General features: G+C 58.4%; 55 protein-coding genes and 1 pseudogene (2 of these 56 cut by a window edge). 24 read left to right on the top strand and 32 right to left on the bottom strand.

Annotated features, from left to right (window positions below; genetic code table 11):
- The 4 genes in view from narH to ACK8OE_RS13870 are tightly spaced (at most 11 nt apart) and all read left to right on the top strand, a layout consistent with a single transcriptional unit that may run on beyond the window.
- On the top strand, positions 1–694 hold the 3' portion of the coding sequence (gene narH, locus ACK8OE_RS13885; RefSeq protein WP_410273003.1) for a nitrate reductase subunit beta. Its footprint begins 833 nt before the window's first position; the window shows 694 of its 1527 coding nt (coding positions 834–1527); its start codon lies off the left edge, out of view; its stop codon occupies positions 692–694.
- Positions 684–1340: a nitrate reductase molybdenum cofactor assembly chaperone gene (gene narJ, locus ACK8OE_RS13880; protein WP_410273002.1), complete on the top strand. Its 657-nt coding sequence runs from the start codon at positions 684–686 to the stop codon at positions 1338–1340. Before narH ends, narJ begins: the two co-directional genes overlap by 11 nt.
- An 11-nt stretch (positions 1341–1351) precedes the next feature.
- Entirely contained in the window at positions 1352–2041 is a 690-nt protein-coding gene (narI, locus tag ACK8OE_RS13875; RefSeq protein WP_410273001.1) for a respiratory nitrate reductase subunit gamma, read from the top strand.
- A 9-nt stretch (positions 2042–2050) separates the two neighbouring features.
- Entirely contained in the window at positions 2051–2527 is a 477-nt protein-coding gene (locus ACK8OE_RS13870) for a hypothetical protein (RefSeq protein ID WP_410273000.1), read from the top strand.
- A 42-nt stretch (positions 2528–2569) separates the two neighbouring features.
- On the opposite strand, the gene ACK8OE_RS13865 is transcribed toward ACK8OE_RS13870, so the two are convergent.
- Positions 2570–3625: an FAD-dependent oxidoreductase gene (locus ACK8OE_RS13865; protein ID WP_410272999.1), complete on the bottom strand. Its 1056-nt coding sequence runs from the start codon at positions 3623–3625 to the stop codon at positions 2570–2572.
- A 118-nt stretch (positions 3626–3743) separates the two neighbouring features.
- Between ACK8OE_RS13865 and ACK8OE_RS13860 the strand changes: the two genes are divergently transcribed.
- The 4 genes from ACK8OE_RS13860 to ACK8OE_RS13845 all read left to right on the top strand — a co-directional run bounded on the left by ACK8OE_RS13860 (position 3744) and on the right by ACK8OE_RS13845 (position 8906).
- On the top strand, positions 3744–4958 hold the full coding sequence (locus tag ACK8OE_RS13860; RefSeq protein WP_410272998.1) for an NnrS family protein: 1215 nt from the start codon (positions 3744–3746) through the stop codon (positions 4956–4958).
- A gap of 90 nt (positions 4959–5048) precedes the next feature.
- Complete coding sequence (locus ACK8OE_RS13855; RefSeq protein ID WP_410272997.1) at positions 5049–7034, top strand: ribonucleoside triphosphate reductase; 1986 nt, start codon at positions 5049–5051, stop codon at positions 7032–7034.
- Entirely contained in the window at positions 6988–7731 is a 744-nt protein-coding gene (locus ACK8OE_RS13850) for an anaerobic ribonucleoside-triphosphate reductase activating protein (RefSeq protein WP_410272996.1), read from the top strand. The genes ACK8OE_RS13855 and ACK8OE_RS13850 overlap by 47 nt, the downstream gene beginning before the upstream one ends.
- Positions 7728–8906 carry an NnrS family protein gene (locus ACK8OE_RS13845; protein WP_410272995.1) on the top strand — a complete coding sequence of 393 codons (1179 nt, stop codon included), beginning with the start codon at positions 7728–7730 and terminating at the stop codon, positions 8904–8906. The genes ACK8OE_RS13850 and ACK8OE_RS13845 overlap by 4 nt, the downstream gene beginning before the upstream one ends.
- Here ACK8OE_RS13845 and ACK8OE_RS13840 read toward each other — a convergent pair.
- Complete coding sequence (locus ACK8OE_RS13840; protein WP_410272994.1) at positions 8878–10107, bottom strand: hypothetical protein; 1230 nt, start codon at positions 10105–10107, stop codon at positions 8878–8880. The two genes, ACK8OE_RS13845 and ACK8OE_RS13840, sit on opposite strands and share 29 nt — an antisense overlap.
- 120 nt (positions 10108–10227) lie before the next feature.
- On the opposite strand from ACK8OE_RS13840, the gene ACK8OE_RS13835 reads away from it, so the two are divergent.
- The 3 genes from ACK8OE_RS13835 to ACK8OE_RS13825 are packed head-to-tail and all read left to right on the top strand — an operon-like array spanning position 10228 to position 12117.
- The gene (locus ACK8OE_RS13835) at positions 10228–10734 is read left to right on the top strand and encodes a molybdenum cofactor biosynthesis protein B (RefSeq protein ID WP_410272993.1); all 507 of its coding nucleotides are present in this window, start codon (positions 10228–10230) and stop codon (positions 10732–10734) included.
- A 19-nt stretch (positions 10735–10753) separates the two neighbouring features.
- Complete coding sequence (modB, locus tag ACK8OE_RS13830) at positions 10754–11431, top strand: molybdate ABC transporter permease subunit (RefSeq protein ID WP_410272992.1); 678 nt, start codon at positions 10754–10756, stop codon at positions 11429–11431.
- On the top strand, positions 11428–12117 hold the full coding sequence (locus ACK8OE_RS13825) for an ATP-binding cassette domain-containing protein (protein ID WP_410272991.1): 690 nt from the start codon (positions 11428–11430) through the stop codon (positions 12115–12117). Before modB ends, ACK8OE_RS13825 begins: the two co-directional genes overlap by 4 nt.
- Before the next feature lie 322 nt (positions 12118–12439).
- Here ACK8OE_RS13825 and ACK8OE_RS13820 read toward each other — a convergent pair whose 3' ends face one another.
- The 5 genes from ACK8OE_RS13820 to ACK8OE_RS13800 all read right to left on the bottom strand — a co-directional run bounded on the left by ACK8OE_RS13820 (position 12440) and on the right by ACK8OE_RS13800 (position 18211).
- Positions 12440–13240 (bottom strand): DUF4198 domain-containing protein, encoded by an 801-nt coding sequence (locus ACK8OE_RS13820; protein WP_410272990.1) that lies wholly within the window; start codon positions 13238–13240, stop codon positions 12440–12442.
- Positions 13241–13248: 8 nt separating this feature from the next.
- The gene (locus ACK8OE_RS13815; protein ID WP_410272989.1) at positions 13249–14040 is read right to left on the bottom strand and encodes an alpha/beta hydrolase; all 792 of its coding nucleotides are present in this window, start codon (positions 14038–14040) and stop codon (positions 13249–13251) included.
- 83 nt (positions 14041–14123) lie between these two features.
- A complete protein-coding gene (locus ACK8OE_RS13810; RefSeq protein WP_410272988.1) occupies positions 14124–15368 on the bottom strand; it encodes an alpha/beta hydrolase-fold protein in 1245 nt (414 codons plus the stop codon).
- Between the two features lie 31 nt (positions 15369–15399).
- Positions 15400–17409 carry a TonB-dependent receptor domain-containing protein gene (locus ACK8OE_RS13805; protein WP_410272987.1) on the bottom strand — a complete coding sequence of 670 codons (2010 nt, stop codon included), beginning with the start codon at positions 17407–17409 and terminating at the stop codon, positions 15400–15402.
- 277 nt (positions 17410–17686) lie between these two features.
- Entirely contained in the window at positions 17687–18211 is a 525-nt protein-coding gene (locus ACK8OE_RS13800; protein WP_410272986.1) for a TetR/AcrR family transcriptional regulator, read from the bottom strand.
- Between the two features lie 156 nt (positions 18212–18367).
- Here ACK8OE_RS13800 and ACK8OE_RS13795 point away from each other — a divergent pair, with 156 nt between their 5' ends.
- The 5 genes from ACK8OE_RS13795 (at position 18368) to ACK8OE_RS13775 (ending at position 20818) form a co-directional block, all read left to right on the top strand.
- Complete coding sequence (locus tag ACK8OE_RS13795; protein ID WP_410272985.1) at positions 18368–18784, top strand: 4-oxalocrotonate tautomerase; 417 nt, start codon at positions 18368–18370, stop codon at positions 18782–18784.
- A 64-nt stretch (positions 18785–18848) separates the two neighbouring features.
- Positions 18849–19271, top strand: a complete 423-nt coding sequence (gloA, locus tag ACK8OE_RS13790; RefSeq protein WP_410272984.1) for a lactoylglutathione lyase — start codon at positions 18849–18851, stop codon at positions 19269–19271.
- A gap of 477 nt (positions 19272–19748) precedes the next feature.
- Positions 19749–19928, top strand: a complete 180-nt coding sequence (locus ACK8OE_RS13785) for a hypothetical protein (protein WP_410272983.1) — start codon at positions 19749–19751, stop codon at positions 19926–19928.
- Between the two features lie 110 nt (positions 19929–20038).
- Entirely contained in the window at positions 20039–20308 is a 270-nt protein-coding gene (locus tag ACK8OE_RS13780; RefSeq protein ID WP_410272982.1) for a hypothetical protein, read from the top strand.
- 285 nt (positions 20309–20593) lie between these two features.
- Positions 20594–20818, top strand: a complete 225-nt coding sequence (locus tag ACK8OE_RS13775) for a hypothetical protein (protein ID WP_410272981.1) — start codon at positions 20594–20596, stop codon at positions 20816–20818.
- 272 nt (positions 20819–21090) lie between these two features.
- On the opposite strand, the gene ACK8OE_RS13770 is transcribed toward ACK8OE_RS13775, so the two are convergent.
- The 11 genes from ACK8OE_RS13770 to trbB are packed head-to-tail and all read right to left on the bottom strand — an operon-like array spanning position 21091 to position 30420.
- A complete protein-coding gene (locus ACK8OE_RS13770) occupies positions 21091–21381 on the bottom strand; it encodes a pyocin activator PrtN family protein (RefSeq protein WP_410272980.1) in 291 nt (96 codons plus the stop codon).
- 12 nt (positions 21382–21393) lie between these two features.
- Positions 21394–21624, bottom strand: coding sequence for a DUF2274 domain-containing protein (locus ACK8OE_RS13765; RefSeq protein WP_410272979.1), 231 nt, complete (start codon positions 21622–21624; stop codon positions 21394–21396).
- A gap of 1 nt (position 21625) precedes the next feature.
- Positions 21626–22822 (bottom strand): TrbI/VirB10 family protein, encoded by a 1197-nt coding sequence (locus tag ACK8OE_RS13760; RefSeq protein WP_410272978.1) that lies wholly within the window; start codon positions 22820–22822, stop codon positions 21626–21628.
- Positions 22819–23694, bottom strand: coding sequence for a P-type conjugative transfer protein TrbG (trbG, locus tag ACK8OE_RS13755; RefSeq protein WP_410272977.1), 876 nt, complete (start codon positions 23692–23694; stop codon positions 22819–22821). Before trbG ends, ACK8OE_RS13760 begins: the two co-directional genes overlap by 4 nt.
- Complete coding sequence (gene trbF / locus ACK8OE_RS13750) at positions 23691–24374, bottom strand: conjugal transfer protein TrbF (protein ID WP_410272976.1); 684 nt, start codon at positions 24372–24374, stop codon at positions 23691–23693. Before trbF ends, trbG begins: the two co-directional genes overlap by 4 nt.
- A 2-nt stretch (positions 24375–24376) precedes the next feature.
- Positions 24377–25705, bottom strand: coding sequence for a P-type conjugative transfer protein TrbL (gene trbL / locus ACK8OE_RS13745; RefSeq protein WP_410272975.1), 1329 nt, complete (start codon positions 25703–25705; stop codon positions 24377–24379).
- Between the two features lie 3 nt (positions 25706–25708).
- Positions 25709–26461: a P-type conjugative transfer protein TrbJ gene (gene trbJ / locus ACK8OE_RS13740; protein WP_410272974.1), complete on the bottom strand. Its 753-nt coding sequence runs from the start codon at positions 26459–26461 to the stop codon at positions 25709–25711.
- The gene (trbE, locus tag ACK8OE_RS13735) at positions 26458–28884 is read right to left on the bottom strand and encodes a conjugal transfer protein TrbE (RefSeq protein WP_410272973.1); all 2427 of its coding nucleotides are present in this window, start codon (positions 28882–28884) and stop codon (positions 26458–26460) included. The genes trbJ and trbE overlap by 4 nt, the downstream gene beginning before the upstream one ends.
- A gap of 3 nt (positions 28885–28887) precedes the next feature.
- Positions 28888–29169, bottom strand: a complete 282-nt coding sequence (locus ACK8OE_RS13730) for a VirB3 family type IV secretion system protein (protein WP_410272972.1) — start codon at positions 29167–29169, stop codon at positions 28888–28890.
- Positions 29169–29489, bottom strand: a complete 321-nt coding sequence (locus ACK8OE_RS13725; protein ID WP_126424286.1) for a TrbC/VirB2 family protein — start codon at positions 29487–29489, stop codon at positions 29169–29171. Before ACK8OE_RS13725 ends, ACK8OE_RS13730 begins: the two co-directional genes overlap by 1 nt.
- The gene (gene trbB / locus ACK8OE_RS13720; protein ID WP_410273116.1) at positions 29473–30420 is read right to left on the bottom strand and encodes a P-type conjugative transfer ATPase TrbB; all 948 of its coding nucleotides are present in this window, start codon (positions 30418–30420) and stop codon (positions 29473–29475) included. The genes ACK8OE_RS13725 and trbB overlap by 17 nt, the downstream gene beginning before the upstream one ends.
- Before the next feature lie 719 nt (positions 30421–31139).
- Between trbB and ACK8OE_RS13715 the strand changes: the two genes are divergently transcribed.
- The 3 genes from ACK8OE_RS13715 to ACK8OE_RS13705 are packed head-to-tail and all read left to right on the top strand — an operon-like array spanning position 31140 to position 34212.
- The gene (locus tag ACK8OE_RS13715) at positions 31140–32075 is read left to right on the top strand and encodes a chromate resistance protein ChrB domain-containing protein (RefSeq protein ID WP_410272971.1); all 936 of its coding nucleotides are present in this window, start codon (positions 31140–31142) and stop codon (positions 32073–32075) included.
- Complete coding sequence (gene chrA / locus ACK8OE_RS13710; RefSeq protein WP_410273115.1) at positions 32068–33417, top strand: chromate efflux transporter; 1350 nt, start codon at positions 32068–32070, stop codon at positions 33415–33417. The genes ACK8OE_RS13715 and chrA overlap by 8 nt, the downstream gene beginning before the upstream one ends.
- Positions 33418–33450: 33 nt before the next feature.
- Positions 33451–34212: a superoxide dismutase gene (locus tag ACK8OE_RS13705; protein WP_410272970.1), complete on the top strand. Its 762-nt coding sequence runs from the start codon at positions 33451–33453 to the stop codon at positions 34210–34212.
- Positions 34213–34264: 52 nt separating this feature from the next.
- On the opposite strand, the gene ACK8OE_RS13700 is transcribed toward ACK8OE_RS13705, so the two are convergent.
- The 4 genes from ACK8OE_RS13700 to ACK8OE_RS13685 all read right to left on the bottom strand — a co-directional run bounded on the left by ACK8OE_RS13700 (position 34265) and on the right by ACK8OE_RS13685 (position 39796).
- Entirely contained in the window at positions 34265–35332 is a 1068-nt protein-coding gene (locus tag ACK8OE_RS13700; protein WP_410272969.1) for a 2Fe-2S iron-sulfur cluster-binding protein, read from the bottom strand.
- 12 nt (positions 35333–35344) lie between these two features.
- Positions 35345–36019: a PepSY domain-containing protein gene (locus tag ACK8OE_RS13695; RefSeq protein ID WP_410272968.1), complete on the bottom strand. Its 675-nt coding sequence runs from the start codon at positions 36017–36019 to the stop codon at positions 35345–35347.
- Position 36020: 1 nt separating this feature from the next.
- The gene (locus tag ACK8OE_RS13690; RefSeq protein ID WP_410272967.1) at positions 36021–38213 is read right to left on the bottom strand and encodes a TonB-dependent receptor plug domain-containing protein; all 2193 of its coding nucleotides are present in this window, start codon (positions 38211–38213) and stop codon (positions 36021–36023) included.
- Positions 38214–39253: 1040 nt separating this feature from the next.
- Positions 39254–39796, bottom strand: coding sequence for a surface-adhesin E family protein (locus tag ACK8OE_RS13685; RefSeq protein ID WP_410272966.1), 543 nt, complete (start codon positions 39794–39796; stop codon positions 39254–39256).
- Positions 39797–40247: 451 nt separating this feature from the next.
- Here ACK8OE_RS13685 and ACK8OE_RS13680 point away from each other — a divergent pair, with 451 nt between their 5' ends.
- Positions 40248–41594 carry an IS1380 family transposase gene (locus tag ACK8OE_RS13680; RefSeq protein WP_410272965.1) on the top strand — a complete coding sequence of 449 codons (1347 nt, stop codon included), beginning with the start codon at positions 40248–40250 and terminating at the stop codon, positions 41592–41594.
- A 162-nt stretch (positions 41595–41756) separates the two neighbouring features.
- On the opposite strand, the pseudogene ACK8OE_RS13675 reads toward ACK8OE_RS13680, so the two are convergent.
- The 5 genes and pseudogenes from ACK8OE_RS13675 to ACK8OE_RS13655 form a co-directional block, all read right to left on the bottom strand.
- A pseudogene (locus ACK8OE_RS13675) lies at positions 41757–42547 on the bottom strand (IS1380 family transposase); the annotation flags it as partial.
- 346 nt (positions 42548–42893) lie between these two features.
- A complete protein-coding gene (locus ACK8OE_RS13670) occupies positions 42894–43283 on the bottom strand; it encodes a ParB/Srx family N-terminal domain-containing protein (protein WP_410272964.1) in 390 nt (129 codons plus the stop codon).
- Between the two features lie 235 nt (positions 43284–43518).
- Entirely contained in the window at positions 43519–43959 is a 441-nt protein-coding gene (locus tag ACK8OE_RS13665; protein ID WP_410272963.1) for a hypothetical protein, read from the bottom strand.
- 1 nt (position 43960) lies between these two features.
- Complete coding sequence (locus tag ACK8OE_RS13660; RefSeq protein WP_410272962.1) at positions 43961–44278, bottom strand: hypothetical protein; 318 nt, start codon at positions 44276–44278, stop codon at positions 43961–43963.
- Between the two features lie 83 nt (positions 44279–44361).
- Positions 44362–45591 carry a site-specific integrase gene (locus ACK8OE_RS13655; RefSeq protein ID WP_410272961.1) on the bottom strand — a complete coding sequence of 410 codons (1230 nt, stop codon included), beginning with the start codon at positions 45589–45591 and terminating at the stop codon, positions 44362–44364.
- A 119-nt stretch (positions 45592–45710) separates the two neighbouring features.
- Between ACK8OE_RS13655 and dusA the strand changes: the two genes are divergently transcribed.
- Complete coding sequence (gene dusA / locus ACK8OE_RS13650; protein ID WP_410272960.1) at positions 45711–46763, top strand: tRNA dihydrouridine(20/20a) synthase DusA; 1053 nt, start codon at positions 45711–45713, stop codon at positions 46761–46763.
- Here dusA and ACK8OE_RS13645 read toward each other — a convergent pair.
- From ACK8OE_RS13645 to ACK8OE_RS13625, 5 genes are all read right to left on the bottom strand, one after another.
- Positions 46747–47274: a TIGR02281 family clan AA aspartic protease gene (locus tag ACK8OE_RS13645; protein ID WP_410272959.1), complete on the bottom strand. Its 528-nt coding sequence runs from the start codon at positions 47272–47274 to the stop codon at positions 46747–46749. The two genes, dusA and ACK8OE_RS13645, sit on opposite strands and share 17 nt — an antisense overlap.
- Before the next feature lie 571 nt (positions 47275–47845).
- The gene (locus ACK8OE_RS13640; RefSeq protein ID WP_126422747.1) at positions 47846–48220 is read right to left on the bottom strand and encodes a hypothetical protein; all 375 of its coding nucleotides are present in this window, start codon (positions 48218–48220) and stop codon (positions 47846–47848) included.
- A gap of 224 nt (positions 48221–48444) precedes the next feature.
- Positions 48445–48807: a hypothetical protein gene (locus ACK8OE_RS13635; RefSeq protein WP_410272958.1), complete on the bottom strand. Its 363-nt coding sequence runs from the start codon at positions 48805–48807 to the stop codon at positions 48445–48447.
- Positions 48808–49036: 229 nt separating this feature from the next.
- Positions 49037–50755, bottom strand: a complete 1719-nt coding sequence (locus tag ACK8OE_RS13630; RefSeq protein WP_410272957.1) for a methyl-accepting chemotaxis protein — start codon at positions 50753–50755, stop codon at positions 49037–49039.
- 287 nt (positions 50756–51042) lie between these two features.
- On the bottom strand, positions 51043–52173 hold the full coding sequence (locus tag ACK8OE_RS13625) for a cell wall hydrolase (protein WP_290795541.1): 1131 nt from the start codon (positions 52171–52173) through the stop codon (positions 51043–51045).
- Positions 52174–52791: 618 nt separating this feature from the next.
- Here ACK8OE_RS13625 and uvrB point away from each other — a divergent pair.
- The 3 genes from uvrB to ACK8OE_RS13610 all read left to right on the top strand — a co-directional run.
- The gene (gene uvrB / locus ACK8OE_RS13620; protein WP_410272956.1) at positions 52792–54963 is read left to right on the top strand and encodes an excinuclease ABC subunit UvrB; all 2172 of its coding nucleotides are present in this window, start codon (positions 52792–52794) and stop codon (positions 54961–54963) included.
- 356 nt (positions 54964–55319) lie between these two features.
- Positions 55320–55724, top strand: coding sequence for a hypothetical protein (locus tag ACK8OE_RS13615; protein WP_290795537.1), 405 nt, complete (start codon positions 55320–55322; stop codon positions 55722–55724).
- Positions 55725–55833: 109 nt separating this feature from the next.
- On the top strand, positions 55834–56414 hold the 5' portion of the coding sequence (locus ACK8OE_RS13610) for a DUF3617 domain-containing protein (RefSeq protein ID WP_410272955.1). The gene runs 37 nt beyond the window's last position; 581 of the gene's 618 nt are visible here — the first part of the coding sequence; it begins with the start codon at positions 55834–55836; the stop codon falls past the right edge of the window.

Below are 56414 nucleotides of genomic sequence, written 5' to 3'. Positions count from 1 at the left end.
TATTGAAGCGTCGGCGTCTGTTGAAGATGAGCAAAACCTTTACCACGCCCAACTCGATATGTTCCTTGATCCGGAAGACCCCGACGTCATACGAGCGGCGAAAGCGGAAGGCATTCCCGACAGTTGGCTTGAAGCGGCCAAGCGGTCACCGGTGTATAAGATGGCGATCGACTGGAAGATCGCGTTCCCGCTACACCCGGAATACCGTACGCTGCCTATGGTATGGTACGTCCCGCCTCTGTCACCGATCCAGAATGCAGCCGCGAAGGGGCAGGTGGGTCTGAACGGTGTCATTCCCGACGTCAAATCGCTTCGAATTCCGCTCACCTATCTCGCCAACATGTTGACGGCGGGTGAGGAACGCCCCGTCCAACTCGCGTTGGAGCGGATGCTGACGATGCGCGCCTTTATGCGCGGGCGTCACGTCGATGGCCTCGCCAATCCGGAACTTCTGGAACGGGTCGGCATGGATGTGGCCATGGTTGAAGACATGTACCGTTACATGGCGATTGCGAACTACGAGGATCGCTTTGTTATCCCAACCTCGCACAAGGAGTACGCGGAGAAGGCGTTCGACATGAAGTCTGGCTGTGGGTTCTCGTTCGGGAATGGATGTTCGACGGGGGATAGCCAGATCAATCTGTTTGATTCCCCGAAGCGCAAGAATCTCTTTGGAGGCACCCATGTCGGTTAAGTCTTATAAAATGCTGGGCTTGTTGTTGTGTTATCCGGCCCCGGAATGGGTGGCGCTGCTGCCCGAGATACGCGACACGCTCGCCGACGAAGGACAATTGCCAGCGTCGCGGCTTGAGGCGCTTGAAAGACTCTTTGAGTTTCTGAGCGCCAATATTGTGGAGGCACAGGAAACCTATGTCGCCACCTTCGACCGTATCCGGTCTTTATCTCTGCATCTTTTTGAGCACGTCCATGGGGAGTCCCGGGACCGTGGCCAGGCGATGATCGACCTTATTGAAAGGTATCGGGAGACAGGACTGATGCCTCCGTCCAATGAGCTTCCGGACTACCTGCCGATGTTTCTGGAGTATCTAAGTCATATTGACGCCACAGAGGCGCGCGCCGCCTTGACGGAGCCTGTCCACATTCTTGAGGCGATCGCCAAACGCCTTCAGGACCGGGAAAGTCCGTATCTGGCCGTGTTCAATGCGCTTTTGCATCTGGCCGGTCGCCCATCGCTGCGGGCGGCACACACCCTCATCGGCGGAACGCAGGAGAAAGATCCGACATTCGACGACCTTGATAAACAATGGGCGGAAACGGCCGTGGAGTTCCTCGGCGCCGCATCGCCGGATGCGCCCGCTTCGCAGGCCCGGTGCGGTTAAAGGAGACTGTCATGACAAACACCTACTACACGTTCTTTTTCGGCATTTATCCCTATATCGCGCTTAGCATTCTGGCGATCGGCAGCCTCGTTCGCTATGATCGTGAGCCCTACACATGGAAGGCCTCTTCGTCACTGCTTCTGGCGGACAAGGGCCTAAGGCTTGGAAACATTCTCTTCCATATCGGAGTCCTGTTCATATTCGGCGGGCACCTCGTAGGGCTGCTCACCCCGCACTGGGTCTATGCGCCTTTTATAACCGCAGAGCAAAAGCAGATGGTGGCAATTGCCGCAGGGGGGGCGGCAGGCATCGTCGGATTTGCCGGGCTGACGATTCTGGTGTTTCGCCGTCTCTTTGTCGCGCGCATTCGTCACACCAGTTCGGCTGCCGACATTCTTATTCTGCTCCTGCTATGGGTCCAGATCGTTCTCGGTCTCACGACCATCCCTTTCTCGCTGGGCCATCATGACGCGACCATTATGTTACGTCTGTGCGACTGGGCGCAGTCGATTTTCACGTTCCAGCCGCAGGCCGCCAGCTATATCGTCGATCTGGCCTGGCCTTATCAGGTGCATATCATTCTCGGACTCACGTTGTTCGTTCTGTTTCCTTTCACGCGTCTCGTTCATATGCTGAGCGTGCCGGTGAAATATATCGGGCGTCCCTATCAGATCGTCCGTAGTCGAATGGCCAAGCGGTAGGAGACGGACATGCCGATCCTTGTAAACGATACTGAGATAACGGATGAGCAGGTGTTCCGCGAGATGCAGCATCATCCAGCCACGGATCGCGAGGCGGCCATGCAGATGGCCGCTGAAGCCCTCACCATCCGTGAACTTCTGCTTCAGGCCTTTGTTCGCGAGGGTCTCGGGGAGCGGGAGGTGGATGAGGAGGGTGATCCGCTGGCGGATGACGGGCGCATCCAGAGCCTTCTGGACAAAATGATCCAGGTGCCGGCGGTGACGGAAGAGGATACCCGCCGCTATTTCGAAAATAATAAGGCAAGTTTCGCCGCTCGCTCAGGTTCGGGGGAGCCCCTGTATGAAGATATGCGCGAGGCTATCACGGCCTTCCTTTCGGAAACAAGCTGGCGGACCGCGACCCAGCAATACATCAAGATACTCGCGGGGCGAGCCAGATTAGCCGGAATCGATCTGGAGGCCGCGGACAGCCCCTTGGTCCGCTGATGCCCGCAGGCCCGCCAATACCGTATTGGCGGGCTCATTTTTTTACAAGGCGCCCCGATCATTGTTCCGATCCGAGAACATCGACAGGCAAGGTGTATCGTCTGAGTTTACCAGATCCATTACGGCCTGGGCCACGACAGGTCCGAGCAGAAACCCGTGTCTGTACATGCCATTGGCGGCAATGTAAGCACCGTCTTGACCTGTTGATATTCTGGGAAGCTTTGTGGGGTAGGACGGGCGTACCCCACACAGCACCTCTTTCAGGTAAGCTCTGTTCAGGCGTCTATCGAGCGTTTGGGCCGCATCGAGCAATGACTTTAGCCCGTCGAGCCGTGGCATATCCTCGACGGGAAGTGCTTCGCGTCGCATGGTTGCGCCGACGATCAGACCATCCCCGGCATGCGGGACGGCATAGAAGAGTTCGGCGCCTGAAAAGAAGCGTACCGGTCGCGTGAGCTGGAAACCGTCTGGTGGCAGAAGGGACAGGGCTTCTCCCTTTACGGCATGAAGGTCTGGATCGTGGTCTTGGGTCCAGCCCCGGCAGTCGATGACCCGATCATACCGATCCCAAAGATCACTCACTTCTGTCTCCTCGCAGATGAGTTGTCCTCCCATTTGCAGTGTCAGTCTGACCATCGCCTTTAGGGCTTCGATCGCGTCGAGGTGCGCATCCTCCGGGAAATAAAGGCCATCTTCGTAAACGGGGCTCAGGCATGGTTCCAGGGTGCGCACACCAGCCCTATCCAGCATCACCCAGCGGTCTGATAAGGGCTCGATCCCGCGCTGGAAGGCTGTTAACAGGGGGCGGTCGAATGCTGAGGCGACCAGCAGACTACCTCGTCGTTTTAGGGCGCAGGGCATTTCGTCCGCGAGCAGATCTTTCCAGATGCCAATGGCCTTCAAACCCGCTTCAACGAAACGCAGGGGGAGTTCGGCGGATTCTCCCAAAGGCGTGAGCATACCTGCGGCTGCGGCGCTGGCCCCTTGCCCAGGAAAGCCTGAGCGATCGAATATGCTCACCTTGAAACCCGCGCGTAAGAGACGAACCGCGCAGCTTAGTCCCGTGACGCCCGCGCCAATGATCGCGATGGTTTGCATAGGTGGTCTCCCAATCCAATTTACAGCGCCATAGGCCGGATTGTCCCAGGAGGAATTGATCTGCCTCAATGTCGGAAAGGCGAGTTTGCCGGATTATTCTCCAAAAGGAGACCAGACCATGCCCACGCCTTCGCGAAAGGTCATCACACGCCCTCACGCAACGCCGGCCCCAGTGGCGGTCGGGTGGCCGTTTCTCAGCATCGGCTTTAGACCCTTCTTCCTGTGCGCGGCCCTCTTCGCACCGACAGCGCTTACGGTTTTCCTCTTTGCACTTTCCGGCGGAGTCGAGTGGTCAAGCCGGTTCTCTCCCGTGGACTGGCACAGGCATGAAATGCTGTTTGGTTACACGCTGGCCATTGTCGCGGGGTTTTTGTTCACGGCCGTACAGAACTGGACCAGTCGGCCAACGCCAAAGGGCGCGCTTTTGGCCACAATGGTCGCGCTGTGGGGGCTTGGGCGTCTGGCGGTTGCTCTATCATCGCAACTGCCTTTGATAGGGGTTCTGTTCATCGATCTGTGCTTCCCCGTGGCAATTGCCTACGGCATTGGACGCCCGCTCCTCGAGGCGGGAAACACGCGAAATCTCTTTTTCCTCGGACTACTTGCGTTGCTCAGCACGGCAAATGCGCTGACTTATTTCGGCCGCGCCGACATCGGGTACGGCCTGGCATTGAATATATTCCTCCTGATGATCATCATTATCGGGGGTCGGGTGATCGCCATGTTCACGGAACGCCCTCTTGGGCTGATCCTCCGGCGCGATTCACGCCTCGACCGGATCATCATTTTGACGAGCCTTACGGCATTCTTGCTGGAGATGGTTCTCCTGACGGCTCCCGACGGACTTCCGAGACCTGTTGCAGGGTTCGTGTTTTTGGTCGCGGGGACGGCGAATCTGTGGCGGCTGTCGAGTTGGCAGTCGCATAAAGCCCTGAAACATCCCCTCATATGGGTCTTGCACGCGGGGTACGCCTGGCTGGTGGCGGGAATGGCGTTGAAGGCCGCCTACTTTTTTGGAGCGGCTGTACCGAATTCGATCGCAACGCACGCGCTCACGGCGGGGGCAATCGGCGTGACGACGCTTGGGTTCATCTCGCGTGTGGCGCTCGGCCATACCGGTCGCCCGCTTGTCGTGGGTTGGGACATGGCGACGGCCTTCGTTCTGATCAACACGGCCGCCTTGACGCGGGTGTGTGTTGTCTGGCTGTGGCCCGATCTGGCTGAGGGCGCTTATCGTCTTGCCGCGGTGATGTGGTTTGCAGCCTTTGCCTTGTTTCTGATCCGCTACACGCCCTACCTGTTGAGCAGGCGAGCGGATGACACACGTTCGTGAATTCGACTTGACCGCGATCAAGTCGAATCGCCGCTTCTATATTTAGTGTCCGTTAGATCGAATGGCCCTATATATAGATTGGAGACCGTTATGGCTGACAGTGACCACAGACTTTTCCCCACGAGCCTCTCGGGTGAAGACTTGATGCGCGATCTATCCGATAGCCGCGTCAGTTGTCGTCAGACCGTTGAGGAGTACATCCATCGGCAAGACTGGCGTATCAATGCCAACGCCAACACCTCCTACTCCAATGCCGGTCTGATTAATAATGCGGCGGGCAAGATTATCGCCAACTACTGGCTTGATAATGTGTATGCGCCAGACGAGGGGAGGGCGCACAGAGAAGCGGATATTCACATCCATGATCTGGATTGTCTTACCGGCTATTGCGCGGGCTGGAGCCTGAGAGGGCTGCTCGATGAAGGGTTCAACGGGGTGCCGGGCAAGGTAGCCTCCAACCCGCCGCGTCATTTTCGCGAAGCACTCGGACAGATGGCGAATTTTCTGGGAATCCTGCAGTCGGAATGGGCGGGGGCGCAAGCATTCAGCTCGTTCGACACTTACCTCGCCCCCTATGTCTTTAAGGATAAGCTCGGGTTCGCCGATATAAAAAAGGCGATCAAGAGCTTTATCTACAATCTGAACGTCCCAGCCCGCTGGGGGCAGAGCCCTTTTACCAATATTACGCTCGATATCACGGTCCCGCCGGATTTGAAGGACAACTTCCCGACCGCCAACAGTCTGCACCTGTTCAAGGGGATAGAAGATCCGGATCTGCTGGCGTCGGCAAAAAAGAGGGGGGTCCAGGCGTTGGAAGACCTCTCTTACCGTCACTTCCAGCCGGAAATGGAGCAGATCGTCGTCGCCTATTACGAGGTGATGACCGAGGGCGATTCGCAAGGTCAGCCCTTCACCTTCCCGATACCGACCGTTAACGTCATGGAGGACTTTGCGTGGGAAGGCCCGGTCGCTGACGCGTTGTTCGAAAATACGGCCAAGATCGGTTCGTCCTACTTCCAGAACTTTATTGGTAGCCAGTATCTCCTCAACGCGGAGGGTGAGCGGGTAGCCAACCCGGACGCCTATGCGCCGCATGCAGTTCGGAGCATGTGCTGTCGTCTGCAACTCGACCTGCGCGAACTCTTGAAGCGGGGGAACGGGCTTTTCGGCTCAGCCGAAATGACCGGTTCGATTGGTGTCGTGACGTTGAATATGGCCCGCCTCGGCTACCGTTTCCGGGCAGACTGGGATGGCCTTCAGCTTGAGGTGGGCCGCCTGATGGACCTGGCAAGCGCGTCACTTGAGAAGAAGCGGCGCTTCGTTCAGGACATGTATGATCGCGGACTCTATCCCTACACACGCCGTTATTTGCCCCATTTCCGTAACCATTTCAGCACCATTGGTGTTAATGGCGTGAACGAAATGGTCCGCAACTTCACCTCGGACGCGTACGACATCACAGATGCCCGTGGGGCGCGGCTGGCATCCGACATTCTGGAATACATGCGGGCGCGTCTTCGCATCTATCAGGAGCGTACGGGCCATCTCTATAATCTCGAAGCCACTCCGGCTGAGGGCACGACCTATCGCTTCGCTAAGGAGGACGCAAAGCGCTTCCCCGACATAATCCAGGCAGGGTTCGATCAGAACATCTACTATACCAATTCGACCCAGTTACCGGTTGGCTATACGGACGATCCGTTTGAAGCGCTAAACCTGCAAGACGAGCTTCAAACGCGATATACGGGCGGAACGGTTCTCCATCTTTACATGAACGAGCGCATATCGTCGGGAGAGGCGTGCAAGCGCCTGGTGCGCAAGGTTATCGAAAACTACCGGCTGCCCTACATCACCATAACCCCGGTGTTCTCGGTCTGCGAGACCCATGGCTACCTCAATGGCGAGCAATCCAACTGCCCGCATTGCGGCAAGGAGACCCTCGTCTGGACTCGGGTCATGGGCTATCACCGGCCGGTTGCGAGTTTCAATCTGGGTAAGAAGGGCGAGCACAAGGAACGCCGCCACTTTCGTGAAAACGAGCCGCGGCTACCACTGTTCAATTGCGAAGCCGTTTGAGATGTGGGCAAAGCTCCCCGTCACCAGTCTGACGCCGTTCACCTTCCAGGATTTCCCGGAGCATACGGCCTGTATTTTGTGGTTCGCAGGCTGCAACATGGCCTGCGCCTACTGCCACAATCCAGACCTGGTGACGGGAGCCTTCAAGCGTCTGCCTTCGGACAGTATAGAGCGGTTTCTGACATCGCGACAGGGCCTCCTGGAGGGCGTCGTCTTGTCGGGCGGTGAATGCACACTGTCTTCGGCATTGCCGTGGCTTTGCCGGAAGCTCAAGGCCAAGGGTTTCAAAGTCAAGATCGACACAAACGGGTCGCGACCGGAACGCCTTGAGGAATTGTTGAACGAAGGGCTCGTCGATTTCATCGCCCTCGACTTCAAGGCGCCGCCATCTAAGTACATGCCGATCACGGGTCTGAAGAATTGGGCCTTGTTCGAGCGTTCGCTCAGGATGGTGGTCAAAGCGGGTATCGGTCGTGAAATCCGCACAACCGTCCACACTGACCTACTTGATGAAGGCGATATCAACGAGATGACGTCGCTTCTTGAAGAACTCAGCTACCGCGGGAACTTCGTCGTGCAGGGATTTGTGCACGGTCCCACTCTTGGCAACCTCCCACCGCAGGGGCGCAACTTCAACAAAGCCTTGCTGATCGAGAGGCCATTTCCCTTCGTTTTCAGAAATATGGCAAAGCAGTGAAACAGACAACCGCCGAGCGCCTGCGACGCTACACGGGATCGTGGTGGCTTGGGTCTCCTCATCGCCTTTTCTTTGCCAGTGCGGCGGTTTGGGCCATGTTCGCACTGACTCTGTGGATGTTTCAGGTCAGTGGATTGTCGTCCTTTGTCCAGATCACCCCGGCCTGGCATGCGCACGAAATGCTCTGGGGGTACTTTTCTGCGGTGCTTGTTGGTCACGGCCTGTTGTCGGTTCCAAATCAAAGCGGGAAGCTGCCGGTAACCGGAAGCGGTCTTCTCATTCTCTGGGGCGTCTGGGTTAGTGGGCGTCTAGCGATGCTCAGTCCCGCCTCCGAAGTCCTGAAAGGGCTGGTGGACATGGCGTTTTGGGGTCTCCTGCTTTTCGTCTTGTTTCGAGAAGTCGCCACTGCCCGAAAGCTTTCCAACGGCGCCTATGTGCTGGCGGTTAGCGGGTTCAGCCTCGCGAATGCCGCCTTTCATTTTGGTCATATCGCAGTCACACCGAAGGTAGCGATCAGTCTGATCGTTTTTGTGATTACACTGATCGGTGGGCGGATGATTTATAGCTTTACGGAAAATGCGCGAGTGGCGCGACAGCGTACGTCCGGTCTTACCGCTACCTACCGTCCAATGGAAACGCGGACATTGCAAAGGGTGGTCGCAATGCTGACGGCCGGCGCTTTGGTGGCATGGCTTTTAGCCCCCTCACAATCCTATGCGACCGCGGCGCTTCTCCTGGCGGCTTTTACGGCAGCCATGCGCCTTGGTGTCTGGTTTGAGATGGCGGCGGGAAAAGATGTTTTTCTGAGAGGCATGTACGCCGCCTACTTCTGGGTTTTCGCTGGATTGCTGATCTTGGCGACCGGCGCAGAGCGTGAGTTGATCGCGCTTCATATTCTGATGGTCGGTGGCATGTTCACGTTGACGGTGACCATCATGTTGCGGTCGTTGTTGCGAAGCGTCGGGTATCCCAAACCGCTGCAGCGGCCCGTGGGTTGGCTGCTTTTGTCGCTACAGATTGCGGTTGCGGGCCGGGTGGCCGCTGTCTTGTTGCCAGGGCTCAGGATCTTTTTACTGGGCTTGGCGACAGCGGCCACCTTGACGGCATTTGGTGGGCTACTGCTTGTGCTGGTGGGTACTCGGCGGTTCAGTATTTCAGTTGCACATAAGGCATGACTTTCCGCGTGTCCGTAGCGAAGGTGTCGGCCGAATAGTCGGCAAGTTTCAGGCCCACGGTTACATGTGCGTTGAAATCCTTTTCCAAGAGCGTGTTCCATTCCGTTCCGTAATGGACGTGTCCTTTGTAAGCATCAAAAGTGTGGTAGCTCAGTGTGGCGCGAACTGAGGCCAGCCCTTTGGCTGCCAGAGGCGGTGAGTACTGAAGGGTCAAGGCGTGATCGATTAGGCCGTTGGCCGGCGTCGTCAGGAATTTGTCCGCCCAACCGTTGAACAGGTGGTTTGAGCCGAGCGCGAACTGGAGGCCTGAACGGCCATCGCCCCCGACGGACTCGATCAGATAATTCACGGTCCATGGACCCCGACTGATCGCCGTTTCGAAACTGTAGTAGGGAAGTTCGTATGCCCGCGCCGCCCCGCTCAATGATTTTTGTCGGGCGCCATCGGCGACGAGGCTCAAGGTAGTGGCCGCTCCGAGCTTGTGTCGCAGTTCGAGGCGCACACCCGTCGTTGATGAGGACTGCGCAGGGGCGTCAGGGATCTCGAGGCGGTAATAATAGCCGCTCGCTTTGATTGTGGGTGAGATCGTCCAGGACAAATTGGCCAGATTTATGTCGGTATCGTCCCACGTTCCGGCTGGCGAGCGGGTCCCAACTGTCCGGTTTATCTGATAGACGCGGGCAACCTTGACGGATAAAGCTTTGCTGATGGCGCCTTCAAAGGTGACGGCATCGAACGTCTGATCGTTTTGCCGCCAGCCGCCGGTGCCAACAAATCTCTGGTTCTCAAACGCAAGAGTTTGACGTCCAACGATGAGCTTTTGCCGCGTTGGAAAAGTATACTGGAGGAAGGCGCGATTGACGAGCGTGTCGGAAGGATCGGGAACCACCGGAAAACCGGTTTTGCCGTTGAGTGTGTCGTTGAAGCGGGCAGCGCCGAGCACCGATACGTTCTCGATTTCCAGACCTCCGCTGAAACCCGCTCGTGTTGGAGACAGGTAGGTCAGGCGCGTGCGGAGGGTTTTCGCATCAGCCACCTCTGGCACGCCCTTCTGTTCAACGTTTTCCCAGCGAAACCGGGCGTCTAGTTTTATCTGACCCCAGGGCATTGGAGCCGCCTCATTTTCTGCAGCCAAAAGGGGGTTGGGCAGAGCAAGAACGGCAGTGACAAGGCTTGCGGATAAGAGAATACGATTTTTCATAGATCAGTCACCTTCTTGAAAGTTTAGACTTTCGTATTCTGAGGGGTGTCCGTCCGGCCTTGATCTGAATCAACGCGGACAAGGGGTCGCACCTGTAGAGAAGATGTCAGGAGAAAGAGAATGACTGTTCCTGAGTTTAACAGATGCGCGATCATCCGGGTCGCGAGGTCTGGGCGCGTCGACGAGCGCGCAGCGGAGTCTTACTTGTGCGCCAGATTAGCCGAAGCGGGGTACGGTGCCGTCAACACTGATGTAGTCGCCGAGAGCATCGCGGACATACGTGAGACCGTAGGCCGCGTGCTGAGTACGCCCCCTGGCGTTCTCATTGTCCTTGGCGGGACCGGACCAGGCCGAAAGGATGTTACGCCCGAGGCCATTGAGCCGTTACTGCATAAGCGATTCGACGGTTTTTCGGTGCTGTTTCACCTTTACAGTCACCAGAGTGCTGGTTTGCCCGGAATGCTCTCACGTGCGTTTGCCGGTACGATTGACGACACCATTGTCATCGCCTTGCCCGGAAACCTGAGTGCGGTAGTGGACGCCTGGACACACATCCTTTCTCACCATTTGTCAGATGACCTCGGCCAATGCACCTTGCGCCGTGTCGTCTCGTCCGCACGGACGTAACTCAGTTTTCCCGTTCTGCATGCCCGACGCCATTCGAATCACCTTGTCTCTCGCGACCCTGACGACGGTCCTGCTGATGCTCCTGTCTACACCTCTGGCGTGGTGGCTCTCCAGAGGCCGCGGCGGGCTGCGCGATATGGTGGCAGCCGTGGTCGCTCTGCCCATCGTGCTGCCGCCAACGGTGCTGGGCTTTTATCTGCTGATCGCGCTGGGGCCGCACAGTCCGTTGATGGCGCTGTTGCAGCCCTTCGGCGTTCGCACCCTGGCCTTCACCTTTACCGGGCTGGTCATCGGCTCACTGGTCTATTCGCTGCCCTTTGCCGTGCAGCCCATCCGCAATGCGTTTGAGGCCATGGGGTCGCGTCCGCTGGAGGTTGCCGCCACCTTGCGCGCCTCGCCTTGGGACGCCTTCTGGTCGGTTGCCCTGCCGCAGGCTCGGCGCGGCTATGTGACGGCGGCGCTTCTGGTCTTTGCGCACACCATCGGTGAATTTGGGGTGGTGCTGATGATTGGCGGGGCCATTCCCGGTCAAACCGAGGTCGTCTCTATCCGCATCTTTCAGGCGGTGGAACAGCTCAACTTTGCCGAAGCGCATCTGATCTCCGGCGGCCTGCTGGCCTTCTCGTTCGTGGCCCTGATGATCATGCTGGTCATTGACCGGCGCTTCGGCGCGCGCTCGGCGGGGATCAGGCCATGATTCAGGTCGATCTGAGCGGTACGGTAGGTGATCTGGCGCTGTCGGTCCGATTTGAGGCCGGGACCGGGCTGACGGCGCTGATGGGGCCGTCCGGGTCCGGCAAGACGACGCTGCTGCGTGCCATGGCCGGGCTGGAGCGCCTTAGGGGGCGGGTGCAGGTGGGTGACGCCATCTGGCAGGCCGAGGGCCGCTTTGTGGCCGTGCACAAACGCGCCGTCGGCTTTGTGTTTCAGGAGCCGTCGCTGTTCAGTCACCTGTCGGTCGAAGGCAATCTCGATTTTGCGCTCAAGCGAAGTCCGAAAAATGTCGATAAAACCGAAAGTATAGAACTATTGCGCATCGGCGCGCTGCTGCCGCGTCAGGTTGAACGGCTGTCGGGCGGCGAACGGCAGCGCGTGGCGATCGCGCGGGCGCTGCTGTCCGGGCCGGACCTGCTGATGATGGATGAGCCACTTTCGAGCCTCGATCAGGCGGCGCGGGCCGAGATACTGCCGCTGATCCGCGATGTGGCTGAGCGTGTGCCGGTGCTTTATGTCAGCCACGACCCGCTGGAGGTGGCCCGCCTGACGCAGCAGGTCATCTATATCCAAAACGGACGCCTGAGCGCGCGCCCGGCGGTGACGCTGGACGGCCTGTCTCAGGCGGAAATCGAGGCGTTGGCGCTGAAGGCGCTTGGCTATCAGTAGTGTGCGTGTGACTGATCCTTGGAAGCCAGAACGAGCCCGTATGAGCCCTGCACAGACAAGGTATTCACGGTGGTGCCAACTGTGAGCTAGGCGGTATGAATGGCGATAGCCCGCCTGCGGGATCAGGATCGACGACGATGCGAACCTTGGTGCGGGCGCCGCTTGTGTAAGACCGTATAGCATACCCATGATCGGGGACGGCGTGAGACAGACCTCTGTACCCGAAACCGGCGATTTACCACCGGTCCGTTAAAGCGGCTTCGCTCCGCTATGGGATCGTGCTCAAGGAACCACTAGGAAATCGCGGCGCTTCAGCGAGTTTCTACGGTGCCACTTCCAGCGTCAGGCTGGTTAGCCAGGTCCGGGGATCATCGGGATTGCCTAAGGTCCAGTTGCGGCTGACTTCAATGACATAGATACCGGGCTCGGAAAACTCGATCCGGCCTTTCCCCTCCTCGGCCGTAGCTGAGAGACTAAAGCTTGCCGTGGCATAGGCATCGTTGGCGCGAAACACCTGATATTCCGCCGTCACGGGTTTCCCATCGAACAGCAGTGTGAAGGCAAAACTCTGACCCGCAAAGACACGGTTTGGATGCGTGACCGGCGCGATTTCGAGACCCTCATTCGCCGGAGGTGGCACCCTGTCGGATGGCTTGTTGTAGCTGATATAGGTCTCCGCCCGGACCATAGTCTTCACCGGGATCACCTTCGTGCCCGTCGGCAGCTTCGACTGGTCGACGAACGGCGGATTGACCACACCGTTCTCGGGCATCTTCACCGGCTTCCACTTGCCGTCGATCTGCGCCAGGGTGAGCGTGCGCACATCGCGATTACCCGTTGAAATGCGGTAGGTGCCTTCGCGCGGCAGTTTGGTCTCAAACAAACCCAGTTCGGCCAGGCTTATCCCTTTGCCCGTCGAGACCGTGCCGCCGGCGTCCGTTACTTCGTAATCATCGCCTTTTATAGGGAATTCCGGCACAAAGAAGGTGTTGTCGGTAAGTGCATTTTGGACCGTCACGATCGGTTGCGTGGGGGCGAAATTAAACGGGGCGAGATACGGCGTATGGGCGGAGGCCGCACCGGTCAGCGCGATGAGAGGTAGGGTCAGGATCAGATTTCGCATGGCTTTTCTCAGAGATGGCTTGTCATGTATCGAAGAGTGATGGGTAAAGACGCCTCAAAGACCGGGCCGTGGTTTAGACCATTCAAAATCTGGGTCTCCACGTGCAGGTTCTGCGTCGCCCGGAGCCGCGCCCCGAGGGTTTTCAGGGCCGAGACGGTGTCCTCAGGCGACGGCAGCGTCCGCCCGTGGATGACGCGTCGATTGACTTCGGCATCTCCTGTCATCAGAAGCACGTCTCGTTTGGCGCTCATCGCCACCGGCGATCCTGCAAAAGGCTTTCCCTCGTACCACCAAAGGGAGGGACTGGCGGCGGCATAAACCTTGAACAACTCGGGGTGCGTGAAGAGCGTCGTCAGAGTGAACAAGCCGCCATAAGAGTGCCCCCAAAGCCCGCGGCGGTTGGAGTCAAGGCCGATCGGTTTTACAGTTGTCCACACGCGGTCCATTAGAAACCGCGTAAAAACCTCCGCCCCACCCGCGCGGTTCTCCGGGCGCATCTCATCGACCGTCGCCTCGCCGTTGACGGCCGGCGTGTAATCGTAGTTTCGCGCGAGGAGATCGAAGCGGCCCTCGATATCGTAGCCGAGTGAGACCAGAACGAGGTCCGGCGCCGCTTCGAGATCCTGAGGCGTAAGCGCCATCAGCGCCGCATTGCCGTCGCATAGCCACAGCGAAGGATAACCTGATTTGGGCGGCATTTTGCGCGGGACGGCGACTTCGATTCGATAGTGGCGCTGCCCATCGACCGATGCGAAGCGGAAGACCTGAAAGGTGTGCGTCCTGACAGGCAGGTTCGCCACGGACGGCCGGGACGCCTGAGAAGGCTGCGCGCCTACGGGCACCGTGGAAAAGCCGGCCAGGCCGACAAGGAATGCACGTCTTTTCATCGTTTCGTTCCCAGAAGTTCAATCAGACCGTCCGACAGCGTGCCGCGCCAGGTCGCGTCGTCATGTCCACCCGCGACACGGTGGAATGAGGCGCGATATCCCTTTGTCTGCAAGGCCTCAAACAGAGCCGCAGACGTGACATAGATGCTGTTGAGATTGTCGCTGCCTGGGCGTTGTTCCAGGACACCGGCGTCAAGATAAATCTGCACGGGCTTGCGATTGGTTTCCCGCACACCCTTGATCACCGCATGGTCTTCAACGCGGGTTGAGGTGACACCTTGCGGATTCCACCAGAAAGATCCCGACTGGCTTAAAGCCTTGCCGAACACCGCCGGGTAGGTGAGGGCCGTGCACACCGACATCAGGCCACCGAAGCTGGAACCGGCCAGCACGCGATCTTCCGCCGTCTCCGTAATTGCCAGACGCCGCCCGACCCAAGGCACGAGCGTTTCGGCAAGCTCTTTTGCAAAGACCGGGTTACAGGCCAGATCTTCGCCGCGCGACTGGCGCGTCGGATTACGGATAAGTGCAGCACTCACCGGAGGGATGACGCCCTCATGGATCATGTTGTCGAGGATCACGGGCGTTGGGATATCGGTGAGATATCGCTCGGCGTCGAAGATCACGACCAGCGGAGTCTTGTTCTTGGCTGCGATATTGGCGGGCCGATAAAGGGTGATCTCATAGTTACGACCGTTCATGTGCAAGATATCTGTGTGAACGCTGCCTTCTGGAACAGTGGACCGCTTGGCGACATAAGGCTGATCCGGCGCATCCGGCAGTTCCAGAAGTGACATCTTGCCCATGCGCTTTGGATTGAACGGATCGTCCCTCAAGGCCGCAACCAGCCCCGCGCGGTAGGCCTCTCGGTCGCCCGGCGGGCCGCGCACGGGATCGGGGGCCAACTGGTAGGAGAGGCGCGTCTTTGGCGGCAAGAGTACGGTCTTGTACCAGATGTCGGTGCCATCCATCCGGGTCAGTCGGTTCTCACCACGATCGGGGGTCCAGACGGGCCAGCTGAGCTCGATCTCCCGATGACTATCGCCGCGCCATAGGAAGGTGACCTTCAGGTTTTCGCTTGTCGTGTCCGGCTCGATCAGGGGCGCGCCGTCGCGCGCCACCTGTTCCCAAAGGCGGGAAGCATTTGCGGGTTGAAGGGAGGCGAGCGTGGGGGAAGAGGGGATCGCCTCCCCCACGCTCACACCGGGAACCGCTGCCTGCACCACTAGCGCAGCGGCCACCCCCCCACTCAAGCGCCCGAGGCGGCGCATCCTAGAAACGCTGTGTCAGGGCGACGAAGACGCGACGGCCGTCTTCGTTGTATTCGGTCGTCGTTTCCCGAACGATCTGCTTATCGGTGAGGTTGAGCATGCCGGCGCGAAGCGTCAGGTTGTTTTTCACATCCCAGGTGGCGCCGAAATCGAAGGTGGCGTAGCCTTCCATGACCACATTATAGGCGGCGTTCGAATAGGCGGCGAGATACTGCTCGCCGACATAGTTGACCGACGCATAGAGGCGCACCGCCCCTGACGGCTTCCAGTTGAGAGTGGCATTGGCGCTGTGCTCCGGCTGGTAGATCATCGGAATGGACGTCGTACCCGACGTGTTTTCCGATTCCAGATGGGTGTAGTTTGCGCTTAGGTCCCAGGCTTCGTTGAGCCGGAGGCCGAGATTGGTCTCAACGCCCTTTGTTTCGACCTTGGCGATGTTTTGATAGCGGAAGATCGGACGGCCATCGGGCAGGAAGCCCACGAAGTTGGAATAGGTCGGCGCCAGCGTCTTGTTGGCCGTGCGATTGGTGATGTCGATCATATTTTCGAGGTCGGTCGAGAACAGCGTGAGACCACCCGTGAACCGCTCCCCCTTGTAGCGCAGACCGAACTCGGCGGATGTAGCCGTCTCCGGCTTCAGCTCAGTCGAACCGATGATGTAGCATCCAACGGTCGCGCTGCCGCACGACACCGAACCCCAGTTGGGGCTGTTCTGCAATAGGGTCGGCGCGCGGAATGCCTGTGATGCACCCGTCTTCAGGGTCAGTTGCGGTGTCATCTTCCACACCAGATAGGCGCGCGGGCTATGGTGGCCACCAAAGTTCTCATGATCGTCATAGCGATCACCGATCGTCAGGGTCAGCGTTTCGGTCAGGCGCATATCGCCTTCGAAGAAGAGCGCTGATTGATCGACTTCGGTGACGGGATTTTTGTCGTAGGTCGGGGTCCCGGGCAGGCCACGCAGGTTTGCGGCGTCCTCTAGCTTTTGGGTACGCCATTCGGCCCCAACGGTCAGGGATTGACGTCCGGAATTGAAAGGGAAGGTCATCCGGCCATCGATTTGCATATTATCAGCCGTGTTGGGGTTGATCTGGCCGGTGACGTTGCCGATCTCGTTTTTAATCGTGTCGCCGCTGACGCGCACCTGCGATGACGCCCATCCCCATTCGCCTTTGTGAGTGACGGCATAGGACCCGCGCTGCATGGGGAACCCGTCATGGGTCAGGCGATTATAGCCATAATTTGTCGAGAGTTCTTGACCATCACGCGGCGTCCAGACCAGCGTGCCATCGAGATACTCTTCATGCTTGTCGGTGAAGCCCGGTATCGTAGCTACGTTATTGACCGCCCCGTCACGCTCGCGGCGATTGTAGCCGCCATAGAGTTTCAGTCCCAGGGTATTGGCAATCAATGGCCCTGAGGTGAAGAAGCCGACCTTGTAGGCGTCGCCCGCATCGCGGTTTTCCTGATAAATGTAGTCCGCCGACACCGAGCCGGCCCAGCTCTTGCCAACGGGTTTCGTAATGATGTTGACCACACCGCCGATCGCATCGGAACCATAAAGCGATGACATCGGTCCCCGTACGACTTCGACGCGCGAGATGGCCTCTACCGGCACCCAGCCCGCATCGAAATCATTGCCGCGGAACATGTTATTGCTGGATGACACCCGCTTGCCGTCGATCAGAAACAGGGTGTAGGCCGATCCCAAACCGCGCAACTGGATAGTGCGCTGGTTGCCGGCTCGATTCATCGTTACGCCCTCGACGCGATCAAGAACTTCCGTCAGATCGCGCGCGGGACGCTCGTGCAGTTGCTCTTCCGTCACCACGGTGACTGAAGCAGGCGCGTCTTCGGCCTTTTTTTTCACGGACGACGCTGTCACCACAATTTCGGGTATCTCTTCGTCGCCCACCTCCTGCGCCGACACGGCGCACGGCGACAAAATCGCTGCACCGGCCAGCCACAGTGCTTTATGTGAAAAGGATTTTTGAAGAATCTTGCCAGCCATGTTCGGCCCCCATCTGAAAACTATGGGGCGCTTTAATGCAATCGGTTCTCAATTGCAATGAGAACGACTCGCAATTGCGACGAAATGTCACGCTTAAGTTGGAGAAGTCCTTCCGAGTTTATTGCCGCCGCGCGCCCAGACGTGTGGCGCAGATGGGCGGAAGCCGTCGGACACCTCTACCGCACAGATTGAGGAATTCACCTTTGACCGGCTGTCATAGAGGATTCATCCGGCTTCCCATTTCTCGCGCCCACAGGACTTGTTCTGAATGGCCAGTTTATTGATCCGCCGCAACTCTCGCGGATCTGGAGATAATATCAGCCATATGAGCATCTCCTACCGCACGCGCCAACGTCACGGAGCCTGCAAGGATAGACAGAATACGCCAGGCCTTCGCCTCTCGGTCTTCGACATTGGCTCCCGTTAAGCCCTTTGTAACCTGATCGATCACTTTTTTCATGCTGTCCCGGAACACCGCCTGTGTTTCGGGATCAGATCTTGAGACTTCCGGTGACAGGCTTTGCATCGCGCAGCTAAAACCTAAGTCACAGGTGCGCTTTTCGCTGAGGTAAAAGTCGACGAAAGGCTTCAGCCATTCTGTGCCATATTGCGATTGCGTGGCCTCAATCCCGGCCCGAAGGTCTTCCATTCCCACCTTCAACGCCTCCCGGAATGCGGCGTCCTTTGAGGGGAAGTGGCTGTAGAATGCCCCCGAAGTGACCTGGGCCTCTCTGGCAAGTCCATCAACACCAATGCCGGCAAAGCCCTTGCGTCGAAAACCTCGACCGGCGGCAGTGATCATCCGTTCTCTGGCTTCCTCTTTGTGGCCCGTCTTATAGCGCAAATCACACCTTTAAATAACGATCGTTATTCTATGGAGCGCGGCGACCGTTATATAACGATCGCTATTTTAATTCAACGCGGCCACTAATGCCGGCACTGAAAAGTGGAGACACACATGCCCTTGACCCTGACCCTGACTGACGGTGTCCTGTCAGATGACGCACAAGCCGAAGCGATCGCCGAGATTACTGAGGCCTTTCTCGCCGCGCACAACCTCACCGGAAATAGTGTCATGACCCCCAATGTTACGGCACACGTCAACATTCTCGAAAAGGGCAGGGCATACGCCGGCGGGAAACCCGTCGAAGGGGCATGGCTTGAAACCAAGACACCTGCCTTTGCACTGGCTGACCTGCAGGTTCAGGAAAAGTTTTTCGGCGATGTCACCGAAATTCTCCATAGGATTTCAGGGGGGGTATTGTCGCGTGATCGGATCTGGACCAATGGCGTGCATACGGTTGACGGGACATGGAACCTGAACGGCCGACCGCATCTGAACGAAGCGCTCGGCGCAGCAATCGCAAACGGCTAATGGCTATCGCGCGCAGAGGGCGCCTTTTGTCGCCCTCTGCTGTTTGCGCTTTGGATCTGGAACGATGACGCACCATCCGAATATACCGCACAGACTACTGCACGTCATGATCCGCGTAAAAGATCTTGATCGCTCTGTAGCCTTTTACGCAGACGCTCTAGGGATGCGCGAACTGAGGCGGGAGGATTATCCGTCGGGGGCGTTCACACTTTGCTTCCTGGGATATGACGAAGAGCAAGACGGAACGGTCATAGAACTTACCTACAACTACGGAGACAAGGAATATTCTCACGGTAGCCGGTTCGGCCACCTGGCTGTGGCCGTGGAGGATGTTTATGCGGCGTGTGGCCGCTTGAGGCAGCTTGGTGTCAAAATCACCCGTGAACCCGGCGATATGGCGTTTGCTCCGGTCAATGGTCAGCGTGAGATTATCGCGTTCATACAAGACCCCGACGGATATAGTATCGAGTTGATCCAGCGGTCCTAAGTGTCGCGTCTGCCTCCGCCATCGAACCACGCTATCGCAACACCCTGAGGTCCCCGTCAGTCGTTTGGATTACCTGAGAAGCTGGCCTATCGGACCGTTTTAAGCCGACCAGGTGCGGAGCGGATCGTTGCGCTGTCCTTCCATCCTCGTCTCATCTTGACGATGTTGTGACCTGTCCTTTCGCGGGGAGTTGTCAGCGAGGAGTTACGCGACGCTGTAGAGCTGTTGCGGGCCCGTGGTTTCGACGCGGCGAAGCTCAGCGACGGCGCTGCGGAACGGGCGGTCGCGGCCTGACCGGGTAAAAATCAGTGCTGATGCAACCTGAACTTCCGTCGGCACGGATTTACACAAAGTTCGAACTTCGTAACCCTCACTAACCGTCCCGTTGAATTTACAGGTTCTGGATATCTCGGCCCTGGTGTTTTCCTTCGTTAAGGAATCGGCGCATGGTTCTGCTGTAGACTTCAGGAGGCGTACATGTCCGGTAACTCAACGACTATCGATCCCGTCTATACGCTGCGGTATCTTGTTCGAATGCAGGAGCGCTTGGCCTTCGCACAGGAAGCGGAAGGCAAAGACGCCAGTGCAGTTCGCCGCCGTGCGTGGGAACTGCGGGTTCAGATCAGTCTGCTTAGTCAGGGCGTTGAAGCGGCGTAGAGTAACCCGCGTCGTAACTACTGGCGAGCACGGCAAATGCACGTTTTGATTGCATTTGGTTCGTGTTGCTGCTTATCCTTACGTTCCGGGTTTGGCTTAAGGAGGGATATTTGTCCGATCATTCGAGTCTGTCGAATGCAGGCGAACGCCACGCTATCGAGTACATGTTGAAGCAACTCTATGTCCTGGCGCTTCGGCAACTCCCGTCACCTCAGATTTTTATCGGTGACAGCGCGATCCTGGCACCGACCGCGTTCGCGAAGATCGAGGGCTTAAGCGAGGTTGACAGGGCCGAAGCGGAGGCCATGGTCAGACGGGTGATGCAGGCCACATCATATCACCTTGAAGCCATCGAATGCGGAAAAGCCATAAAGTTGTAACTTACCGCGCACAAGTTTCTCTTCGCGCTGGTCCGAACCTACAAACTGACACAATCGTGAAGAGCGGGGCCTGTTTTGGTGGCAAAGCCTAATAATTCTGTTCCTATCGCCGGGATCACCCCCCCCCCTCGAAACCGGCGAGAGCAGCGGACGCCTTCATCCCATTGAAGGCGTCCGCTTTGTATTGCGGTAGGTTTTGATGATAGGCCGGATAGTATCGCACTATGCCCCTGAGCCGCAACGGTGTGCTATGGCGATCACCATTCGTCGAAGGCTGCGGGGCAGATGTCGTCAAAAGAAGTAACTTTGCAGGAACTCCGGCAGATTATTGCTACCGGTGATGCTGGCCAGTATAGCTGCCCGCATACCAGCGGGGTGGATATCAACACGTGGAGCCGACAGGCGCGCGAGCTTGAGATGTTCGCCCAGAACAAAGGGTACTGGGTGCGCTTGCATCCGTCTGCGCAAGGCAACGGCGCGCTCATTGACCTGATCGTGCTGAGGATTTGACCAGAAGCGAATTCGGGCTGCTTAAACGGCCATACCGCAAATGTGGTTAGCTGCCTTTTGCCAAGTCGGCACTAAGAGACGTGAAGGCGAAAATCTGTCTCCAGTCGTGGGGTAAACTGGCAGGGCAGATGTGATGCCTGTGACGAGCGGCGTTTGAAGCGAGGCCTGCCTATTTCGAGCCCTTCTCACGGGCTTTCCCTATCTCCGCTCGCGCACGGTCATGCCCGCTTAAGGCAAGCACCCGTAACAGGTTTGGCAATGGTTCGGAGCGTTCAATGGTGACTGTTGGCCCGGCTGTGCGAGGGGCCAATGAGTGCGGTCATCTCTTTTCTCGCTGCGGCTGTTCGTTCATCAAGGTATCCCGCCAGGTCCTGAAGATGAACGCCTTTGGCGCATTTCTGGCTGTTTTCAATTCTCACCAGCGGGGTCGCAATATCGCCTGCGGAGATCTTGGCTATCAGCTTGATCGGGGTCAGATGAGAAAAGTAATCCCGGCAGACCCATTCAATCGGGATGACGGCGCGGCCTTCATACTGAGCGAGTAATAGAAACGTCGTGTTCATGGCGGTCTCCCTCTAATTGAACACCTGTGATCGGCGCGCGGCTTGCGTAAAGGCACGGTCAGACGCCATGAACCGTTCCAGCATGATCGGTATCAGACGGTTGGGTTCATCAATCTTCTGGCCGGTCTGCCGTGTGAGGGCGTCTGCGTAGGCGAGGAGATCGCGATGAACGGCTGCGGGCAGGTCAATCGTCACCTTAACGGGCTTGTCGTCGGGAACTGGCCCGAGCTTTAGCTTAGCCATGTCAGCCTCCATAGGGTTCTAAGACAAGGTCTTTCGACAGGATCACCCGCACGCGGTGACCGGGCCTTATTGTCAGGGTGGGAGTGATGTTCAATTGACGCTCGACGATGCGTTGCCCTGTTCGGCTGATGCTGTCTCCGGCGCCCTCGCGAATAGCCCGCACGATGTCGGAATCGCTGTCGGACGACCCGGCTTGCGCGCCCACGCTTAACACGGTGGACAGGGCACCCGCGGCAAGGAGACCATCAAAATGATAATCGGTGCGATCTACAAGACCGGCCTGCCCGCTGACATCGGCGGCGGACAGGCGCTCCAGGATGAGGGATTTTCCATTAGGAAGGATCAGGCGTCGCCAGGCCAGGAGGACGCGGCTTTGTCCGAAGGCAATAGCGTTATCGTATTCGCCCAGGAGACGTGACCCTTTAGGTATCAGGAGGTGACCCTGCCCAAGTGTGTCGTAGACATCCTGCGTCACCTGCGCGATGACCTGTCCCGGAAGGTCAGAGCGGATGCCGGTGACGAGTGCGGCGGGTAGCACACTGCCAGCCTGAATGAGATAGGGGGAGGCTGGCGTAATCAGACGCGCGTCACTGACAATCGAACGATCAGTGTCTGCCCGAAGAAACGCTGTCTGCTTATCCGCAGCGTTGCGCGGGAGTTCCTGTTGAGGCGCCATCAAACGCGCGAGATCAGGCAGCGCGGGTAGCGGGAGGGGTGCAGGCTCGACCTGCGCTTTTGGAGCATTGCCCGGCGCAAACACGGAACTTGAGCGGGCGTTTAGCCGGGTTTGGTCATCAGGGCTAGGTGGTGACGAAGGCGGCTCACTCGATCCCAAGGCACCCTGACCAGACACTACATTCTGATCGCCGCCGTCGCCTGTGGCGACGAGCCCGCTATTGAGCATAGCTTTGCCCAGGTCTCCGGGCAGTGGCGGGCCGAGGACGGGCACATCGGCATAGCTCGCAGGGAGCCTGTTGAGCGTTTCGTTGCTGCGCGGTCGCTTTTCAGGGGCAGAGGGTTCAGGGCGTGGGACGGTTGGCTTGGCAGGGGGAGCCAGTGCCAGCATCAGAGCGCCGCCAAGGCCTGCGCCTGCGACTATACCCATCACCGCAAGAGCCTTGCGGGACAGTCGCAAAACGGGTTTCGGGTCTGGTCTCAGACGTAGCGCCTCTGCGAGGTTGGGATTGGTCTCACTCATGAACGTGGGCCTCCCGTAAACCGGATCCGAACGGCCTTCTGGCGTGACTTTTCACCAATGCGCATTTCTGCAGTCGAAAAGAGGCGATCGACAATTATGAAGCGGTGACTGACGCGGTAGTTCACCAGTTCCGCTTTGCCGTCGGCACCGAGCAGGAACAGAGGGGGCAAATCCGTCGCGGCGATTGCGGCGGGCAGTTCAATAAACACCTGACGGCCGTCATCAAAGGCGCGGACGGGCCGCCAGGGCACCTTGGCCCCCTCCAGACGGTATTTGAAATTCAGGGTCTCCGGGGTGAGGCCCGAGGCCACGGGCATCTGTTCGCGCACCCGTTCGGCCTTCACCTCCAGCGCCTTCATCTCATCCAGTGGATAACGCCAGGAGACGGAGGCCATATAGGTCGAGGGCAGAGCCTGAACCTCGATATGGTACGTGCGCCGATCTGTATTGATGACGAGATTGGTGGAGAGCTGGTTGGCGGTTGGCTTGATCAGAATGTGCACCTGACGTTCGGTGCCTGTGCCGCTTTCCGTTGAGCCGATGATCCAGCGCACCGTATCCCCGGCGGCAATCGGACCAGAGCCCGTGAGTTGTTCTCCGGGCTGCAGCGCGATGTCGGTCACCTTGCCCACGGAGGTGTAGACGCGATAAAGCGCGCCGGGTGTGTAGGGGTAGACCTGAACGGCATTGGCAAAGCTATCACTCGCCGGCTCAACCCGTGCCGCTTCATTGGCTTTGCGCACCTCATCTGCGGGCCGATCCTGAGCGACGGCGGGCCTTGGCGAAAGGCGACCTTTGGGCCGGGCGTCAGCGGCGGCGGCGGCGAAGAGGGTGAGCGCCAGGGTAATAGTAAGTAAGCGGGAAGGGGTCATGGGTTTAGCTCCCGGGTCCAGGTGAGGGCGGTGACGTAAAGGCAAAGGGGATTCTTGCGCAGGCGCTCCGGATCGCGGGGCGGTATGATCTGTACAGTCAAGATCGCCTGCCAGCGCTCGGTTGCCGCGAGTTGGCCGGAGACGTATCGGCGCTCGAGCCACGTGACGCGGAAAGACGTCGGAGAGGCACGAAGGACGCTTGTGATTTCGATGTCGATCTGTTCAGCGCCGGCGCGGGCGAATGGATCGTTACTCTGGGCGTATCCGTTCAGGGCCTGTGCCCCGGTATCGCTGGTAAAGTCATAGGCTTTCAGCCAGTTGCGACGCATCACGACGGGATCTGCGGGGACCGAACGCACCTGCGAGATAAACTCTGAAAGCTGAAACGCGATTTGCGGGTCAGTCGGTGTATAGTCACCCTGGGCGGGGGCGACCGCCTGTACCTGGCCCTGCGGGCTGATCTCTACCACCCAGGGCACGATATGCCCGCGGGCGGATTGCCAGACGAGGGCAGAGGCGAGGCCCGCACTTAAACCGAGCGCGCAAAAGGCCATTAGCCGCCAGTTTCTTGCCTGAACGCGCGCGGAGCCTATGCGATCATCCCAGGCTTTGGCGGCCGCCTGATAGGGCGTGATCGGCGCGGGGGTTTCGCTGTATCGAGATGAGGTGGACTTCAGCATGGCTATTCACCCTGATTGAGATCGACGGTATGGCCCCCGCCTGCGGCATCCCCTGAGCGCACGGCGTGGATGGATGCGTTGGAGGCAGAGTGAAGGGACTGGCTGCGGCGCATATCCCGTGCCCACTGCGGGGGAGTCTTGGCGGAAGGTGTTTGGACCCCCGAGGCGGATCCCTGGCCGACGGTGCCGCCGCTCGCCTCAAATCCGCCTTTCACCCCTTGCGCATAGCTGTCGCGAAACGCCTTCGTGGTGGCTTCAACCGAATGGGCGAGAGGGGAGGCTGCGGCCCGTGCCACGCTACTCAAACCGCCGGCCACGGCCGAGGCACCCTTTCGGCCCATGGCCCCCATTCCATAGGCGGCCTGGGCCGCGCCAGCGGCCGCCGCGCCCCCGCGTGCCAGACCCGCCGCCCCGGCGCCAAGCGCCATAGCGCCCCGGGCCGCCATGCCAATACCGGCAACACCTGCCCCAACCGCGCCTGCGGCGGCGAGGCCTGAGCCAACGGCGGAACCTGCGCCGAGTTGGGGGCCGCCAGAGACCAGGCCATTGGCAATCGAGGGGCCGAAAATGCCAAGCCCTAGGAGGGTGAGGGCGGCCAGCACCACAGCCATCGCGTCTTCGATGGTGGGCAAGGCGTCTCCGAAGTCCCGCACGAACGTATCGAAGAGCGTTGAGCCGATACCGGTAATAACGGCCAGTACCAAAACCTTGATGCCGGACGAGACGACGTTGCCGAGGACCTTTTCGGCCATGAAGGCGGATTTGCCAAAAAGACCAAATGGGATCAGGACAAAGCCTGCAAGCGTCGTCAGCTTGAACTCGATAAGGACGACGAACATCTGGATCGCCAGAATGAAGAAGGCGAGAACCACCAAGAGCCAGGCGAGCCCTAAACAGCCGATCTGGATCAAGTCGGGAAAGAGGGTGGAGGCCCCCATCACATCTGAGGCGGCCTCGAGAAGCGGGGCGCCGGCGTCAAGCCCCGTTTGGGCCAGCTTGCCGGGTCGCATCAGGTCGGCGACCGAGAAACCGGTGCCTGCAGCTTTGAGTCCGAGGCCTGCGAAACTGTTGAAGACGATGGCTGCTAAGTGGTTCCAGTTGCTGATGAGATAGGCAAAAGCGCCGACAAACAGCGTCTTTTTGATCAGGCGCGCCAGAATATCGTTTTCGGCGGCACCATCGAAGGTCCAGAAGAGCGTGTCCAGTGTCATATCGATGACGATCAGCGTCGTGGCCACGAAGGCCACATCGCCCTGCACAAGTCCGAAGCCGCTGTCGATGTAGCGGGTGAAGACTTCCAGAAACTGGTCGATGACGCCGGTATTGGTCATGGCTCAGTCCTCGTAGAACATCTTGGCTGAGCCTGGTGCGTAGCCCTTGCGACGCTGCAGAAAGCGTCTGCGCTTCTCCTGCGCTTCCGCCGCCGCCGCGGCGTCCTCTGCGGCCTTGATGTTTTGAGCGCGCGCATTGGCAGCCATCAAGGCGGTGAGGTCATTGAGCTGCTGGACCTGCAAGGCCAAGATCTGGTTGCCGGCCTGCGTGGCCGACAAGGCGCCGTCGGCCGACTGACTAGCGGTAACAAGGGCCGCCATCTGTGTCTGGTTGGCAGACAGGTTTCCCATGACGGTGGCCTGTAATCGCATCGCATCCTGCAGCCCGCCAACGGTCGTCTTCCAGCGTGCCTTGGCGTTTTCAACGAGGGCCCTGTCGGTGCCCGTCAGGGCCTCAAGGCTGTAGAGTTTTTTGAAGGTCTCATCGATTGAGCGGACCTCGTAGGCGATGTTCTGCGCCTGTGAGATCAGGGCGCGGGTCTTGGCCAGCGTGGCCTGTAATTCAGACAGAACCGAGTAGGGCAGGGCTGTTAGATTGCGGGCTTGATTGATCAAAGACTGCGCCTGATTGCGCAGCGATGCGATCTGGTTATTGATCTGCTGCAGGGCGCGGGTCGCGGTCAGAACCGTTTGGGCATAGGTGCTGGGATCAAAGACCACTATCTGAGCCGATGCCAGCGACGGCAAAAGACCGCCTGTCAGCAAACCCAAAAGAGGAACGCCGAGAAGAGACCGGCGTGACGGGTGGGAGGTCATAGGGAAGGCTCCGGTTGCGCGGGGGGAGAGATGAGAGCGGCGGCCCATTCGACGCCCTTGAAGCGAAGCCACGCGGGCAAAAAGGCGTCTCGTCCGTGGTCGCGAACTATGCGGTCGATGTCGGTCTGATCGGCCTTGGACGCTGAGGCGCACAGGCTTAAGGCGACTTCGCCGAGATCGAGATCGAACAGGCGGTTTCCGAGCGGGGACTGCAGGTAATAGTCCCGGCGCGGCTGGGCGTGGGCAATGATCTCAATCTGCCGGTCGTTCAGACCAAAGCGTCGATATAGGGGGCTAAGGCCCGGCTCGAGCGCGGCGGCGTTGGGCAGGAAGAGCCTTGACGGGCAGCTTTCGATAAGGGCGGCGCTAATTGCGCTACGTTCGATATCGGCGAGGCTTTGCGTCCCGAAAAGAACGCTGGCATTGGCCTTTCTAAGCGTCTTCAGCCACTCTTTCAGGCGCCCGGAAAACGTTGGGTCATCGAGGGCCAGCCAGCCTTCGTCTACGACGATAAACGTCGGGCGGCCATCAAGCTGGCCTTCGATTCGATGAAAGAGGTAGGCGAGGACAGAGGCCGCCGCCGGTGTGCCTACCAGACCTTGCGTTTCAAAGATCTGGATGGGCTTCAGGCTGAGGGTATCGGCGTCATTATCAAGCAACGCGCCGTTTGGGCCTTCAAGGCAATAGGGCTTTAAGGCCTGCTTTAGAGGCAATGACTGGATGAGGGCGCACATTCCTGAGAGGGTACGTTGATCAGCAGGTGCCGATGCCAGTGCGCAGAGTGCCGACCAGAGGTGGGCCTTAACGTCCGGGGTGGTTTCAATACCTTCGCGCGCGAGAAGATCACACAGCCAGTCTGAGGCCCAGGCGCATTCAGCGGTCTCATCGATGCGACGAAGGGGCTGGAGCCGGATATTCCCCTGTTCCGGTTCGCCGAGATCATGCCAGTCACCGCCCATGGCCAGCCCGGCGGCGCGCAGGGATCGGCCGAAGTCAAAGGCGAAAACCTGCGCACCCGCATAGCGTCGAAACTGCAGGGCGAGCAGGGCCAGAAGAACGGATTTGCCCGCACCTGTAGGTCCGATCACAAGGGTGTGGCCCACGTCACCGACATGCAGCGACAGACGAAACGGCGTACTGCCCTCGGTCCTTGCGAAGCACAGCGGGGGTCCATTCAGATGCCCGTTGTGATCGGGGCCTGCCCAGACGGCGGATACCGGCATGAGGTGGGCGAGATTTAAAGTGGAGATCGGGGGGCGGCGCACATTGGCGTAGAGATGGCCGGGCAGACTGCCCAGCCAGGCGTCGACGGCATTGAGCCCTTCGTTGACGCAAACGCAGTCTCGGGCCTGGATCGTCTTTTCGAGGAGGCGCGCTTTCTCATCGGCGAGGTTTGCGTCGGCGTCTGAGACGACGAGCGTGATCGTGACATAGGCGTGGCCGGCCAGATCGGCGCCTAAGTCCTGCAAAGCGGCATCGGCATCGGCGGCCTTGTTGGTTGCGTCATTGTCGACCAGTGCCGAGGCCTCATTTGTCATTACCTCCTTCAGTATGGCGCCGACGCTTTTCCTTTTGGCAAACCATTGACGCCGGATGCGGCTTAAGGCCTTGCCAGCGCTGACCTTATCCATAAGGAGCGCCCGCGTTGACCAGCGATAGGCAAAGCCCAGGCGGTTAAGGTCATCAAGAAGGCCGGGCACGGTTGCGCCTGGAAAGCCTGTTATGGAGAGGGTGCGCAGATGATGGTCGCCGAGCTTGGGCGACAGGCCACCCGTCAAGGGCTGGTCCGCCAGGAGGGCGTCCAGATGCATTGGAACCTCGGGAGGAGCCACCGTGTGTGAACGCGTTGAAAGGGTCGAATGCAGATAGGTGAGCGTGCCGGTGTCATCGAGCCAGTCGCACTCGGGCATCAGGCCTTCGATCGTCTTGCGCACGCGTTCGGACTGATCCTGAAAGACGGACACCCGGTCCCAGACGGCGGTATCGCCGCTCTGCCCACCTTCGAAGAGCCAGGTCTGCCCCCTGGCCTTCAGGTCTTGGGGTGGCAGATAGACGAGGGTCAGGAAGTAGCGGGATTCAAAATGGGCCTCAAACGCTTCAAAGGCAGCGCGGCGTTCGGCATCGACCAGAGCTGAGGCGGGATCATCGAACACGCTTTGAGGGTAGTCGGAAGCGGCGATACGCTGGGCTTCGATAAACAGGCTCCAGCCTTCACCCAGCCGCCGAAAGAGGCTGTTCAGTCTCTGGCTGATGGCGCTGAGTTCAACCGCGATGGCGCTATCAAGGTCCGGCCCCCGAAAACGGAGTGTCCGCTGCAGCGAGCCGTCTTTGTTGAGCACGATGCCTGACGCGACGAGCGCGGCCCAGGGCAGATAGTCGCTGAGCTGGGTCTGGCGCCGGCGGTATTCTGAGAGATTGAACATGTCTCACACATCGAAATAGGAAGGCAGTCGGATGTGACAGCGCGCGACCTCCACGAAATCGGGGTCTTTGCGTGCCGCCCAGACGGCCAGTGCGTGGCCGATCAGGCCCAGAACCAGGCCTGCGACCCACAGGCGCAAACCCAATCCCAAGGCGGCCGCCACTGTGCCGTTGACGATGGCCAGCGCCCGCGGGGCGCCGGCCATCAGGATGGGCTCGATCAGAGCCCTGTAGACCGGTGCCGCGTAGGCGGGGGGGACGCCGTTGTCTGCGGAACCGATCGACATCAGATCAGCGCCCCGCCGCCGAAGGAGAAGAAGGTCAGGAAGAAGGAGGAGGCAGCGAAGGCGATAGAGAGTCCGAAGACGATCTGTATCAGGCGTCGGAATCCGCCGCTGCTTTCGCCGAAGGCCAGCGTCAGCCCCGTAACGATGATAATGATGACCGAGACGATCTTGGCCACGGGCCCTTCGATGGATTGCAGGATGTTTTGCAGAGGCGTCTCCCACGGCATACCGGAACCGGCGGCGAGTGCGGGGGCGGCGAAGACCGCTGAGATGGCCAGCGTCGTGGCCGCGACCGTTACGAGGTTAGAACATGAACGCATGACGTATCCTTTCAGTGGGGTGAGGGAGGGGGAAAAGCTGATACTCGCCGCCGGGTCCAAGCCCACGGACTTCGACAAGCTCTGAGAGGCGGCGTTCAAGGCCCCGGCCTTCGAGAACCGCGATGAGGTTGATGGTCTCGGCGATCAGATGTCGGGGAACGGTGACCGTGGCTTCCTGGATCAGTTGCTCCAGACGCAGCAACGCACCCAGAGCCGAACCGGCATGCAAGGTGCCGACGCCCCCGGGATGCCCAGTGCCCCAGGCTTTGAGAAGATCAAGGGCTTCTGCGCCGCGGACCTCGCCGATGAGAATGCGGTCTGGACGAAGCCGCAAAGAGGAGCGGACGAGATCAGCGAGACCCGCTGTGCCCTCACGGGTTCGCAGGGCAACACAGTTGGGCGCGGCGCATTGAAGTTCACGGGTATCCTCAATCAGGATGACGCGATCAGATTGAGTAGCCACCTCTGCCAAAAGGGCATTGGTCAACGTCGTCTTGCCCGAAGAGGTGGGGCCCACCACGAGGATGTTCCGACGCGCCTGAATGGCGCAGCGCAAGAGGTCAGCCTGTGCCTCTGTCAGAATGCCTTTTTGGACATAGTCTCTAAGCGTGAAGACAACGCCTGCGGGTTTGCGAATGGCAAAGGTGGGGCCAGACACCAGTGGTGGCAGGAGGCCTTCAAAACGAGCACCACTCTCGGGCAGTTCGGCGGATAAGCGCGGTGACGCCTTATGGACTTCGACACCCACATGGTCGGCGACAAGCCGGATAATGCGTTCACCCACTGAAACACCGAGACTGCAGCCCGTATCGACAAGACCGCTTCCTAACCGGTCGACCCAAAGCTTGCCATCCGGGTTCAGCATCACCTCGACCGTTTCCGGGTCTTCCATGAAGGCGGTGATGTCAGACCCAAGCGCGGTGCGCAGCATGAGGGCGCTGCGCGACAGTGCCAAAGGCATGCTGTTTTGTCCGTCTGCCATGTTCGTCTCCGGGGCCATAGGCGGCGTGTGGAGAGCTCAGTGACAGCGACAAACGGAGGAACGGCAACTGGGAAATGCGGGGCGTAGGGGCCTGGCGAAGTTTTAGATTCGTGCGGCGGTAAATAATCTGAAGGCTGATGATTGGTGCGTCTTTAGGGTTAGCGGAGATTGTCCTGGCCGGTCCTGATTTGTCGTGTAGAGGCCTTGCAGTCGGCGCGGGCACGGCCCTTTTCACGAAAATGGATATCGATAGACGGAACGTGCGGGCGATATGGGTCGTAAACGGGACTATCGTAAACAGCAGGACAACAGTAGGTGTGCAGAGGATGCCGCCACCCAGCCGCAAGCTGTGTTTGCGCTCCGTCACCTCTCGGCATGTGATAGACGCGGCGTTGGCAGTTCCTTGGTGCCGGGCCAAGAGGCGAACCCCAGTTTCTGCGACCCTCGTACGTTTTTAGCGAAAGCAGGTTGTCACGAGCCCTTCGCCCCTAGCAAACCGCCTCACCGCGTCATCTACCGCACACTCCGAAACCGAGGGTCGTATGCCGCGGCAACGCCGTATTCAGCGCTTTTCATGTCACGGTTAGGGGGCGCTTTCTCAAACATAAGCCAGTGTGCGGTAGAAATTGATGTAGAGATTAAAACAAAAATGTTTTAATCGTTTCTCCATGAGATATCTCGCCCTTATCCTCTCCTTGCCAACTGAGAACGCCACCCTGAGAATGCGATTGTGGCGGACATTGAAAGGGGTAGGGGCAGCCGCTCTTCGCGATGGCGTCTATCTGCTCCCGGATATGCCCGAATGCCGCTCTGTGTTTGACGGCATGGCCGATGAAGTGAATGCGTCGAACGGCACGGCCTATGTTCTGACCGTAGAGGCATCGGACGATGCGTTTGTCACCATGTTTGACCGGCGTGAAGCCTATGAGACTCTGGTTTTCGATATCAACGAAACTCTAGTTGGTCTGACACCTGACTCCGCAGGGGAGGTTCTTAAGGCGGCACGCAAACTCCGGAAAAGCTTAAGCGGTATCGTCGCCATCGATTATTTTCCCGCTAAGGCGCGCGATCAGGCGCACGCCGCCATTCAAGCGCTCGAACTGCAAGTGGCGCGCGCCCTGTCGCCCGATGAACCCCATTCGGTTGACCATACCATCATAGCGCTTCGCCGTGAGGACTACAGGGGCCGGGGCTGGGCCACACGCAGCAGGCCCTGGGTTGATCGACTGGCCAGCGCCTGGCTTATTCGCCGGTTCATTGATGAAAGCGCCCAGGTGCTGTGGCTAACGGCGCCGGCCGAATGCCCTGACGAGGCGCTGGGCTTTGACTTCGACGGGGCGACCTTTACGCACGTGGGGGCGCGAGTGACCTTTGAAGTCCTGGTGGAAAGCTTTGGTCTCAATGAGGAAGCCTTGCGCCGCATCGGCGGCATTGTGCGCTTCCTTGATGTCGGAGGACTGCAACCGCCCGAAGCCACTGGGGTGGAAAGCGTACTCAAGGGCCTGCGCGACACTATTGACGACGACGATAAATTGCTGGCTGCGGCCAGCATGGTGTTTGACGGCCTACTGTCCTCCTTCCAAGGAGGTGATCACCATGGCTGAGCCCCTTGATGAAGCGCCGGCGCCGGTATCTTTGCGTCAGGCTACCGGCTTCTGGCTGAAACTGGGGCTGATCAGCTTTGGCGGCCCGGCGGGTCAAATTTCAATCATGCACCAGGAACTGGTTGAACGCAGACGTTGGATTTCCGAAAAGCGTTTCCTTCACGCCCTCAACTATTGCATGGTCTTGCCGGGGCCCGAAGCCCAGCAACTGGCCACCTATATCGGCTGGCTGATGCACCGGACCTGGGGAGGTCTTATCGCCGGGGGACTTTTTGTCCTGCCGTCTCTTGTGCTGCTGGTCGCGCTTTCATGGGTCTATCTGGCCTTCGGTCATGTGCCTTTGGTTGCCGGTCTTTTCTACGGGATTAAACCCGCCGTCATTGTCGTCGTTTTTCAGGCCGTGCTTCGCATCGGCGGGCGGACGCTGAAAAACCCGATCCTTTGGGGCATAGCTGTGGTGGCTTTCGTGGCCATCTTCGCGCTACATGTCCCGTTCCCGTTGATTGTTTTAGGCGCGGCCATAGCAGGCTTTATTGGTGGCAAGCTGTCGCCCGATGCGTTCACAAGCGGTGGTGGACATGGCGCAGAGGGAAAGCGCTACGGTCGCGCCCTGATTGATGACAACACGCCCACACCCCCGCATGCCTGTTTCAGGGGGAAACGAGTGCTGACGATCGCAGCGATCGGGGGGCTATTGTGGGTCGGGCCCATGGCCGCGCTGATTTACGGTCTGGGTGGATCACACCCGCTCTCACAAATGGCAGTATTTTTCTCAAAAGCGGCCTTGCTGACCTTTGGCGGGGCCTACGCGGTTCTGCCTTACGTCTATCAAGGGGCGGTGACGCAATATGGCTGGGTGACGGCGCCGCAAATGATTGATGGTCTGGGGCTTGGCGAGGCGACGCCTGGCCCTCTGATCATGGTCGTAAGCTTTGTTGGGTTCGTCGGCGGCTGGACGCAGGCCTATCTTGGTCCAGACCTTGTGTTTGCCGCCGGGGCTATTGCGGCCATTCTGGTGGCCTGGTTCACCTTCCTGCCATCGTTTCTTTTCATTTTTGTCGGCGCGCCGCTGATCGAGACCACACATAACAATCTCAAATTCACCGCCCCGCTCACCGCCATAACCGCGGCGGTCGTTGGTGTGATCCTGAATCTGGCGCTGTTCTTTGCCTATCATGTCCTGTGGCCCAATGGCTTTACAGGTATGTTCGATTGGATCTCGATGGGCATGGCCGTCCTCGCCGCTCTTGCCCTCATTCGGTTCAAAACCAACGTCGTCCTGGTGATCGGCGCTTGCGCGCTGGCAGGGCTCGTTCTGTCTGCGTTTCACCTCAGTTTATAGTTTTTCCTTGCCCCAATTCCCGGAGACTTCGCCATGACTAACCTGCCTGAAACCACGCGCCGCAGTCTCCTTGGAGGCGCAGTCACCCTTGCTGGAGGAACGGCGGCAGCCCTGGCCAGCGCCCAGACACCCGTGCCGTCCGCGGCTAAGTCAGACGCAATGCCCATTGCGCCGTCATTTCGGGCACCGGCGGCCCCCAAACTCTTGCCCTTTAATGCGGCCAAGTTGGACGGTATTTCAGAAAAGCTGATCCAGTCGCATTGGGAAAACAACTACAGTGGCGCTCTGAAGGCCCTTGGCGTCGTCAAGGCCCGCCTGAACGATATGGTGACCGCCAAGGACGTTCCGCCCTACATCTATAATGATCTGAAGCGAGAGCACCTCGTTCGGACAGGTTCGGTCGTATTGCACGAACTGTATTTCGATAATCTGGGTGCCAGCGCGCCCGGTACCGGTATTCGCTCTGCCATAGGGACGGCGTTTGGCACATTCGATATCTGGGAAACTGAATTCCGCGCGATGGGGGCAGGGCTCGGCGGCGGCTCTGGTTGGGTCATGCTGGGCCTCAACCTCCACACGGGCCAGATGGAAAATTACTGGATGGCCGACCACGCCCACGCGCCCGCAGCGACCCTACCGCTTCTGGTCATGGATATGTACGAACATGCTTATCAGATGGACTATGGGGCGGCTGCGGCCAGATATGTCGACGCCTTTTTCAAGAACATCAATTGGGAGGTTGTCTCCCAGCGTTACGCGCGCGCTTTCAACTTTGACAGACTTGCAACTCCGTAACAGTGTAAGTGTGCGTGTGCCGCATTTGGTCTGGGCCGGCACAAGTGTATTCTCATTCAAACGCGGCATCACTTGTTGGCGTTGTGCAGCAAGCCAGTTCAAATCCAGCGGGCGTTTTGAATTCCGTGTCGATTAGACGGCTTATCGATCCTGACGTGACCTTGACCTGACAACGTCCGCAACTACCTGTTCGGCAGTCGGCATCAATGATCACGCCGGCGTCTTCTAACGCGTCGAGGAGCGTTCGATGCCCGTTGAATTCGACTGCCTGACCACGAAAATTGATATTGTAGCGCCCGCTGCCGCCCGTGGATCCAAGACCAAAATGCTCGTAGTGGATGTTCTCGCGCTGGACGCCGAGATTAAGTAGTCCTGCGGCGAAACTCTCCATCATAGAGGCACTTGCACACATATATATAGCCGCTTTGGCGAGTTCGGGTTCATCTGAAAGGATATTGCCCACAGTCAGGCGGGATGGGGAATGGGGGTGTGCGGAGGCTAAAAAATTCAGTCTGATTTTCGGGTTATCTTTAGCGATCGCTTCAAGGCTTTGCCGATAGACCCATTCGAAGGGACGCCTGACCTGCCAGTAAAAATGCACTCGGTCAGGTAATAATCGCCTCACGCTTGCGGATTGCAGCATGGCAAGAAGAGGCGTAATTCCCACTCCGGCGGCGATAAAAACGAGGGGCGAATCTTTGCGATGCGCGTGTAGGACAAACTGTCCAGTTGGGCGTCGAACGGTAAGGCGCGTCCCCTTAAGTGCGGTCTCTTTTAGCGCGTTGGAAACCTTGCCGTTCGGCTCAGGCTTTATTGTTATCTCATAGACCAGGGGAAAAGGTTTCCAATTGGCCAGAGAATAGCGGCGCGCCATACGCGAGCCTGGCGGTGCAACCGATATGGCCTGTCCGGCCTCGAAACCCGGTAACGGACGCCAAATGCGCCAGACAGGATTTCTCAGCTGAAGGGTAAACCATCCATTTTCATGGTCTTTTCGCCCACAAATAACCATCAACATCGGTCTGTCTGGTATATGTAGCGCACCAATCAACAGCAATAAAATGCATGCGGCGCAAATACCAATCGACGCCACCAAAAGGGAAAACAGAAGTAAGGTCATGCCCCGCCAAGCTTAGGTGGCTTTGCGCCGGTTTCTCATCCACATAACGAGGCCCGTAACGCCGAGAGCCACTGTTGCAAAGCCCAGAAGGTCGATCCAAACCCATTCATAAGCTTTCCCGAAGAACAGCTTACCTGTATGAATATCCATAATCAGCTTATCGAGGGTCATTGGCTGTTGCGTCCTTTTGAGCACCTCGGGAGAGAAGGTTACTTTCTCGGCAGACCACGACTGAAGATCGAGGCTCGTTACAAGTCCTGACTTTTTACAACTTGCCGCCCAAAGAGCCGCTGAGCGATTGATGTCCCAGCAATCATCTTTGAAAACGAGCTGGCTCTTATCGGCCTTCAGTTGCCAGATACCCTTCTTGCCGGCAAACAGCGTCTCGCCGTTCTCGGCACTGATGGCGCGAATGTCATCCTTGGGTCCCCCTTTAAGAGGTTCGGCCCGCCCATCGGTGAGAACGAACGCACCGTATTTTGTGCCAACCACGGTAAGGCCACCCAATTGGGCGCTGGTCTTGATATCGAGCGGTTCAATTTGCCCTGTGAACCCGTTCAACTCGACCTTTTTCGTGCCTAATACATCCGAATGCGCGATGAAGAATGTCGTCAAGCCTACGAGGATCAGCGGGATACCAAGACCCACGCTGATCCAGTTGTGAAGGGTTCTGTTCTTTGAAGCCATTTTAGAAAATTTTCTCGACGGTGAGCATGATCATTGGAACCGAGGTTTCGACCTTATCTTCGATCGTGTTGATCGACCCATCGGATTTGTACTTCGCGTTATACTCCGCCTTCTCGATAGACAAAATGTTTTTAGCAATCAATCGCAACTCTGTACGGCGTGCCACGGTATGCGAAATATAGAAATCAACCATAGTCGCTTCATTCCGCGTTTTCACCTCAAGTACACCGTCATCGTTAAGAGACCGGGTGGTGTACTCAGGTGTGTAATTGACCTGAAGTCCAGCTGACATCCTGATCGGTCGATTGACCCAATCAAGCCCCAGATTCGTTATACGGGGAGGCATGTCTTTCACATCGTTTACACTTTTCGCATTTGTGTTTGAGACTTCCCCCCGCATTTCGGAGTGGTTTCCCGTGAGAGACAGTTTGTTTTTCCCCTCCCGAAGTACGGGGACGTTCCAGTCAAGCTCGGCCCCCCAGAAGGTTGCGGTTCCGACATTGAATGGCCGCTGCACGTACCTGGCGCCTTCCAGGTGGGAGACCTTCTCAACGAAGTCTTCCACCTCCCGGTGATAGAGATTGAGCCCAAAATACCCGCGATCATTTTTCAGAAATTTATCGAGGCCAAACTCCAGGCCCGTCGAAACTTCGGGCCTTAAGTCAGCATTGCCCGCCTTGTCCGGGTTGTTTATTGTTCCCGCGCCGTTACCGGTTGCCAGCACAATCAGCGGATTGACATTGTCAAACTTGGGTAACTTCTGGGTACGCGCGGCACTTGAACGCAGCACGAGGTCAGGCGAGATTTGCCATTTGTAATGTACGGACGGATTGAACGCGTCAAAGCTTCCTGTTGAGCGCAGCCCGTTTCGATCCGTGGCTATCCGATCGGCGGCTTCATAACGAATCCCTGCAGTCAGCCAGTGTGTTTTGGCGAAATGCCACTCATCCTGAAGATAAGCGGCCTTCCGCTTCTCGGTTATTTGATAGAGGTCATTTTGCCCCGGAGACTTTTGAACCAAGGCGGCCGCCAGACTGGCAGCCTCATACGTGGTTTTGCGCTTTTGATAGTCGCCCGACCGCAGTTCTGTGCCAGCCTTTATAACGTGTGTCTCGCCAAGTTTTCGGGTTAGGCGGACACTGCCATAGCCCTGCGTCTCTTCTATTTTTTCAAACTCCTGGGAGCGCTTAGATACGACACCCGTTGCATTTTTTTCCTCAGCATACTTGTCTTTGTCGCCCAGACCAGACTGATACCCAAACGTGTAACTCAGTTCCCCCCACGACGTCTTGTCTTTGTAGTCGACTTCAAGACGGGCGATTTCGTCCGTTTTGTTCTCCAGGGCTGCCGTCGTCTTTGTCACGATGCCGTTGCTGTTATAAACGGTAGCCCTTTCATCCTTCTCCTCCGTTCCAGAGGTAATAAAAGGGGATACGGACAGGCGATCGTCGCCGGACTTCCAAGTAATTATCGGAGCGAAAAGGAGTTCTGTCTTTTGGACAGGTTTGGGCTTGTACTCTCTCTGGGTCACGACACCGGCGGCATTCAGGGTTTTTTTGTCTTCAATGACGTCCTCACCGCCAACCGTGTATGAAAAAGGCATGACCACGTCAAAGTGATCAAAAGTATGGCTCCATTGCGCGATTACATCACCAACGTCTATGTCGCCGTTGCGGCCGTAGCCCGCCCGGAGGCGCACCTGATCTGCGGCGCTTTTCTTGAGAACAATGTTGATGATTCCCCCTACGCTCTCTGAGTTGTATTCGGCTGATGGTGCCTGAATTATCTCGATCCGTTCGATCATGTCCGCGGGCAGGCGGTCCACCTGCATCTGGCGTTCCTGATTGGTTGCAGGAACAGGTTGGCCATTGATCAGGTATTGCGTGTAGCCTTTGTCAAGCCCTCTCAACCGGGCATCTTTTGCGACGCCAGCCGGTCCTGTGAAACTAACACCCGGTAACCGCTTCAGAACGTCGCCGACGGTAGCGTCACCATAGCGCTCGATCTCGGCTTCGGAGTAGACCTTCTTGGCTATTGTGGAGTCCTTGCGCGCTTCAATATTCTGACGTTTTCCAGAGACCACGACTTCGGTTGGCTCTTCGTCGGCGAAAGCGACGAACGGCGAGAGACACGTCGTGCAGACAACAGCTGTTGAACGAAGGATGGCTGATCGGATTCGGCTGGGACGTGACATGAATTAACTTTCAGGGAAGCGCTTATGCGAATTATTCGCAGCCCTTAACCGCGTGTGTTCATGTGCGCAATGCGACAATTTGCAAACGATTTGCATTTTTATATAGTGTTGCGAATTAAGCACGCCGGGCAACGGTCCGTCGGGGTCTGTAAAAAAAACATGAAATATGGGACGCTTATCAGACTCAGTAAGACCGGGTGACGTTGACGTCCGGTATTCACGGCGGCAAGGTCAAGATGCGGTACATCCATGCCAAGTCACTGGAAATCAGCGGCTTTCCGATAGTGGGGCCACGGACCCTGTTCTCTCCCAAGGCAAAAGAAGACTTCGGCGGAGCCGACGGTGTGATCGGTATGGGGGCCAAAGGACGGTTCAACAACGTCTTCCACCGCCGGTCAGTTCTACGTCCGACCAAACGCCTATTTCAACGATGTCGGCCCTATGTTCCGAAAGCATGCGCCTTGAAACGCGTGCACTTCAGCACAGAATGAAATGAGACGGTCGTTTGGCCGTAAGGACATTGGGGAGCTACCTTAGCAGGCATCGAATTAGCGTCATCGATCATGAGGGAGCCTTTGCGGCTCTGTAGGCGCGGAGCCGTCGTGATAGAGCGGAATGGTCTCAGCGGAGCATGCCGCGCATGTGTTTACGAAGGAGAGATCCTTGAGCCGACATAGTGCGAACGGACAAGCCGCAGCTGAATGGAGGCAGCAAGGTCCTGTTCGAGCAGGCCCTGAGCCAGGTGCTTAGCTCCTTCCATGGCGCAACAGATTGTCGATGTGATAAATAGGGGAGCCACTCCATGTCTACTAATGGTGATCGCCCTAGAACAGCGCTCCCAGCACGCTAATCGCAGGCTAGCCATGCTGAAACTGGCCGTGCTGCGGGAGGAGCGCCGCGTTGCGGCCAGTAATGATGCACGCCATGCCCAGCGCTGGGCGCATCGGAGCCTGGAACGCGGTGACCCAGTGCGCATCTATGCCGGGCCGTCGTTCAAGCCTAGGTGAGGTACGATCGCGGGGCCGGCGACCGGCTACGCGTCAATCGTCGTTATGCGTTTTTCGCCTTGCCCGCATTTCGGCGACGGTCGCCTCACGCCACAGCGTTAGGCTTTTGAGTGCGGCTTTCTCCGCGTTCATGGCGGGGCGGTCTTTAAGGCCGTCGAACTTGCATACCGCCTCTACGACTGCGGCGCCGGCGGTGCTGGCGGGGTAAGGCTGGAAGGTCGTCCGCTTCTTGTCCTCAGCGATGACGTCGCCCGTCAGCTTGTGGAATGTCCTGTTGATCGTAGCGGCGGAAACGTCGCTGCAATTGTATTCCTTGACCTGCTTTGAGTATGTGCCTGGAGCGAGGCCGGGCTTATAGACCACCAGTTCCAACGCGCGGAACTGTCCATCGGCGACGGCCTTTACCGAATTGCGTTCGATCCAGTACGAGGTCGCATAGCCGTCGGACGCGGCGACAAAAATATAGTCCTCAGGCGCAGGGACCGCCAGTGCCGGGGCGGCCTGGAGGCTGACGGCCAAGAGGCCTGCGACGAACCAATTCGATGCGCGCATGGCGTTATCGCGAACCATATTCATCTGACATTTTCCATTTGAACGCCCTGCAGGCGGCCGACCGATGGCACGATAGTCGTTAGCCGTGCTGGTGTGAAGCTGGTATGATGGTGCGGTGGCCTTCGTCACCCTTTTTCCAAGGCGCCGAATGTGCGTTTCGCCTCGAACGTAGCCGCTCGATGTCGTTTGGGGAGGGTTTGAAGGCACCTGTCCTGCCAGCTGGTCGTGGAAGTGCGGGGCTGGCTTTGCCACTGCCATGTGGCTGGTTCCCACCTTCGCAGTTCGTCGATCAGGTCGGGGGTCTCGTTGAACAGTTGACGCGGGGCGCTTGAGCAAGTGGGCAATGCGCTCCTAGCCCATCCTATTCACGGCGGGGGCAAAAAAGTGCAGCGGGTGTAGCGTAAAGCGTTGTTTTGGAATAGATTCTGGTTACCACACCTGACCTAAACCCAAGACACGCGGAGCCACACCCGCCATGGACCAGGATACCGATCTTCCATTCGATTTGCCAAGCGTTTCCCGCAAGAAAATCACGGCTGCCTTTGATGGCGGACGTATCAGTTCAGACGGCGGTGTTATGCTGTTATCTGCCGCGGAACGCCGGATCGGGATCATTGATCGGCTTTGGCGGCTGATACCCGATCAGCGCAATCCATTCCTGGTGACCCATTCCCTTGCCTCGATCCTGAAGGCGCGGGTCTTCGCCATCGCCTGCGGCTACGAAGATGGCAACGATCTGGCTTTCCTGCGCACCGATCCGGCCTTCAAGCTGGCATGCGGGCGACTGCCTGAAGGCGGCAAGGACCTGTGCTCACAACCGACCTTGTCGCGCCTTGAGAATGCGCCGGACCTGCGTAGCGCGATCAAGCTGACCTACGGTCTTATCGACCAGTACTGCGCCAGTTTCGGTTCGGCCATTCCCGCCGCTGTCACTCTCGATATCGACGACACGGTCGACGTGGTTCACGGACGCCAGCAACTCTCGCTCTTCAATGCCCATGAAGGGGAATATGTCTTTAAGCCCATCCACGTCTACGATGTGAGCACAGGCCGACCGGTCGTCGTCATCCTGCGACCCGGCAAAACACCGTCAGGCAAGGAGGTGCGTGGCTGGGTCCGCAGGATGGTGCGCCAGATCCGCAAACACTGGCCCACAACCCACATTACCCTGCGCGGTGACGGCCACTATGCCCGACCCGAAGTCATGGCCTGGGCTGAGCGCAAGGGCGTTGACTATATCTTCGGACTGCCAGGCTCAAAGCCTTTGCATGCCAGGGTTGAGACGTTTGCCGATCATATCCGTGTCGTTCGGGCCGAACAGGACGCCGCGGCCGTGCGCGGTTACACCGAAGTCCGTCATGGAGCCAAATCCTGGGGGTGTGAGCGTCGTGTCATTGCCCGCATTGAAGCCACGCCGCTCGGCCTCGACAATCGCTTCGTTGTGACATCCCTGACCGATCCCGATCCGGAAACCCTCTACGCCAAACTCTATTGTTCCCGAGGCAATGCTGAAAATCTGATCAAGCTCCATAAGACCCAGCTCAAAAGCGATCGAACCTCTTGCCGCTGTCCTCTGGCCAACCAGATGCGCCTGATCCTTCACACGGCTGCCTACTGGCTGATGCTGGCTGTCCGGGATCAGATCCCCAGGGCCCATAAGCTGGCGACCGCTGAGTTCAATACCATCCGCTTGCGCCTTCTGAAGATCGGGGCACGGATCAAAGAGACCGCACATCGCGTAAGGATTGCCTTCGCCGCGGCTTGCCCGGAGGCCTCTCTCTTCCGTCAATTAATGGCCGGCCTCAAACCCGCCCCCACATGAACGACGGGGCTATGCCCCCGAAACCGCCGCCATCACCATCAACCCCATCGGAGAAAAATCAAACCTAGCGCGTGGCGGAAAACACGACGCGAACAATCGCGTCAATGAAACCGCCGACCTGAACGGAAGGAAGAACGCCGTTACGATGAATGAACCGGGCTAGAGGACAGTGTTGGCCTTCAGGCGGGTCATGTACTCGTAGCCTTTGGCTTCGAGGGAATCGTCTAGGTCGGGCAAGGCAAAGGCCGCATCGCCCCGAAAGAAGCGCCGGCTGGCCATGTCCCTGTAGCGTTCAACAACAGGCTCGAGGACAGAACGCCAGCCATCCGCGCTATGGACGTTACCTGCACGAAGACTTGCGCGTTCAAGGTGCCGAACTGATTGAACACGAAAAGCGGGTGATAGCAGGCGCACCCAAAGTGACCATCGTAGGCCGTGCCCCCCTGATCACCATGGGTTGGGCTGATGCTTAAGTCCATATCCAGAACCAGAACCTCGACGTGGCGACGATCGATAACCCGGTCGATCCACTTTCCTGACAGGTCGGTCTATGTTCTGAGGTTGTCAGGACTCGTCAAAACCTGCGTTTCAAAGCGCCCCATCTGGCTCGTTGATGCTGCCGTTGCACTCGTGGCCCTGCCGCCGACAACCCAGCACATGGCCGCGTCATGAGCGAGCCGATCGGCGTCATTAACGTCTTCGTGGCCGACGGTAGGCCCAAACTCGGATTGCCGGAATTGGGCCTCCAAGGCATGGCGGCTGTTCTTGCCGGAACGGTTATTGGCGAGCACCTGACACGCAAGCTCGTTCAAACCGAGCGCATCGTCGAGTTCGCGAAAGACCAGCAGCCCGGCATCCGAGGTGACCCTCGAACCATAGAACTCCCGCTTCAGGCGACGGTCGAAACCCAGCCGCAAGCCGGCCACCTGACCTTCGCCCGCAGCAACGGCCATGGAATCATTCTAATATCGACCAGAAAGAAAGTCACGAGAACGACGGCCATATGAAAATGTGGGATAATAAATCCGATCGTGACGTTAGACCAATATTCCGAGCATTTTTACAGCGAACCTGACTGACCCAATGACCGCTTTCAGATGTCAGGACTTACATAAATGAGAGCTATGAGTGCGAAGGCGAAGCGCAGGTTTTCGGCCCTACGCGGTCATTAGGCAAATACCGAAGTGTCTCGTTACTGGATATCGCGAGGTCGAGCGGTTAAGCCCCTTGTTGGCCGCCAGTGGGACTACCACTCGCCAGCAACTCACGAGCTAAATGCTCCGGCAAACTCAGCGCGGTTCAGTATTGGTCGATTGGGTGAAGCGGAGTGCGCTCTATATTCTCAGCCAGCGACACTTCTTCGATCAGGACGGCATCGTTGGCATCGGAGACGACGCAGGGGACTGGGGAGGACTTAGACAGCCGTTTCTGCTTCACCAGAAGCTCCAGTGCGCGGAACCGCCGGCCGCCGGCCGGCACCTCGAACATGCCGGTCTCCCCACCGCGCTCATCCAGCACCGGACGCACATGCAGGCTCTGAATGAGGCCGCGCCGGGCGATAGACGCGGCCAGGTCTTCGATGGAAAGCCCGGACTTTACGCGCCGGACATTCGACTGGCTCAGGACCAGCTTACAGAAAGGGATGTCACGTGACGACGACAGGGTAATCTTCTGAACAGGAGCATTCATGGCTCGATTCCTCGACGGGCGGCCGGGAGCCTCTCTCTCGACCTCCAACCCGTCGCAAAGCCCCACGACGTCTCTCACTCTCGTCACGTACGAGGTATATGCCCTGCCAAGGTTCGGGAGGCCCTGGCTCCCCCGGACATACTCATGTGTTCACGGCCTCGGGGCGAGGGTTCGTGACGCATCTCAGCCATCTGGGGTGGAGCAGGCATGGGTGAGCCTGCCAGTCCATTCGCTGCTACTTGCTGACAGTTGTTTTGGTTGAAAGTGCGGCCTGAATGTCCGCTTCCAGTGCTTCCTGAAGCGCTTTGCCGGGTGGAGGCGCAAAGATTTCATGGCCTGTCACTTTGCAGAAGACGACCGCATCTTCATACTGTTTCAGAAGGAGTAGTCTTCCGTCCCGAGTGGACTTCGGAATAAAATGAAGGTGAATAAATCCGTAGTCGCGTAGCGCCTCGTCCACGTCGACGTCGATATATGTCCGGTAGAACCTATTGTCGACCTTTCTGCCGTTACCGATGGTTTGGGACAGGTTGTAGATTATCCTGGCGTAGGTTGCCTCCAGTGTGGAACCCGAATTTAACATTGCGAGTAACTGCCTAGTTATGTCTGGCAAGAAAATAACCGGGCGCACTCCGACTCTCAGGCGGGGCTCGTGCAGCAGATTTCCGGGGGACATACTATTTCTTCAGCAGTCCAACGAACTCTTCAAATGATGTGGGACCGCTAAGCACGACGGTGCCTCGAGCTTGCGTGTCGACCGGAACCTCTGACAAGGCTTGAAGTTCCGCCCGATAGGCGGGAGCATATTTGTCGAGATTGCTGAGCACGACGCTCAGGCGAGCCTGGCGTTTCTTGACCGCACTAAGTCGCACAGGCAGCTTGCCGGTGAACTTGGCGGGATTTGCCGCAAGTAACCGCTCAGACAAACGCTGTTGGCGAAATTTGATGCGAAAATTCAAGGCATTCGCGTTGTGTGTCGGAGCAAACTTATTCATCGAACGCGATCCTTTCACCGCAGATTATCAGTTTGAATGGGTTAAAAGTCAATTAGAAGGCCAGACGGGCAATTGGGCCCGGGCTATGCGGGTACTTTTCGGGGTCTGCCACGTTTCTTGGGGGGCTCGGAGGCCTGTTTTGCGCGACGTGCCGACAGGGTTGCGGAAGCCGGCTCCGGAGGCTTGATTTCGGTCGGCTTGAATCTGGGGCTATAATAGCCCTTTCTCTTCCCGGTCAGAGGCGCCGACGCGACCTTCAGCCACTTCCAGCCCTTATATTTGTCCCCAGATTGGCGAATATGTGTGTAGCGCTTCAGGCTTTGCCAGGATCTGTGCCCACTAACGGTGGCGACATGCGGGATGTTGTTCCCGAGTTCGAACAAGCGCGAAATGCCATCATGACGTAGGTCGTGGAAGTGCAGGTCTTCGATCCCAAGGAATTGACAGGCTCGGGTGAATGAAGCGCTCACGGCGTCGGTGGTGTACGGGAAGATGCGATCATCTACTCTTGGCATTGACCGGATGATTGTCATTGCCTCCGGAGGGAGGTCCACCCAGACGTGGTTGCCCGCTTTTTCCTGAGGGTTTTTCATGTCCCGGACCAGGACGCGACTGTGTGCCTCCTCAAGGTCGGACCAGGTTATGGTGACGATTTCTTCCTGACGCCGGGTTGAGAAGATTGCGAACGGCACGATCTTCGTCATCGGAAGCATTTCAACTTCCTGCTCACGCGCTTGATAGTGGCTCATGATCGTGTCGAGTTCGGCCAGGGTTGGGCGTCGGTCCCGCTCCTTGCCCTTACCCGTTAAGCCGAGCTTCTTGGCGACGAGATTGCCATCTTTCATCACCGCAGGATCAAGCGGGTATTTCCAGGCCGCCCGGGCGATGGCAAAGACAGCGCCCAGGTGCGAGAGATAATTGGCAACAGTGGCGGGGCCCCGCGTCTTTCCCAGTTCCTTGGCGAGGCTCGTTATGGTCGCGCTATCAATCGTGCTGCAGGCCATGTTGGAAATGTCGAAGTCGTTCTTCAGCGTATTCAGGACTTGCTTCTTCGTTCGCCCTATCTCCTTTTTGGACTCGTCCATGTATCGGTCGATGACGAAGCCAAGGGTGGGATCATCCCGGCGAACACGGTCAAGCGCCTGCGGATTAAGTAATGCCTCCTCCGTCTTATCGATCCAGGCGCTGGCCGCGGCCTTGCGATCGAAGGTGCGCGTTTCGCGGTAGGCGATCCTGCCATCTCGCTTTATAAGGACCTGAGCGTGATAGCCGGTCGAACCGTCCTTATGTTTTCTTGGAACGATCGTCCCCATGTCATTCCCTCGCGGTACAGCATGAGCCTAAAAAGTACAGCATTGCTGTACTTTTGGCAAGAAAATAGGCCTTAATCGCCTATAACGGGTAAAAATCAGCGTTGTGGATAAGTGAAAATATGATTGAAAAAGAACAAATAATTCAGAAAAATCGCAGTTTTCAATTCTCAGTGGCGCCGATGATGGACTGGACGGACCGGCATTGTCGGGCTTTTCACCGGACCCTGACGAAGGGGGCGCTGCTCTATACCGAAATGGTCACTTCGCGGGCGATCATCAATGGCGACCGTCAGAAGCTGCTCGGCTTTTCCGAGGTCGAGCATCCGGTGGCGCTGCAACTGGGCGGGTCTGAGCCGGATGAACTGGCGGCCTGCGCGAAGATCGCCGAAGACTGGGGCTATGACGAAGTCAACCTCAACTGCGGCTGCCCGTCCGATCGCGTGCAGTCGGGGTCGTTCGGGGCCTGTCTGATGCGCGAACCACAGCTTGTCGCTGACTGTATGCAGGCCATGGGCGAGGCGACCCGGCTACCTGTGACGATTAAGTGCCGTATCGGGGTCGATGATCAGGACGAAGAGACGGCCCTGTTTGCGCTGGTCGAAGCCTGCCGCCAGGCGGGAGTGCGTACCTTTATCGTGCATGCGCGCAAGGCGTGGCTTAAGGGCCTGTCGCCTAAGGAAAACCGTGACATCCCGCCGCTCAATTACGAACTGGTCTATGCTTTGAAGCGCGCCTATCCGGATTTGACGATCTCGATCAATGGCGGGATCGGCACGCTGGAGGCGGCCGAAGCGCATCTGAAACACGTCGATGGCGTCATGCTGGGCCGCGCCGCCTATCATGAGCCGGCCCTGCTGGGGCAGGTGGACCGGCGTATATTTGGCGGCGAGGCCGATGTCGGGCCGTTTGAGGCGCTGGAGGCCTATCGTCCCTATATGGAGGCGCAACTGGCGGCGGGTGTGCATCTGCCGGCCATTACGCGGCACATGCTGGGGCTGATGCACGGCCTGCCCGGTGCGCGGGCCTTCCGGCGTATTCTGACCGTGGAATCGATCCGTCCCGGCGCGGGTATAGAGGTGCTGGATCAGGCCATCGAGGCGGTGCGCGACGCCATGTCGGCGTCACAGGCGCGGCGTGAGGCCTATGAGGCGAGTCTTACGGACGCAGGATAAGGCTGCCCTGCGTGGCCTCAAAGCGGCTGAGGCGACCGAGATAGCTCATGCCCAGTAGAGAGGTGGACAGGCCTTCGCGGATGACCAGGGCCTCGACATCGTCCATCTGGCTCTGGCCGATCTGCACGCGGTCAATAACGACGCGGGCGGCCTGCGTATTGCCGCTGGCGGTGGTGACGTCCTGATCGTAGGTGAGGGTGTTCAGATTGATGCCCAGACGGCGGGCGTCCTGCGGCGTCAGGGCGACCACAGAGGCCCCCGTATCGACCAGAAATTTGACCGTTGTGGTGTTGACCCTTGCCTCAGCCCAGTAGTGGCCGTCGGCCGCCTTGGGGATGGCGGTGACGCCGCCGATGGTGCTGGGGGCAGAGACGCTGTGCGTCTGGGACGTTTGCACCACGGTCGCGGTTTCATCGCCTTTGGAGGTGAAGCCTTCGTGCCGTACCACCAGCAGGCCGGTGGCGACCGCACTGGTGATGGCGCATCCCAGAATAAACGCAGATCTCAGCATAACGAAACCACCACCACCGCTTTCGGGCTGCCCGTGCCGGGCCACCGGTCTTTTCCGGTTGGTCACAGTCTATGCGGATAAGGTTTTTTTATCGTGAATCGGCGAAAATGCGGTGTGTTCGGATGAAATTGAATTGGAAAATGAAATTTTGATTTCTAAAATAACGCATAAAATCAATTATTTGTGCAATTCATAATTCGATTTTTACTCCGGTTACGGAATATTTGTTGCGCGTTTTTTGAGTTTGTGGCACATTGGTATCCGACGCGACGACGGCTGAGAGAGGTGAGAGTCCCCTGAGAGTTTGCGACGCGTCTTCTTGTTCATCTTGTCATGAAAAAGGAGGCGCATTGTGATGAACGACAATGAAAAGAAACAACACGCTATGACTTCGTTCGCCCTGTTTGGCGGAGTCTTTCTGGGGCAAAAGCCCAAATCCGGGCCGGTGCAAAGCCGCCCGCAGGATTTCAGGCCGTTTGGCCGCAAGTAATACCAGCGTGACGCAAACCCAAAACGTAAAACCCTCCGCGATCACTCGCGGAGGGTTTTTTTTCAACAGCCGGGAAACGACTTAGTTCGAAGCGAGCTTCACGCCGGCCTTGGCTTCCGCAGCGGCCATGTTCGGCGACGCCTTGGTGATCTTGACCGACGGGTTCGAGCCGCCAGCGCCGAAGCGCGCGGTGCCTTCCACCCAGTACAGGCCGTCAGCGCCCAGGAAGTTGTACTTGAATTCGATGGAGTAGGTGCCGGCGCGCACGTCGCAGGCATTGACGTTGACCATCTGCTTGCCGGTGACGGGAACGACCTTCGACACAGCGGCCTTGGCCAGACCGGCGAGGGCAGAGCCGGCTTCGGCCTGCTGGGCGTCATCGCACTCGGCGGCTTGGGCGGCGCCCGTCATACCCAGAACGGCGACGGCGGCAATCATAAGGCTTTTCTTGATCATCTCTTTGTAGCTCCTTGAGTTTCTTCAGGATGACTACACTCTATCTGATAATGAATAATCTTAAGTTAAACAGGGCGTTAGGAAATTTTTACGGAGATTAACTCCGTTATTTCAAACACTTGAAATACAAGGGGGTAAATCTTAATGGCGTCCGGAGACGAGAAAAAATAAGCAAAAAAATGAAAAAAGCCGCCGGACAGATCGTGCCCGGCGGCGTTTATGTCTTAGTTCGAGGCCAGCTTGATGCCCGCCTTGGCTTCGGCGGCAGCCAGGTTCGGGCTCAGACGCTTCAGCTTCAGTTCGGTCACGGCCGAGCCATTGTACTTGGCCGTACCTTCGACCCAGTACAGGCCGCCGGCGCCGAGGAAGTTGTACTTGAATTCTGCGGTAGCGTTCTTGCCGGCGGCGTCGCAGGTGTTGATGCTCACCATCTGCTTGCCTTCGACGGCAACCGCCTTGGACACGGCGGCCGCAGTGGCGGCGGCGATCGCCTTACCGGCGGCGGCTTCCTGGGCTTCGTCACACTCGGCAAAGGCCGGAGCGGCAAGGGCGGTCAGGGCAAGAGCGGAAAAGATAACAGCTTTCACGGCGTAAAACTCTTTCTGAATCGGTACTGGGCATTCGGCCCACGGGGAGGAGGACGGGATGCGTTGTTGGGCGCGAGTTCAATATACCTATGAGTGTTTAATTGCCGGTGAATCTATTGTGCGGCGCGATGGATTTTTTCACCTCTTAAATTGGTTTTATGCGGTTGAACGCACAAAAAACCCCTCCGGAAGCTCCGGAGGGGTTTTCAATTCAAGACCTTAGCCGGTTTTAGGCGGCGGTCAGCTCGGCCAGGAAGCGGCGGATATTCTCGCTCATGGCTTCCGTGCGTTGTGTCAGCTGACTCGCGGCACCCAGCATCTCGGTCGAGGCCTTTTCCGTATCGGCGGCCGAGGCCGACAGTTGCGAGACGGAGGTGGAGGCGGTGGTGGTGCCGTCCGAGGCTTCGTTGACGTTGCGGGCGATTTCGTTGGTGGCGTCGCCTTGCTGGTGCACCGAGTCGGCGATGGACGAAGCGATTTCGTTCATGTGCTTGATGGTGGCACCGATACCGCGGATGGCCGAAACGCCGTTCTGGGCCGCCGTCTGGATGTCCTTGATGCGCTCGCGGATTTCGTCGGTAGCCTTGGCGGTTTGCTGCGCCAGCGACTTCACTTCCGAGGCCACGACCGCGAAGCCCTTACCGGCTTCACCGGCGCGTGCCGATTCGATGGTGGCGTTCAGCGCCAGCAGGTTGGTTTGCTGGGCGATGGCGTTGATGAGGTCAACCACTTCGCCGATCTGATCGGCGGCGCGGCTCAGCTCGACCATCGAGTCGTTGGTCTTGTCGGCTTCCGACACGGCTTCGGCGGCGATTTCCACCGAGCGGACGGCCTGATCACCGATGACGCCGATCGACGCCGACAGTTCGGTGGTCGCCGAAGCAACGTTTTGCACGTTGTCGGCCGAGTTGCGGATCGAGGAGACCGCCGATTGCGAGCGGCGCTCGTTTTCCTGCGCGATGGTGAGCAGGGTGCGGCCGTTGGCGTCGAGGTCCGAGGCGGCGGCCGACAGGGCGTCCAGCATGTCCTGAGCTTCGTGGCGGAAGCGTTCGGCCAGTTCCGACATCTGACGGGCGCGTTCTTCGCGGGTTTTCATTGTGGCGGCTTCGATTTCGGCGAGGCGCAGCTTTTCTTCAGCATTGGCCTTGAAGACATTGAGGCTATCGACGACCGACTTCAGTTCATCGCCACGCGCCAGCGATTGAATGTCCACATTCAGATTGCCGCGCGCCAGTTCCTCAGTGGTCTTGGCGATGCGGTTGATGCCGGTCACCGTAGCGCGCGAGAAGACGAAGGCGATACCGCAGGACAGGACGGCCATGATGGCGGCGAAGACGGTCAGCATGGAGATGCCGGCGGTCTGGGCCGTGCGGGCGGCTTCGGCGTCCGCCTTGGCCTGAGCGACCTGACCGGCGATGATCTTGTCCGAGATTTGCGACATCTTGGCGTAGCCTTCGTCGAACTGCGACATCAGCGGCGCGACGGAGGGGAAATCGACGGTCATGACCGAGCCGGCGAACTCGACGGCTTCCTTATAGGTCTTGACCTCCTTGCCGAGGTCTTCGAGGTCTTTCTTCTTGGTGGCGTCTGTGGTGGCACCGGCCATCGCCTTGATGCTGGTTTCGATCTTGCCGAGATCCTGCACGACCAGGGCGACCTTCTGATCGGCATTGGTGCCGGCACCCGACGCCTGATCGGTCATGGCGCGGAACAGCTGGCCATTGGCTTCCTTGATGGCCGACTTGATGTCGCCCATGGCCTGAACGGCCGGGAGGCTCTGGGTATTGATGTTTTCAATAGCCTTGCCCTGCGTGTTCATTACGGTCACGGCCCCGAAGGCCAGCGCGACGATCAGCGCGGTGGCAACGGCGGCCGGAGTCATGAACTTCAGCGTGAAGGACAGGTTGGAGATGCTCAGCTTGCCGCCGGCAGATTTCGACTTAGTCATTATGGCCCCTGACAATCTAGTGTCTGCTTTTCCGGTACGGCGTTTGCGGGGCCGCCCGGAGAAATGGTTTTCTGGGGTCTTGGTGCGTGATCCAACTACAGGCACGACTCATCACGCGTCCGCAAACCCCGGATTGTCAGGCAGGGTGTCAGAACATAGTTGTTGAAACCCTAACATCCGTCATTTTTTTTGTCTTATAATAAAACGCGGGTAACCTTAATGAAAACAGCGCCTAAGAGTGAACCCAGGCGCTATGGTGTGGTTTTTTCGTTTAGAAAATCGCCCGGTTACGGCTTGGTCTGCGTTGCCGTTTTCGCGGCTTGCGTGAGCGCCTGAGCATCCTCGCCCTTGACTTGTGATGACAGGGCGATGGCCTTTACAGCGCTATCCTTGCTGGTGTCCCGCAGATGGCTGAGGGCGTCAGAGGCCTTGGTATCCACCGGGGCCGCAGGCAGGGCAGGGGTTTCCGTCGTCTCTTTCGCCTGTTCCAGAGTCGGGGCCGCCGAGGGGCGGACCTGATCGGCGGCGGCCAGCATCTGCGCGCCACGGCTGGAAAACTGATAGAAGGCGTGGTTGCCGATGGTGGCGGTGCGCTGCATGCGTACCGACCAGTCGGGCGAGATACCCAGTACGTGGAAATGGGTCGAAGCGCCGACCGACTTCATCACATAACCGTCCAGCGCGTCTTCGGCGACGGTGCGGGCGCGCTTCCACGCCCAGCTTTCGACGCGGTTGGACATGATGCCGTTGCAGGTGAAGCTGAACTGACAACCGGTGCGCTTCACCGCGCCCTGATAGACCACATTACAGATGGTCTTGGGGTAGGCGGGGTGACGCACGCGGTTCAGGATCACCTGAGCCACGGCGCGCTGACCGGAATCGGTTTCGCCGCGCGCTTCGTAATAGACGGCCTGAGTCAGGCAATCGAGATCGGAGGCGGAGCGGTTCTTCAGATCAAAGGGCGACGCCGGAGCCGTGCGCGACGGTGCGCGCATCAGGCCCAGATCAAGGCTGGCCTTCAGCACCGGGGCGGAGGCGGCTTCGGCCTTGTGCGCGCGGGCCGGGCCAACCAGAGACGCAAACAGGTCGGTACGCTGGCGGTCCTGACGCAGGCGCATCGTGGCCACAGGCGAGGTATAGGATTCGTGACGCATGACCAGCGCGATGGCGCGGCGGTCCAGATCGTCCTGAAGCGCGGCGATATGCTTTTCGCCGTTCATCTGACGCAGACGGTCCGCGCCATAGGAATGATCGTTCAGGCTCATCAGGCTTTCGGCCTGTTCGCGGATTTGCGCGTCGCGCGTCAGCTTGCCGCCTAACCAGGCAGAGCCGAACGCGGCGGTCAGCATGAGGCTGGAGCCGCCGGCGGCGGTCAACAGGCGCATCTGACGGCGCGTAAGAGACAGGTTCAGACCCAAAGGTGTCTTGTCCTCAGTAACGAGAGCGCACCGCGCTCCCTGACAGAGGGCAACCCCACCATACATTCTTCTGAATGCATCAGGCCGTTTCACAACACGGAAACACAGCCTTCCGGGGGCGCCGGAGCCGACGACGCACATAACTGTGCCTATCGACAGCCCGTCTTATAGCCAGAAATATGGCAAAAATGTGTTAAAGTGCCAATCGCGTAAAAGGAGCATCAGTTCAGAGGGGGTGAGAGTGAGAAAATTTCTCATATAATGCCTATTTTTTATCAAGATGTGCGCTGCAATGACTTTTTATTTTATGAAGTATTGAAGAGATAAGCTTATCCGCTTTTTTCTTGCGATATTCATGGAGGGGGCTTTCGGTTTTGCGATCATTACAATTCAACGAAGTTTACTCACGTGACGCAAAAGTGAAACTCAGGCGCCGGGTAGGTATAGAACATTGTTATTTTAAATTTGCGGTTTCAAGGCACTGGAATCCCGAATGAATCCCTCTCAGGCGAGGGAGTCACGAAAACTTGAAGCCCGCAAAACGGCCAATCTGGCCGTAGGGCGCAAAAGCCGCGGGTCGCCCCTTTTCATTTTTTTGCAGGACGCTATGTTATGTTCATGAACCGTTCTCATATCGCCCGCCTCATTTTCGAAGATCCCCGCCGTTACGCCGCTGATGTCGGCGCGCAGGACTTCCCGCCGACCCTGTGGTCGCCGCACCGCCCCGACCGGCCGCAAAAGTCGGAAGGGGGGCGGCGGTTCGTGCTGCATTCGGCCTATGAACCGGCGGGGGACCAGCCGGCGGCGATTGCCGAGCTGGTTGAAGGGGCCAATGCGGCTGAGCGCGATCAGGTGCTTCTGGGCGTCACCGGGTCGGGCAAGACCTTCACCATGGCCAAGGTGATCGAGCAGACGCAGCGTCCGGCGCTGATTCTGGCGCACAACAAGACGCTGGCCGCGCAGCTCTATAGTGAGTTCAAGGCCTTCTTCCCGGAAAACGCGGTCGAGTATTTCGTCTCCTACTACGACTACTACCAACCCGAAGCCTATGTGCCGCGTACCGACACCTATATAGAGAAGGACTCGTCGATCAACGAACAGATCGACCGCATGCGCCACGCGGCGACGCGCGCCATCCTTGAGCGCGACGACGTGATCGTGGTGGCCTCGGTGTCGTGCATCTACGGTATCGGTTCGGTCGAAACCTACACGGCCATGACCTTTGAGCTGAAGGTGGGGCAGACCATTGACGAGGCGCAGTTGCGCGCTGATCTGGTGGCGCTGCAATACAAGCGTAATGATGCGGCCTTTGAGCGCGGCACCTTCCGCCGCCGCGGCGACGTCATCGAAATCTTCCCGGCCCACTACGAAGACCGCGCCTGGCGGGTGTCCTTGTTCGGCGATGAGATCGAGGCCCTGACCGAGTTCGACCCGCTGACCGGCAAGAAGACGGCGGACCTGAAAGACCTTAAGGTCTATGCCGCCAGTCACTATGTGACGCCGCGCCCGACGCTGCGTCAGGCCATCGACCGTATCAAGGCCGAACTGAAACTGCGGCTGGATCAACTCCATGCCGAGGGCAAGCTTCTGGAGGCGCAGCGCCTTGAGCAGCGCACCACCTTTGATCTGGAGATGATGGAGGCCACCGGGGCCTGCGCGGGTATCGAAAACTATTCACGCTATCTGACCGGACGGGCGCCGGGCGAACCGCCGCCGACCTTTTTTGAATATCTGCCGGAAAACGCGCTGCTGTTCGTGGATGAAAGCCACGTCACCGTGCCGCAGATCGGCGGCATGTATCGCGGCGACTTTGCGCGTAAGTCGGTGCTGGCCGAATACGGCTTCCGCCTGCCGTCGTGCATGGATAACCGCCCGCTCAAGTTCGAGGAGTGGGAGGCGATGCGGCCGCAGACCGTCCACGTTTCGGCGACGCCCGGCAACTGGGAGATGGAGCAGACGGGTGGCGTGTTTACCGAACAGGTGATCCGCCCGACCGGCCTGATCGACCCGCCGGTCGAAATCCGCCCCGTCTCGACCGACGGCGCCAATCAGGTCGATGACGTGATTGCCGAGGTGCGCGAAGTCGCCAAAAACGGTTATCGCTCTCTGGTCACGGTGCTGACCAAGAAGATGGCGGAAAACCTGACCGAATATATGCACGAGCAGGGTATCCGCGTGCGCTACATGCACTCCGACATCGACACGCTGGAGCGTATCGAGATCATCCGCGACCTGCGGTTGGGGGCGTTTGATGTACTGGTGGGGATCAACCTGCTACGCGAAGGTCTCGACATCCCCGAATGTGGCTTTGTGGCCATACTCGATGCCGACAAGGAAGGCTTCCTGCGCTCGGAAACCTCGCTGATCCAGACCATCGGGCGGGCGGCGCGCAACGTCGAAGGCCGCGTCATTCTTTATGCCGACAAGATGACGGGCTCGATGGAACGGGCGCTGGCCGAAACCAGCCGCCGCCGTGAAAAGCAGATGGCCTACAATGCCGAACACGGCATCACGCCGGAAAGCGTCAAGCGCGGTATTTCCGATATTCTGGATAGTCCGTATGAAAAGGCCGACCGCGTTCAGGTGCCGGTGGGCGTCGCGGCCAGGGACTCCAAGCCCTTCCTCGGTTCCAATTTTCAGGCAACACTCAAGGACCTTGAGACGCGGATGCGTGAGGCGGCGGGCAATCTGGAGTTCGAAGAGGCCGCTCGCCTGCGCGATGAGATCAAGCGCCTCAAACTGCTGGATCTGGAGTTCGCCAAGGATATGATCGGGGACGGGGCGGTATAAATTTACCGTCAGAACGCTTCGCGAGCGTTTCAATCCGATACTGAGGCTTGTGCGTCACGCCCCTGTTACGAAAATGTGCCAGTTTGAAACGAAACCGGCTGGATTTTCGCGACGAAATGCCTCACTCTGTGGTCTGATAACCGGAGTCATTGCAAATGACTTCGGGTATGCCTTTCGAGACTGTCTCAAGTCTCTGACACATATGAGACAGTCTTGATGTTTCAACGGCCGGATGCGGTTAGCATCTTCGGCCGTTGGTATGAGGTGTGCATAACCCCTGGTTGGGGCCCCGTCGCGTTTCAATTTGGCTGTGTGACGGCATTCCGGGGCGCATAGAGAAGAGGTTGGGGTGTGATATGCGTAGAACCAGATTGAATGTGGTGCCGCCCTCGACGAAGGGGGTCGCAATCGAAGCCGAGATGATGGGGGGCGTGGGCGAACCGGCCCATGAGGTCATCAATGTCGTGCCTGTGCCGCTCAACACGGCCAACAGTCTGCAATCGCTCGTCGATGCGACGGTTTCGGCGCGTGAAAGCCGCACCCAGCGCGTGCGCCGCCTTCAGGAAGAGGCCAAGGCGCTGGCGCGCGAGCAGATTTCCGAGCTGGAAATCCTGATCGACGCGACGGCCAAGATGGCGCATGAAATCGCCGAAGGGGGCGAGGCCTATCCGGTGGGCGCGCGAGAACTGAGCCGCCGACTGGCTGACGAATTGCCGCGCACGTTGCAAACCCTGCGCATCGTCACCAAAAAGAGCCTTTGAACCTGTATTTTGCAGGGCCTGCGGCAATAAGGTGCATAATTCGACTCGCCTGTCTGGGGTTTTACGCTTACATCTGTGACTTCCGTTTCGGGACAGGGATGCACAGGACATGGCCGCGTATGTAAAGTCAGGTGTGGCGCTCTCTTGGCTGGCCGCCGTCGCGCTGATGACCGGTTGTGGCAAGAAAGAACAACCCCCTGCGCCTGAGCCCGCTCCGGCCCCGGCCTCTGTGGCCGCGCCGCCGCCCAAACCGCAGGAGCCTCTTCCGGCGCGTCAGCCCGGCCTGTGGGAAACAACGCTCAGCGAGGAGGGTTCGGAAAGTCAGGCCCAGACCATGCGCATCTGCCTCGACGCGGCCACCGAGAAGGAGCTGGGTATTACGGGCACTGACCTTAATGGCAATCGCTGCCGCTACACGACGGTCAGCCATCTGGACGACGGTTCCTGGGGCATTCTCGCCGAATGCAATATGGGATCGGGCGGCAAGATGGAGGTGTCGGGCAGCATCACCGGCGACTATACGCGCGACTACACCATGACCCTGCGGTCCCAGACCACGGGGGCGGCGCTGGCGCACATGAACCGCGTGGTCAATATGACGATCAAATCAAAGCGCCTCAGCCCATGCAAGGCCGATCAGAAACCCGGCGACGTGACCCTGCCCGGTGGCGACGTCAGTTTCAACCTGTT

This window comes from Asticcacaulis sp. W401b (assembly GCF_046503825.1).
GTDB lineage: Bacteria > Pseudomonadota > Alphaproteobacteria > Caulobacterales > Caulobacteraceae > Asticcacaulis.
Note: the sequence above shows the minus strand (reverse complement) of the source record. Positions and strands in the feature narration are given on the sequence as shown.

Bases quoted from the DNA above. Each gene is read 5' to 3' on its own strand.
- ACK8OE_RS13785 (WP_410272983.1), top strand. From the start codon at position 19,749: ATGTCCGGTAACTCAACGACTATCGATCCCGTCTATACGCTGCGGTAT.
- trbG (WP_410272977.1), bottom strand. From the start codon at position 23,694: ATGACCCCTTCCCGCTTACTTACTATTACCCTGGCGCTCACCCTCTTC.
- narJ (WP_410273002.1), top strand. From the start codon at position 684: ATGTCGGTTAAGTCTTATAAAATGCTGGGCTTGTTGTTGTGTTATCCG.
- trbB (WP_410273116.1), bottom strand. From the start codon at position 30,420: ATGCTGCGCACCGCGCTTGGGTCTGACATCACCGCCTTCATGGAAGAC.
- uvrB (WP_410272956.1), top strand. From the start codon at position 52,792: ATGAACCGTTCTCATATCGCCCGCCTCATTTTCGAAGATCCCCGCCGT.
- ACK8OE_RS13860 (WP_410272998.1), top strand. From the start codon at position 3,744: ATGCCCACGCCTTCGCGAAAGGTCATCACACGCCCTCACGCAACGCCG.
- ACK8OE_RS13630 (WP_410272957.1), bottom strand. From the start codon at position 50,755: ATGACTAAGTCGAAATCTGCCGGCGGCAAGCTGAGCATCTCCAACCTG.
- ACK8OE_RS13825 (WP_410272991.1), top strand. From the start codon at position 11,428: ATGATTCAGGTCGATCTGAGCGGTACGGTAGGTGATCTGGCGCTGTCG.
- modB (WP_410272992.1), top strand. From the start codon at position 10,754: ATGCCCGACGCCATTCGAATCACCTTGTCTCTCGCGACCCTGACGACG.
- ACK8OE_RS13680 (WP_410272965.1), top strand. From the start codon at position 40,248: ATGGACCAGGATACCGATCTTCCATTCGATTTGCCAAGCGTTTCCCGC.
- ACK8OE_RS13760 (WP_410272978.1), bottom strand. From the start codon at position 22,822: ATGAGTGAGACCAATCCCAACCTCGCAGAGGCGCTACGTCTGAGACCA.
- ACK8OE_RS13865 (WP_410272999.1), bottom strand. From the start codon at position 3,625: ATGCAAACCATCGCGATCATTGGCGCGGGCGTCACGGGACTAAGCTGC.
- trbL (WP_410272975.1), bottom strand. From the start codon at position 25,705: ATGACCAATACCGGCGTCATCGACCAGTTTCTGGAAGTCTTCACCCGC.
- ACK8OE_RS13690 (WP_410272967.1), bottom strand. From the start codon at position 38,213: ATGTCACGTCCCAGCCGAATCCGATCAGCCATCCTTCGTTCAACAGCT.
- ACK8OE_RS13805 (WP_410272987.1), bottom strand. From the start codon at position 17,409: ATGGCTGGCAAGATTCTTCAAAAATCCTTTTCACATAAAGCACTGTGG.
- ACK8OE_RS13730 (WP_410272972.1), bottom strand. From the start codon at position 29,169: ATGTCGATCGGTTCCGCAGACAACGGCGTCCCCCCCGCCTACGCGGCA.
- chrA (WP_410273115.1), top strand. From the start codon at position 32,068: ATGGCTGAGCCCCTTGATGAAGCGCCGGCGCCGGTATCTTTGCGTCAG.
- ACK8OE_RS13645 (WP_410272959.1), bottom strand. From the start codon at position 47,274: ATGCTGAGATCTGCGTTTATTCTGGGATGCGCCATCACCAGTGCGGTC.
- gloA (WP_410272984.1), top strand. From the start codon at position 18,849: ATGACGCACCATCCGAATATACCGCACAGACTACTGCACGTCATGATC.
- ACK8OE_RS13800 (WP_410272986.1), bottom strand. From the start codon at position 18,211: ATGATCACTGCCGCCGGTCGAGGTTTTCGACGCAAGGGCTTTGCCGGC.
- ACK8OE_RS13855 (WP_410272997.1), top strand. From the start codon at position 5,049: ATGGCTGACAGTGACCACAGACTTTTCCCCACGAGCCTCTCGGGTGAA.
- ACK8OE_RS13835 (WP_410272993.1), top strand. From the start codon at position 10,228: ATGACTGTTCCTGAGTTTAACAGATGCGCGATCATCCGGGTCGCGAGG.
- ACK8OE_RS13685 (WP_410272966.1), bottom strand. From the start codon at position 39,796: ATGAATATGGTTCGCGATAACGCCATGCGCGCATCGAATTGGTTCGTC.
- trbJ (WP_410272974.1), bottom strand. From the start codon at position 26,461: ATGACCTCCCACCCGTCACGCCGGTCTCTTCTCGGCGTTCCTCTTTTG.
- ACK8OE_RS13665 (WP_410272963.1), bottom strand. From the start codon at position 43,959: ATGTCCCCCGGAAATCTGCTGCACGAGCCCCGCCTGAGAGTCGGAGTG.
- ACK8OE_RS13765 (WP_410272979.1), bottom strand. From the start codon at position 21,624: ATGGCTAAGCTAAAGCTCGGGCCAGTTCCCGACGACAAGCCCGTTAAG.
- ACK8OE_RS13695 (WP_410272968.1), bottom strand. From the start codon at position 36,019: ATGGCTTCAAAGAACAGAACCCTTCACAACTGGATCAGCGTGGGTCTT.
- ACK8OE_RS13770 (WP_410272980.1), bottom strand. From the start codon at position 21,381: ATGAACACGACGTTTCTATTACTCGCTCAGTATGAAGGCCGCGCCGTC.
- ACK8OE_RS13725 (WP_126424286.1), bottom strand. From the start codon at position 29,489: ATGCGTTCATGTTCTAACCTCGTAACGGTCGCGGCCACGACGCTGGCC.
- ACK8OE_RS13705 (WP_410272970.1), top strand. From the start codon at position 33,451: ATGACTAACCTGCCTGAAACCACGCGCCGCAGTCTCCTTGGAGGCGCA.
- ACK8OE_RS13775 (WP_410272981.1), top strand. From the start codon at position 20,594: ATGTCGTCAAAAGAAGTAACTTTGCAGGAACTCCGGCAGATTATTGCT.
- ACK8OE_RS13655 (WP_410272961.1), bottom strand. From the start codon at position 45,591: ATGGGGACGATCGTTCCAAGAAAACATAAGGACGGTTCGACCGGCTAT.
- ACK8OE_RS13640 (WP_126422747.1), bottom strand. From the start codon at position 48,220: ATGATCAAGAAAAGCCTTATGATTGCCGCCGTCGCCGTTCTGGGTATG.
- ACK8OE_RS13840 (WP_410272994.1), bottom strand. From the start codon at position 10,107: ATGAAAAATCGTATTCTCTTATCCGCAAGCCTTGTCACTGCCGTTCTT.
- trbE (WP_410272973.1), bottom strand. From the start codon at position 28,884: ATGTTCAATCTCTCAGAATACCGCCGGCGCCAGACCCAGCTCAGCGAC.
- trbF (WP_410272976.1), bottom strand. From the start codon at position 24,374: ATGCTGAAGTCCACCTCATCTCGATACAGCGAAACCCCCGCGCCGATC.
- ACK8OE_RS13715 (WP_410272971.1), top strand. From the start codon at position 31,140: ATGAGATATCTCGCCCTTATCCTCTCCTTGCCAACTGAGAACGCCACC.
- ACK8OE_RS13795 (WP_410272985.1), top strand. From the start codon at position 18,368: ATGCCCTTGACCCTGACCCTGACTGACGGTGTCCTGTCAGATGACGCA.
- narI (WP_410273001.1), top strand. From the start codon at position 1,352: ATGACAAACACCTACTACACGTTCTTTTTCGGCATTTATCCCTATATC.
- ACK8OE_RS13700 (WP_410272969.1), bottom strand. From the start codon at position 35,332: ATGACCTTACTTCTGTTTTCCCTTTTGGTGGCGTCGATTGGTATTTGC.
- ACK8OE_RS13615 (WP_290795537.1), top strand. From the start codon at position 55,320: ATGCGTAGAACCAGATTGAATGTGGTGCCGCCCTCGACGAAGGGGGTC.
- ACK8OE_RS13660 (WP_410272962.1), bottom strand. From the start codon at position 44,278: ATGAATAAGTTTGCTCCGACACACAACGCGAATGCCTTGAATTTTCGC.
- ACK8OE_RS13870 (WP_410273000.1), top strand. From the start codon at position 2,051: ATGCCGATCCTTGTAAACGATACTGAGATAACGGATGAGCAGGTGTTC.
- ACK8OE_RS13670 (WP_410272964.1), bottom strand. From the start codon at position 43,283: ATGAATGCTCCTGTTCAGAAGATTACCCTGTCGTCGTCACGTGACATC.
- dusA (WP_410272960.1), top strand. From the start codon at position 45,711: ATGATTGAAAAAGAACAAATAATTCAGAAAAATCGCAGTTTTCAATTC.
- ACK8OE_RS13820 (WP_410272990.1), bottom strand. From the start codon at position 13,240: ATGCGAAATCTGATCCTGACCCTACCTCTCATCGCGCTGACCGGTGCG.